Raw genomic sequence first — 56,502 nt, 5'->3', positions numbered from 1 at the left:
CGGCCCGGGCTGGCCCAGCTCATGCTCAAGGTCGAATCCTTCGGAATCGAAAACGTCCGCGCGGTGCAGGCCAACGCCCCCGAGGTGTTGGAGGTGATGCTCGAAGAGAACAGCGCCGATGAAATCTGGATCTTCTTCTCCGACCCGTGGCACAAGCCCCGCCACCACAAACGCCGCCTGATCAAAGCCTCGTTCCTGGACAAGGTTTCTCGGGTCCTCAAACCCGGTGGCACCCTGCGGCTGGCCACCGACTGGTCGAACTACGCAGAACAAATGCGCGAAGTGCTCACCGCCCACCCCGATTTTGAGAATCAGTTCCCGGGCAATCTCACCGGAGACGAAAGCAACCTGACCAAGGTCCGCCAAGAAGGCATGGAAGGTTTTGAAAAGGAACCTGATTTCGTGGACGAGATTGGCGGCTGGGCACCGCGTTTTGAACGCCGTATCCTCACCAGCTTTGAAGGCAAGGCACTGAAGGCAGGCCGTCTGGTCTTCGACCTGGCCTACACCCGCGTCGGCTAAAGCGGGATCCGTCGTAAATTCCGGCAATGGCTCATGCCCACCCTAGACTGGTGGGCATGAGCCATTACCCTGTGGTCCCCGCCAGCCACTACGCTGCCGCCCCCACCATGGAATACGCCGGAGTGAGGCTCGAACAGCTCACGCAGTCCCATGCGCCGGATCTCGCCGAGGTGGTGTCAGCCGGAAGCTTACACGAGGCTTGGTTCGCCACCACCCCGTCGGCGCAGCAGATGGAAAGCAACATCGCCCAGCGGTTGGCCTGGCAGGCGGCGGGAACCATGGCCCCTTTCGCCATCATTGATACCTCCACCGGCCGCGCCGTCGGTGCCACAACGTACCTCAATATCGATGCGGCGCACCGCCGGGTGGAGATCGGCTCCACGTTCCTGGCGGTTTCGGCGCAGGGCACCGGCATCAACCCAGCGGCGAAGCACCTGCTGCTCCGACGGGCATTCGACGACCTCGGATGCTATTCGGTGGCTTTCTGCACGCATTGGCACAACGAAGCCTCGCGAGCCGCCATTGCACGGCTGGGAGCCAAGCAGGACGGTGTGTTGCGCAACCACAAGTACGACCCGGTCACCGGAACCCTGCGCGATACGGTGGTCTTCTCGATCCTGCCCCACGAGTGGCCTGCGGTGCGCACCCAGTTGGAGTCGCGGCTGCGCCGGCACGGACGCATCAACTAGCAGATTCGGTCGCCAAGTCTGCGAGCGCGGTGAATACCCGCTGCGGTTCTTCTGCCAACCGGTTCAGCGAATACAGCCACCATTCACTTCCATAAACCACGTATTCGCGGGTTCGATATCCCGAGGCGTTCAGCGAATCCAACAGCCCCGCGCCAAGCCCTTGGAGCATTTCAAATTCGATACGGCGATCGTGAAGCTGATCGCCGAACGTTTCTTGCAGCGTGGAGATGAGCGAGGCATCGTGTGTTGCCAGATTGGTCCGATGACCCGAATTGATGAGTTCTGAGGCCATCTGCACATATCTCTCGTACATCAGCGATGAGTTGCGTGGTGCGGCAACCTTGAGGTCCTCGCGGAAGGCGCCTTTGACCAAACGGATCGGTCCGTCCCGTGTGATCACTCGCAGCAGGTCGTCGGCGGAGCGATGCAGCCTGGCTTGCAGGGTGATTCCTGTTTCTGGAAAATCTGTTTTGACCCGTTCCCACATTGTCAGCACCTGGTCGGTTCGCGCCGATCCTTCGGCCGAAACCATCACGTACGTCCCCGCGGCACGTGCCGCCTCGGCAATCCGGGCGGCGTTCTCATAACAAAACCGGTCGTCGACCAGCAGTCCCACGTGTGACAGGTCCAGGCTGATGGTGCTGGCAACCTCAAGGCGTTTCAGGCTGCGGGCGATTTCGATAAATTTTTCGGTTTCTTGCCTGGCTTCTTCACGATTCCGCACCGATTCGCCAACACATTCGATGCTTGCCAGATGACCGCGCCGCGCATTCGATTCGACCAGCTGGAGCGCCGAGCTTAGGTCTTCCCCGGCGATATAGCGACTGGCGATCCTCCTGGCTGCCGCCAGCACCTGTGGATTGGACTTGACCGTAGCCTTGAGCGATTCATCCAGTGCCCAGGTGCGTAAGGTGTCGGCAGCCTGTTCGAGGTCGAAGGTTATTTCATTCATGGACCCATCGTGCGCGAATTCCGCGTCGATGTATTGAACGAAATTGCCCTATTTTCCGTAGGCTCCCGGCGTCGCGGCCACGTGGGCTCGGAAAGCCCTGTGGAAGTGGCTTTGATCCGCGTAGCCAAGGGTTGCCGCGGTATCAGCCACCGATGCGCCGCTACGCAGTAACTGCCGCGCGGCGTTGATCCGGGAGTTTTGCCGCCATGCGATGGGCGCCAGTCCGGTGCGGCGCTTCACCGAGCGGATCAGGTGATATTTGCTCACACCCGCCACCGCGGCGAGCTCGGTTAAGTCGGGGTTGGCTTCTGCAGAACTGAGGATTTCAAGAACCTCTTGCATCCACACTTCGTGGTTGCCTTGGGCTTCAGAGCCGATCACCTGGTGCGGTGGGGCATCCTGGAGTTCTTGCAAGATTGTTCGAAACCGATGCTGGCACTGCGCCAGATCCAGGCCGTCGAAGAGCGCTGCGATAAAAGCAGAAATGCGATCATGAAGCTGCGCATCGCGTATGATCCGCACGTTCTCAAAAAGTGGCGACCGGTCTTCTCCCAGCAACTCGGTTGCCCACACGTGCTCCGCGTGAATCATCTGGTATTCCCAGGTTCCTGCCTCGGGGTTGCAGGCGTGCACGTGTCCGGCCGGAATGACGATCACATCCCCCGGCAGCAGCTGGGCCGTGGCCCCGGCCGCCCCGGTGAACTGCGTTGAGCCGGCGTCGATGAGTCCCACGGAAAACCTATCGTGAACATGGCTGCGGTAGCACGATACCTGCTGGCAGGACCTGCGTGCTTCGAGAAACGGGTTCTCCGGGGTGTTCCAAAATTCAGCCATTGTCTATCCTGCGGTTCATCCCGGGATTTCAGCGGCCAATGGCGCGACGTACCGGGAACAACGTTACGGTTGGTTCGGGCCGCGAGGGGCGCATGCCGCGGGCCAGCGAAACCACGTCGCCTGCGACGGTCCCGGCGGCGAAGATCCGTGATTGGCCCTGGCGCACGTAGTTCAGTTCGGTGCGCAGCTGGTTGACTTCATCTTTCAGGCTGGCAACCTGGTTTTGCAGCTCAAGGATCCGTTTAATGCCTTCAAGCGAGACCCCGTCCTTGCTCAGCGACTGGACTTGGCGCAACAACGACACATCATGCTGGGAATAACGACGCTGTTTGCCGGACTGCCGGCTGGGCGAAACCAGTCCAATGCGGTCGTACTGGCGCAGTGTTTGCGGGTGCATGTCGGCTAGCTGCGCGGCGACGGAAATGACGAAGACAGGTCGCAGGAAATCCCCGTTCACGGTGCTTCAACCACCTTTCTGCCTTGGCTGTAGTGTGAGTCTATCGCCTGCGCCACAGGGTGTTGAACCCTGTGGCGCAGGCATGCGGCGATCGTCTGGGCCGCGTTTAGAGCTTGGCCTTGGCGGCCAGATCTGCGCGCGGATCGTCGCCCTCGGTAGCGGCGGCGAAGTCTTCAACTGCCTTCTTCGCGGCATCCGAAAGATTCTGCGGAATGACCACATCCAGCACGATCAGCAGGTCGCCGGTGGCCTTGGAGGTTTTCACTCCGCGGCCCTTCAGTCGCAAGGTGCGTCCCGAGTTCGAACCTGCGGGAACCTTGACCGTTACCTCTTCCCCGTCCAAGGTTGGGACGTGGATTTTTGCGCCCAGGGCGGCCTCGTCAAAGGTCACCGGGACGTGTACCCGGATGTTGTTCTCTTCGCGTTTGAAGAACGGGTGCTCGGCAACCTTGACCTTGACGATCAAATCCCCGTTGCCGGCGGCACCTGCCTGGCCGCGACCGCGCACACGCACCGACTGGCCGTCCTTGATGCCTGCCGGGATACGCACGTCGATGACCTCGCCGTTCGGCTCACGCAGGCCGATCTTGGTTCCGTTGATGGAGCCAGCGAAGGAGATCGAGGTGTTCGCGGTCCGGTCCGCCCCCTTGCGTGGCGGGGCGCTCTGCCCGCCGAAGCCGCCAAAACCACCGCCACCGCCGAACAGGTCGGAGAAGTCCGGTTGCCCGCCGCGCTGGCGTGCCCCGCCGGAGCCTCCAAAGAGGTTGGAGAAGATATCTTCAAATCCTGCTCCGCCGCCCGGAGCGCCACCGGCACCGCCGGCTGAAAAACGGGCCCCGGAGCCCATGGCCCGGATCGCGTCGTATTGCTCGCGCTCTTCCTTGTCGGAGAGGACCGAGTTGGCTTCGGTGATGTCCTTGAACTTCTGTTCCGCGGTGGCATCACCGGCATTGGTGTCAGGGTGGTACTTGCGCGCCAACTTTCGGTACGCCTTCTTGATATCCGCGTCCGAGGCATCCTTGGAGACACCGAGGATTGCGTAAAAATCTTTATCTATCCAGTCCTGACTTGCCATCAGGGCCTCATCCTTTCCTTGCGAATTCGAAACTGCCCACTGGCGAGAATTCGACAGTGGGCAGTTTCAGTTGGGTTAGCTAGTTGCTATTCACCGGTGGCGACCAGCACCTGGGCGGCGCGCAGGACGTTGGTTCCCTTGCGGTAGCCGGCACGGAGCACCTGTCCCACGTGATCGGCTGGAACTTCCGGCACAGCCTGGCGCAGCAACGCTTCATGGACGTTCGGGTCGAATTCGACCCCCGCCTCATTGATGCGCTCCAGGCCATGCTGCGAGAGGATCGTCTCCAGCTTGGTGGCAATCGAGGCGAAAGGGCCTTCGTTCAGATCGCCGTGGGTGCGGGCCGCGTCAATATCGTCAAGCACCGGCAACAGGGTCGAAAGCATTCCCTGCACCGCGTTTTCACGCGCCACTGCACGGTCGCGTTCTACCCGCTTGCGGTAATTGACGTATTCGGCCTGCAGGCGGAGCAGGTCGTTGCGCAGCTCGGTCACGACCTCGCTCACCTCGTCCTGCTCGCCGGTGACTGATTCGCCAGCCTCGTTCAGGATCGCCTCGGCCTGACCCAAAGCGTCAGCAGTTGGCTGCTGGTCAGCTGCCTCTGGCTGGTTCTCCGGCTCCTGGCCGAAGTTTTCGTTCTGGTCCTTTGCCTCGGACATGTTCCTAAACTCCCTACTTCTTGTCGGCTTCGTCTTCGTCGATGACCTCGGCGTCGACGATGTCTTCATCAGCGTTTGGTGCATCCTGCTCGCCGGCGGCTGCGCCCTCGGCCTGGGTGTTGGCGTAGATCGCCTCGCCCAGCTTGGTCTGCGAAGCCTGCAACTTCTCAAACGCGGCCTTGACCTCGTCGTCGTTGTCCTGCTTCTCCAGCGCGGACTTCAGTGCGTCAACGTCGCCCTGGACCTCGGTCTTGACCTCTTCAGGAAGCTTATCCTCGTTGTCCTTGATCAGCTTCTCGATGGAGTAGGCAGCCTGCTCGGCGGCGTTGCGGGTCTCGGCAGCCTCGCGGCGGGCCTTGTCCTCTTCCGCGTGAGCTTCGGCTTCCTGGACCATACGCTCGATGTCTTCCTTGGACAGCGAGGAACCACCGGTGATGGTCATCGACTGCTCGGTGCCGGTGCCCTTGTCCTTGGCGGACACGTGCACGATACCGTTTGCATCGATGTCGAAGGTGACCTCAACCTGCGGGATACCACGCGGAGCCGGTGCGATACCGGTCAGCTCGAAGGTGCCCAGGGCCTTGTTGTCACGGGTGAACTCGCGCTCGCCCTGGAAAACCTGGATGGAAACCGACGGCTGGTTGTCCTCAGCGGTGGTGAAGGTCTCCGAACGCTTGGTTGGGATCGCGGTGTTGCGCTCGATCAGCTTGGTCATCACTCCACCCTTGGTTTCAATACCCAGGGACAGCGGGGTGACGTCGATCAGCAGAACGTCCTTGCGTTCGCCCTTCAGCACGCCAGCCTGCAAGGCGGCGCCCACGGCGACAACCTCATCAGGGTTGACACCCTTGTTGGCTTCCTTGCCGGCCAGGTCCTTGACCAGTTCGGCAACGGCTGGCATACGGGTCGAACCGCCAACGAGGATCACGTGAGCGATCTCCGAGACCTTCACGCCGGCTTCGGCAATGACGTCGTTGAATGGCTTGCGGGTGCGCTCCAGCAGGTCTGCGGTCAGGTCCTGGAACTTTGCACGCGAAAGGTGCTCGTCCAGGTGAACCGGGCCCTCAGGGGTGACCGAGAGGTACTGCAGGGAGATGTTGGTGCTGGTAGCCGAAGACAGTTCCTTCTTGGCCTGCTCAGCGGCTTCCTTCAGGCGCTGCAGGGCAATCTTGTCCTTGGACAGGTCGGCACCCTTGGCTTTGGCCTGAGCCAGCAGCCAGTCGACAACACGCTGATCCCAGTCGTCGCCGCCCAGGCGGTTGTCACCTGCGGTCGAGCGAACCTGAATGGTCGAGAAGCCGTCGTCGTCCTTGCCAACTTCCAGCAGGGACACGTCGAAGGTACCGCCACCGAGGTCGAAGACCAAGATGAGCTCGTCTTCGTTGCCCTTCTCCAGGCCGTAGGCCAGAGCGGCGGCAGTTGGCTCGTTGACGATGCGCAGCACGTTCAGGCCTGCGATTTCGCCGGCTTCCTTGGTGGCCTGGCGCTCGGCGTCGTTGAAGTACGCAGGAACGGTGATCACCGCGTCGGTGACCTTCTCACCCAGGTACGACTCGGCGTCGTTCTTCAGCTTCATCAGGGTACGAGCCGAGATTTCCTGGGCGGTGTACTTCTTGTCGTCAATGTTCACGGTCCAGTCGGTACCCATGTGACGCTTGACCGACGCAATGGTGCGGTCGATGTTGTTTACTGCCTGGCGCTTGGCGATGTCGCCAACCAGGACTTCGCCGCCCTTTGAGAAAGCAACGATGGACGGGGTTGTGCGGTTGCCCTCCGCGTTAGCGATAACGGTTGGCTCACCACCTTCGAGCACGGATACGACAGAGTTGGTGGTTCCAAGGTCAATACCTACGGCACGCGACATAATGGCTCTCCTTTGCCTAGTGAAAAAATGTCTAACGCTGGAGGCTTCCACCTCCATTGAGCGCTTCGGACTCAAGTTTACTCAGCCGCTTTCGACTGTCAAATTAACTTGAGTTAAGTCGACTCAACTTTGCGCTCTGTCTTATTCAACGGGTGGGGTGGCAGAATAATTCCCGTAAGCACAAAACTTTTTCTGGCTCCGTCGGTCCACCGTTTGAAGCCCTGAAAACAACAGATCAAAGGCTAAATGATGGCTCGAAGCAAAAAGAAGTTCTCTCAGCTTTCCCCGGTGGCACGCACCGCCGCAATCGTTGCAGGGACCCTTGAGGTGTTGCTGTTTGCCGCGGCCCAGATCGACATCTACCGACGCAAACCCGAACAGATCAACGGAAGCAAGGGGCTCTGGGTGGGGCTATGTTTCATCAACTTCCTCGGGCCGCTAAGCTACTTTAGCTTCGGGCGCAAAAAGCCACAGGACTAACCGCTCGCACCACACGGTCACCGCGAGTTTGACCTCAAGGCCAAAAAATCCCCGCCCGGTATCCGGGCGGGGATTTTTTAGATGCTCAGCCAATCGTATTGGCTGGAAGTTGATCCTTAGCGACTGCGGGTGGCAGGGCTGGAGGCACGGCGCGGACCGCGTGAACGGCCCCCGGCAGCTGACCCGGCTGCGGCTCGCGCACCCTGACGTGTCCCGCGACCGGCGGCACCCGATGGGCGTTCGGAACCTGCACCGCGGCCGGCACTTGCCGGACGCTCGGCGTTGGCGGCCCGAGGTGCGCGTGCTGGACGTTCTCCCCCGGCAGACTTCGGTCCGCGCTCGTTACGGCGGCCCGACTCGCTGCGAGCCTGGCCTGCGCCGTCGCCCGCCGAACGTGGACCGCGGGAGCCACGCTGCCCACGGCCGCCACGATTGCCAGCTGATTCACCGGCAGGTTTACGTTTGGCCTGGTTGCTCTGCTGCTTCACCGGCGCGGCGTATGGAACCAACTCGGCAACGTCGCCTACAACGTCCTTGACGACCTGGGATTCCAGGCTGACCTTTTCAAAAGGAACCTTGAGCCCGGCCTGCTTCAGCAAAGTCGCAACATCGCCCTGCTGGTCAGGAGTGCAGATGGTGACCACGGTGCCGTTGGAACCGGCACGCGCGGTGCGCCCCGAACGGTGGGTGTAGGCCTTGTGTTCTGCCGGCGGATCAATGTGAACCACCAGTTCCACACCGTCGACGTGCACCCCTCGGGCGGCAACGTCGGTAGCAACCAAGACCTTGGCCTCACCGGAGGCAAAAGCCGCCAGGTTGCGGTCGCGGGCGTTCTGGGACAGGTTGCCGTGCAGGTCGACGGCCGGCACACCAGCCTTGGAGAGCACTACCGCCATCTTCTTGGCGTGGTGCTTGGTGCGCATGAACATGATGCGGCGCGAGGTACCCTGCGCGAGCACACGAATCAGGTCTTTTTTGTCATCGTTGGGGATCACAAAAACATGGTGCTCCATGGTGTTCACCGCGGCCTTGGGCGCATCAACCGAGTGAATCGTTGGGTTGCTCAGGTAACGCTTAACAACCTTGTCCACGCCGTTGTCCAAGGTAGCGGAGAACAGCATGTGCTGGATACCGGTCGGCATACGGTCCATGATCCGGCGCACCACCGGCAAGAAACCCATGTCGGCCATGTGATCGGCTTCATCAAGCACCGAAATTTCAAGCTGCGAGAGGTCTACGATCTTCTGCTTGATCAAGTCGTCAAGGCGGCCGGGGCAGGCAATAACAATGTCAACACCCTCGTTCATCGCCTTTTCCTGACGGCTCTGCGCCACACCGCCATAAATCACGGTGGTGCGCAGGCCGCTGGCGGCGGCCAGCGGATCCACGGTCTTGGCAATCTGGGTGGCCAGCTCACGAGTCGGCGCCATGATCAGGGCGCGCGGGAAACGAGCCTTGCGGCGCTGCGGGCGGGCAGCCAGGCGAGCCACCAGGGGCAAGGAAAAGGCCAGGGTCTTGCCCGAACCGGTCTGGCCGCGACCCAACACGTCGCCACCGGCAAGGGTGGAAGGAAGGGTTGCTTCCTGGATCGGGAACGGGGTTTCGATGCCGCGCTCGGTCAGTACGTCAACCAGGTTCGCGGGCACGCCAAGGGCGCTAAAAGTAGAGGTCAATGCTCAAACTTTCTCTCTGAATTCGCACGTCGTTTTCGACGCTGTGGTTCGCCGATCCAGGAGGAAGTCCGGTACGGGCCAGCATGAATCATGCTTCGCACCCGTGCAAAAACTCCAGGATTCCGGGAGTTTTTGTTCAAGGAAATCAAGTCTGTCGACGAATACGCACCGTGCGGGCCTAGTCGAACTAGATGTCCCGTCTTGGATACGTACAAGTTTCTATTCTACAGGCAGGCTCCGGGCTTGTCTGGCCCGGAGCCCGTCAACGGGTCGAATCACAGGAGATCTCCACCACGTCAACCACGCCAGCGCACTGGGTTAGGCCCGGTGCGCACCGGCCTTGTCCTTCTTGCGGGCAAGCTTGGAGGGCCACCAGACCGCGGAACCAATATCCTCCACCAACGCCGGAACCAGCAGGCTTCGCACGATGAATGTATCCAGCAGCACGCCGAAGGCCACGATGAAACCAAGCTGGGCCAGGAACATGATCGGCACAACCCCCAGTGCCGCGAAGGTTGCCGCCAGAACAATACCAGCGGAGGTGATCACCCCGCCGGTGACGGTCAGACCCCGGCGCATTCCCTCCCGGGTCCCGTAAACCAGCGCTTCCTCGCGCACCCTGGTCATCAAGAAGATGTTGTAGTCGACACCCAAGGCCACCAGGAACACAAAACCGAACAGCGGGACCGATGGATCCGCGCCCACGAAATCGAAAACGTTATTGAAGACCAGCGCACTGACGCCCATCGCCGTTCCGTAGGAAAGCACCGTGGTGACCATCAACAGCAGCGGGGCCACAATGGAGCGCAGCAGAAGCATCAAAATGACCAGGATCGCAATCAACGTGATCGGAATGATCTTAAACAGGTCGGCCTCGGCCGTCGCGTTTTTATCCATCTGCGTCGCGGTTGTCCCACCGACCAGGCTCGCCGGATCGATCTCGTGCACGGTGTCGCGCAACGTGTGCACCGTTTGAACCGCGGCATCCGAATCCGCGGCATCGCTCAGTGTCACGGAAATCAGGTTCCGACCCTCGACGGTGTACACCGGTGCCCCACGCTGAGCCATGGCCGGCCCGCCGTCTTCAGCCTGCAGATAGGCCGAGTCCACCCCTGGAACCTCAAGGACCGCTTCCAAGGTGGTATTCGCCTGGGCTTCATCAACAATTACGGTCGCCGGGGAGCCACTGCCTCCGGGGAAGTGCTCACCGAGGGCAACCTGTCCCTCACTTGCTTCGGAGCCACCGGTGACCAGCGCGCTTTGCGGCACGCCGGTCGCCTTGAGCTGCAGGGAGAAGGCCGCACCGACGGCCAGGACCAGGGCGGTCACCACCCAAATGGGGCGCGGATGCGAGGCAACAAAAGTGGCGATGCGTGCCCACAGCCCTTTGCCGGCCCGCTCAAGGGTTTCCGGGTCCTCGACCTTGGGCATAAATGGCCAATAGGCGGCCCGGCCAAGCAAACCGAGCACCGCGGGAAGGAAAGACAAGGCCGCGATGATTGAGAATACGATGCCGGATGCACCGATGGGCCCCAACGCCTTGTTGGAGTTCAAATCCGAGAACAGCAGGCAGAGCAGGCCCACCGTGACGGTGCCGCCGGAGGCGATGATCGGTTCAAGTGAACGCTTCCAGGCCTTGGCCACCGCTTGCCACCGGTTCAGACCCGACGACAGGGCTTCCTTGTGACGCGCGACAAAAAGCAATGAGTAGTCGGTGGCCGCACCGATCACCAGGATCGAGAGGATGCCCTGGGCCTGCCCATCCAGGCGGATGACACCTTCCTTGGCCAGGAAATGCACCACCAGCACCGCGGCGCACAAGGCCACGACGGAGGTCATCAGCACCGTGAGCGGAAGCAGCAGCGAGCGATACACCAGGAGCAGGATGACCAGCACTGCAACAAGGGCCACTCCCAGCAGCACCCCGTCGATGCCACCGAAGGCCTCGATCAGGTCGGCCGAGAATCCCGCGGGGCCGGTGACATACACCGTCGCCGACTCGGGTTGGGCGTCCGCCAACAGGGTGCGCAGCTCCTGGACTGCTTCGTTGGCTTTCACCTCAGCGGAGATCGGCACAATGTACTCGGCGGCCTGGCCGTCGTCGGACATGATCGGCCCGGTAACCTGCCCGTCGAGGTATTCGAACCCCGAGATCTCGGTGGCGAGCGCGTCGGCCTGCCCCTGCTGCACACCGTCCGCGGAAGTCATCAACACCACCGCGGGGATTGCTTCACTGGTGCGGAACTTGTTTTGCCATTCCAGCGCCTGGGTCGCTTCGGCACTGGTGGGCAGGAACGCGGTTTGGTCGTTTGTTTGGACCTCGGAGAGTTTGCCGAAGGTCATTCCGCCAACTCCTGCGACGCTGATCCAGAGAACAACCAGCAGTGAATAAATCACCGCCCGGACGGCAATGGCCTTGCCGCTGATGGAACGTTCGGCGCGCTGGCCGACTTTCGCTTCGTGTGACATCTTGCTGTCCTCAATGTGGTCTGGCGGTGCTGGCCACCACGGCCAACGGAACCAGCGTACCAACTTTTAGTTTGATGATGGAAATGTTCGCTTGGTTTATCATTAGTGTATGGAAGAGCACTCTCACGCCCGGCTCATGCAGCTGCTTCAGGACTTTGGCCAAGCTTCGGACCGCTATGTCGAATCCACCGGAAATCACTACGGACCGCATCGGACCGACATGCACGGGCTGACGATCCTGATGAAATATGAGCAGGCCGGCACCGCCCCCTCGCCTCGCGATCTAAGCCGGGAACTTCAACTGAGCTCCCCGGCAACCACGGCCATGCTCGACCGGCTGGATCGATTGGGCTATATCACGCGCCAGCGCAGCGAACAGGACCGGCGCATCGTGCACATCCACCTCACGCAGAAGGCCAAAATCGAGGCACGCGAAATGTTCCGCCCGCTCGGGAGCAAGATGCTTGAACTGATTTCCACCTATGACGCACCTCAAATCGAGCTATTGTGCGAATTCCTGAGCCAAGCGGTTCAGGCCGTTGACACGGCCCGGCTGATCGTCGTGTCGGAAAACACCTAGGCCGCCTCGTCAGGTGCGAGTCATTGCGGGACTCCGAATCCGGCAAAACCCTGCCGTGCCACTACGCTAGACAGGTGGCACTTTCTCTTTGGCTTTCACTGCTTGGCGCATCGATCATCATCAGCTTCACCCCGGGTGCCGGGGCCATCAACACCATGAACAACTCCATGCGGCAAGGCTGGCGAGCTTCCATCTGGGGTGTCATCGGCCAACAGCTAGCCCTGCTGATTCACGTGGTCATCGTCGCGGCCGGGGTAGGGCTCTTGGTGTCCAGCTCCCCGGTACTTTTTGCAGCCATTCGATATGCCGGCGCCGCGTACCTGGTCTATCTGGGCATTCGGATGATCCTGTCGAAACCCGAGGTCTCCTCGGATGGAACAAGCACCGGAAGCACACTCACCCGTGGCGCCATGGTACGGCGCGGGCTGCTGGTTAATCTCCTGAATCCAAAGGCCATCGTTTTCTTCCTGGCCTTTACCCCGCAGTTCATTCGCACCGACCAAGCGATGCTGCCACAGTACCTGATCTATATCGGCACCATTGTTGTGGTTGACATCTTGGTCATGTTCTTCTTTTTTGCCGGCACCGCCCGCAGCTTCCAACGTTTCACCACCACCGTGCGCGGAGCCAAAATGCTCAATATCGCCTTCGGGGTGCTCTTTGTTCTGGTTGCCGCCATGATGCTCCTTATCCACTAATCACCACCGACTTTTAGGTTTTTCAGAATCGTTGCCGGATTGTTGCCGATTAACTTGCGCTTACCCCTCGATCAATTTGTGAAGTGGCCATAGACTGATGCCATGTTCCGGATAATGATCGTGTGCACGGGAAATATATGCCGCTCCCCAATGGCCGAGTACATGCTGAAAAACGCCTTGCGCGATGCGGATATCACCGAGGTTGAGGTTTGCTCACGGGCCACCAGCGACGGCGAGTCCGGCAACGGAATCGATCCGCGTGCGGCCAGTACCTTGCGTGCCCACGGACTGGATGCCGCCGAACACGTGGCAACCGTGGTTGATCCCGATGAATTGGAAACCATGGATCTGGTGTTGGCCATGGACACCGACCATTTTGAAGATCTCGTGCCGGCGCTGAGCGAAATTGAGCCCGGCGATCGTCCCATGCTGCGGATGTTCCGGTCATTCGACCCCGCCGCGGCGAATGAACCCCACGACCGGCAGGGTGTGTACGACCCCTGGTATGGCGATGCGGGCGACTTCCGCGAAACATGGAAGCTCGTTGCAGCAGCGTTGCCTGCGCTCGTTGAGTACGTCCGGAGTAATATAGCCTCTCGTGGAAACCGCTAGACCCTTCATCATCGCCCTTGACGGCCGCTCCGGATCGGGGAAGAGCAGCCTGGCTGCTCTACTTGAGACCCAGCTGGGGGCAACAAGCTCCGTTGCGGTGTTGCACCTCGAAGATCTGTATCACGGCTGGGACGGGCTTCAGGGCGCCCAAAACCTGTTGCCGGAACTGCTCACTACGTTGCGCCAAGGCCTGCCGGCGACGTGGAATCTGTGGGATTGGGCCACCGATTCCGTGGGAGAACCAGCGGTTCTTCACCCGGCACAGGTGATCATCGTTGAAGGTGTCGGAGCCGCCCATCGGCAGGCTCGCGAGCTCAGCGATTTCAGCATCTGGCTGGAGGCGCCCGCCGCGGTTCGCAAACAGCGGGCCCTGCAACGAGACGGCGAGACCTACGCACCGCATTGGGAGCGCTGGGCGGCTCAGGAAGATCATTATCTTGCACGGGATGCCGTAGCCTCGCAGGTGCATGCGGTGCTCAACGCTGACGGTGCCCACGCGCCGTTTGAGCAGCTGCTGGGACTGCGTGCCTACCTGCCCGCTACCTTGCGTGAACTGCTTCCCGGGTTTTCACCGGCGTCCCAGGCGCCTCCCCTGGTTGGTGAACAAGCGGTTCCGGTTGACGTTGCGACGTTGTTTGAATCCCTGGCCCACGGGTTGCCCCACGCGGCCCTGCTGGAATCCACCAGCCACCACCTCAGCGACCCGTTGGATCGGAACAAGTATTCGCTGATTGCGTTGGCGCTCGGCGACTCCTACCCGGTTCTGCAAACCACGGCCCGTGGCACCAGCCTGCACCGTGCCGAAGCGACCCTGCGTTTGCAGCCCGGTTTTTTTGAGTCATTGCAAAAGATCTGGCCTGAACCGGGTACCGCACCGGATTCCTACCCGCTGCCAGCCTGGGTTGGCTATCTCGGTTATGAGCTCAAAGCCGAGGTCGGGGCCGCCACCGGCCCCGGTTCAGCGAATGCCGGAGTGCGGCGCCCGGATGCCAGCTTCTTCTCTCCCAATGTTGTTTTGGTGATCAACCACCGCACCGGGCAAATGGCTGTCCACGCCTCGGCAGACGTCGAACAGTGGGTCACCGAGCATGTCGCCGGCGCTGGAACACAACAGCGCACGGCAAAAAAGCTGGACCCGGTAGATTTTGTGTGCGCCGACACCGAGCAGGCCTACAAGGAGAAAATCGCGCAAGCGCAGCACCAAATCTACGAGGGAAACACCTACGAGGTCTGCCTCACCACCGAACTGACAGCCATCACCAATAATTACAGTCCCTTTGAGGCCTATTGCAGGATGCGAACCTCCAGCCCGGCTCCGTTCGCCCACTACCTGCGGATGGGTGACACCGAGGTCGCCAGCATCTCCCCCGAACGTTTCCTCAGCCTCGGAGCCACCGGGGCGCTGCGAGCCGAACCGATCAAGGGCACCCGTCCGCGCGGTGCCACGGTTCACACCGATGAGCAGCTCAAACGGGACCTCGCCACGAACCCCAAGGATCGTGCAGAGAACATCATGATTGTCGATCTGCTGCGCAATGACCTCTCGCACCATGCCCTGCCCGGTTCGGTCCGGGTGGCACGCCTGTGTGCGGTGGAAAGCTATGCAACGGTCCACCAGATGGTTTCCACCATTGACGCGCAACTACGCGACCGTGCCCTCGCGGCCCAGGCCCTGCGTGAAGCCTTCCCTCCCGGCTCCATGACCGGAGCCCCGAAGCTGTCGACCATGAACATCTTGGACGAGTTGGAAAACCAGCGTCGGCGCGGGCTGTATTCCGGTGCCGTAGGTTATTTGGGTGCAGATGGGTCCGCCGATTTCTCCGTGGTGATCCGCACCCTGGTCTGCGACCGGCTCGCCGATGGCCGCTGGCGTCTGAGCCTCGGCCTCGGCGGGGCGATTACCGCCGACTCGGTGGCGCAAGACGAGTGGGATGAGGTCATCACCAAGTCCGTCGGGGTGCTCTCCGCCTTGGGTTCGCAGTTCCCGCGCGCGGCGCTCACCGCGTCCGGCGAACGGGGACGATAACCGGCAGCGGTTATTGCAGCGTGGCAGTCAACCGCGCCACGTTATCGATCCAGCGCTGCATCCGGGGGCGCCGGCGCCACTGTGCCAGGCTGATTTCCGAGGAAATCTCCAGATAGTCATTCTGCACCTTGTTCACGGCGTCAACCATCTGTTCACCCAACAGCATCACCGAGATTTCCATGTTCAGGCTGAACGATCGCATGTCCATGTTGGAGGACCCGACGACCGCCACCTCGTTATCCACCGTAAAGCACTTGGTATGCAACACCATGGGTGCCGGGTACCGGTGAATCCGTACTCCGGCCTCCAACAGCTGTTGATAGTAGGACTGCTGTGCATGGTGGACCAGAAACTGGTCTCCCTCTTCGCAGACGAACAGGTGAACTTCCACCCCGCGTTGGGCCGCGGTGGTGATGGCATAAAGCAGTGAATCATCCGGGACAAAGTACGGGCTGGTGATCATCAAACGTTCGGAGGCCGAATAGATCAACGTATTAAACAACCGCAGGTTGTTCTCCCCGCCGAATCCCGGTCCACTGGGCAGCACCTGAGCCAGCGTGCTTCCCGGGCGGTCATCGTAGGGCAGCGGATGCCGCGCCTCGGTGATGTCGACCAGCACCTCCTGGCCGTCGTCTTCCTGCCACCAGTCCGTCGCGAAGGTGATGTCCAGGCTGCGCACCACAGGACCCTCGACACGCAACATCATCTCCACCCATTCGCGCCCCACCTTGTGCGCGGATTCGCGTTTGTAGCCAGGCTCAATGAGGTTTTGGCTGCCGGTGAACGCCACTTCACCGTCAATTACCAAGATCTTGCGGTGATTACGCAAATCGGGCCGACGCCAGCGGCGGCCAATCAAGTCAATCGGCAGCATAGGACGCCAGGTGATACCGGAACTTTTCAGCCGTTTTTTGAAATGCCGGTAACCGGAGACCCGCAACGTGCCCAGATGATCAAAAAGCAGACGCACATTGACCCCGCGTTGCACCGCTGCCTCAAGCGAGTCCAACACCGGGTCTACGTAGTCGGGGTCATCACCCATGATGTAGAACTGGATGTGCACGTACCGTTTGGCCTTATCGATTTCCTTGCGCATGGCGTCCAGCGACCCGCGGTAATCGGAAATGACTTCAACGGTATTCCCGCCTTCCAAGGGCATGGCCCCCAGATTGCGGTTGAGGATGACCGCCGATTCCACCCATTCCTCCTTGGAATGGAATTCCTCGGGCAACTGCATATGGGCCGTGCCGCGCATGATTTCATCGTGGGCGCGTTTTTGTTTTTCCAAACGGCGCCGCGAGAGCCGCGGATTGGCGAACAGCCAATAGGCCACCAGGCCAACCACCGGAATAAAAAAGATCGCCAGCAGCCAAGCCATGGCCGTGGTAGGGCGGCGGTTTCCGGGGACAATGCCGATCATGAAGTATCGGATCACCAGTTCGGCCGCGACCAAAACGCTCCAGATGGCGCCACCTATCTGAAGCAGCATTTCATTACTCGGCCACACCGCGGCACCCCCTCATCTCAACACCCGATGGTGTCTACGGCTGAAACGCCGCACCCCACCGCGGCAGCGGCAGACGGAATCATCTTTGCTTAGCCTATCTAATCCCCGGCCGCTTCTTGGAATATCGTGAATGACAGGTGTTATTGCGACTCCATCAGCGTCACGAAGCGGAAATTCGATAACCTTGGACAATGAGTTCACTTGTATTCCTTGATCCGGCTTACCCCGCTGGACGGCTTGCCGATATCACCGCGCCCCAACTTCCTGTCACTTTGCAGGGTGTGAACCGTGGCGACGGAGTTTTTGAATCGATGCTGTACACCCAGCAAACCGTCCGCAAGTTCGAGGCGCATCTGGCTCGTCTGGCGGTGTCGGCCGAAACCTCTGATCTTCAGATTCCCGACGAACGGAGCTGGCGTGCGGCGGTGGATACCGCAATCGCCGAATTCGATGCGACCGGCGGCGCGGAAGAAGCGGTGGTCAAACTCGTTGCGATGCGCGGCGAGTTGGATCTCGACCCGGCCGTTTGCTGGGTCACCGTCAGCCCGGCACCGCGGGTCGGCATGGAACAGCGCGAATCAGGCGTGGATGTGTTGTTGCTTGACCGCGGCTACGATTCAAAACTCGCCGAACGTGCGCCATGGCTGTTGATGGGGGCCAAAACCCTTTCCTACGCGGTGAATATGGCGGCCCTGCGTTACGCCCGCAAACACGGCGCCCACGATGTCATCTTCACCTCGGCCGACGGTGTGGTGCTGGAAGGGCCGACCGCCACGGTATTGCTCGCGCAGCGCGACGGCGAGACTCGACGCCTGTTAACCCCGATGCTTGAGACCGGAATCCTACCGGGCACCACCCAAAGCGCCATCTTCGACGCGGCACGGCAGGACGGCTGGGAATTGGGCTACGGGCCCTTGCGTCCCGAAGATCTCTACCAGGCAGACAGCGTGTGGCTGGTTTCCTCGATTCGACTGCTCACCCCGGTGCGCACCTTGGATGCCAAACCGATCCGGATGGACGCCGAGCTGCATTCACAGCTCAGCGCCCTCACCGATTCGATTCGTTAACCTCGCTTACCAGATCAGGTTGTAGGTTCCGACCCAGATCGCGGTGAAGATCGCCGCGGCGCCAATCAGGAACCCTGCACCCAGTACCGCACCGTCACGCCAGGTAAAGGTGGCGGTGCGGACCCAGGTGCGTTCCCCGGTTCCGAATCCCTTGGCCTCCATGGTGGTCGCCAGCCGTCCGGCACGCCGGATCGCCTGGACCAACAGTGCGAGCAATTGGCCAAGTTTCGCACTCACCTTCTGGCGTACGGTGCCCAGATTTCCAATCCCGCGGGCTCTGCGGGCCAGGGTGAGCGTGGTGAATTCCTCAACCATCAACCCCAGCAGGCGCATCCCGGCCAAGGCCCCCAGCACAAAACGGTGCGGAACCTTCAACTGCTGCGAGAGTGCGCCACCCAAGTCGCTGGGATTTGTGGTGGACAGCAACAGCACCATCGGAATCGCCATGGCCAGGGCGCGCAGCCCCGTGGCGATACCCCCGGCCACCGAGCCTTCAGTGATCTGGAAAATTCCCAGATTCACCAAAACCTGCCCCGAATCCTGCCCGACCAGGGCAATGCCCCAGGCAGCCAGCAACCCGGCAACCACCAGCGGCCAGCCACGCCGGAAGAACCCGGCGATGCTCAGCCCCGCCAGCGGAAGCATCAACAGCGTTACCGCAATCACGACCGTGGCCGAAACCCAGTCGACCGTGCTGATCAGCGGCAAGGTCGCCCCGGCAATCGCACCGAACTTCGCCAGCGGGTTGATTTTTGCCAGCCAGCTCTCCCCCACCGGAGCATCGAGCATGGGCGCCTTCACGGCAACCGCCTTCACCGGTTCGGCCGGTTCAAGCACTACCTGCACGGCACCCAATGCCTTGGCAAACTGCTCATCGTGGGTCACCGCAACAATGGCGGTGGACTGCTCAAGTTCTTCGATGAGCAGCTGGGCAAGCTCGCGCCAGGTGTTTGCATCCTGTCCAAACGTTGGTTCATCAAGGATCACCACTTCCGGTGAAGCGGCCAGCACGGTGGCCACCGAGAGCCGTCGTTTCTCCCCTCCGGAGAGGGTGAACGGATTTGCTTCGGCCAAATCCTGCAGCCCCAAGCGGATCAGCAGCTGCTCGACGCGGGCATCGACCTGTGCTGGATCGAACTTCGTTTCACCCTCCGAACCACTCCTGGCACGCACGGGAGCGAAAGCCAATTCTTCACGCACACTCTGCGTGACGAACTGGTGTTCGGGTTCTTGAAACACGGACCCGATCCGGGCAACCAGCGCGCCGGCCTTCCAGCTGAAAGGCGAGGACGACAGGCCATCGGCCAGCGCCTCGTTGGCCGCGAGCTTCCCGGAGACCGGCTGGAGCAAACCTCCCATGGTCAGTGCGAGTGTTGACTTGCCCGCACCGTTCTCGCCCCGGATCACCAGCGCCCGGCCGGCATGCAGTTGCAGGTCGACCGGGGCGGTACGCACCGCGTGCTCGCTGCGTGCGCACACCAAACGGTCCAGTTCCAGCAATGATGCGCCCGGCGCCGTCGGGGCTTCGGAGGTCTGCGGAACAAACCCGGGAATCCAGATCCCTGCCTGGGCCAGTTCGGTGCGCAAGGGCTCATCGCTGAAGAGCGCCTCGGGGTGAACATCATGGGCAACGCCGCCGCCGGGTTTCAGCACCAGCACCCGATCCACGTGTCCTGCCCACGCATCCAAACGGTGTTCAACCACGATCAGCGTGGCGCCACTGGCTTCAACCGCGTTGATCACCGCATCACGCAAGGGCGGGATGCTCTGCGGGTCGATATTGGCCGTCGGTTCATCCAGCAGCATCAGTCCCGGACGCATGGCAAGGATGCCGGCCAGGGCCAGGCGTTGTTTTTGCCCGCCCGAAAGCGCCTGCGTGCGGTGCTCAAAGCCCAGGGCGCCAAGCCCCACCGCTTCAAGGGCCTGCGGGATGCGCTCGCGGATCTGCTGCGGGTCGACACCAAGGTTCTCGGCGCCGAATGCCACATCGTCGCCTACCCGGCTTTGCACCACCTGGGTCTCGGGGTCCTGCTGCATCAGCCCCACCGGATGCCGCCGTGCGAAGGCATCATGCCCGCCGACCAGCAGCTCGCCGCCAAACCCCGTGTCATCCTCACGTTCAAGAACCCCGGCCACTGCGTGCAACAGCGTGGATTTGCCGGCCCCCGACGGGCCGAGCAGCAGCACTTTTTGCCCCGCCGGGATCGCTACGTCCAGCCCTGCGATGGCTGGCCGCTCGCGTTCGGCATGATGCCAGGTGAAACCGTTGGCGTTGATCGAAACCCCGCCAAGAGCCAGGGAGGCCGCCTGCTGGTCGGCGGCGGCGCTCATGGGCGCCCCGCAAAGGCCGGTTCCAGGTGCGCCCGGCGGCTAGCCAGGGCGCTCAGCGCCCCGGTACGGGCCAGCGCCCGGGTAATCCACCAGGACAGCAGGCCGGCCACCAGCAGGCCGGAGAAGGCCGTCGCACCGACATGGAACAGCTTCATTCCCTGCGTGTATTCTGCGACGCTTCCCACCACATAGGCTTCGCTGACACCGGCGAACACCCCGGCGCCCAGGCCGGCGAGCAGCGCCACCGCCAGGTTCCATTTCCGGTAGCGGAACAGGGCGAATACCAGCTCCGCGCCGAGACCCTGGACAAGGCCTGAAATCAGCACCGGCATGCCCCAGTGGGTACCGAGCAGCGCCTCGACCACGGCGGCCAGCATCTCGCAAAAAAGTGCCGCCCCGGGTTTGCGAATGATCAGTGCACCGAGCACCGCGGGGAACAGCCACAGGCCGGTAAGCAGGGCGGTAGCTGGCGGGAAGGCGGTAAAGGCCAGCGAAAACAGCCCGTAGCTGGCGGACCACACCCAAAAAACGACACCCGAGGCGACGGCGATCACCGAGGCGATCACAATGTCGACCACACGCCAGGTGCTGCGCTGCGATGGTTTCGTGTTACTCATACGTTGTCCTCCTAAATCAGGAGGGGGGACGCACAAAATCATGGCGTGATTAAACGCCTCTGCGCATCCGAGATGCTCGACTTCCTTCGCCGGTACTAGCCGGAGCAGGTTCGAGGGTCTGCGATCTATCGCACTCTCAGCGTCTTTGACCATCAACGGCCTGACGCTCCCCTGTCGGAATAATTACTGCCCACCCACCATACCGCAGGTAAGCTGGGCAACGGAACGAAAAGTCAGAACGTTGAACGAGAGGTCCACATGAACGCAGTACAAAAGCTCATCGCCACCGGCATTTCCCTGGGCGCAGGATTCATCGGCAGCAAACTGGTCGATCAACTGTGGAAGGGGTTCACCGGAAACACGGCCCCGCGCAAGGGCAGCGAAGAAGCGGCCGAGGCTTCCCTGCGCCAGGCGCTTTCCTTCGCCATCTTCTCCGCCGTTGTCGCAGCTGTCATCCAGGTACTTGCCGACCGCGGCACCAACAAGGCGATCTCCAAATTCACCAAATAGCACCCGTAACACACGTGAGCCACAGCCCGGCGGGCTGTGGCTCACGCGTGTTGGTGTTCCGGCACTATTTTTCCTCGGTGGGCGGGGAATCGATCGTATCGATGGCACCGGTGCTGGGGGCGGAAGACACCTTGTCAACGACCAAACGCAGATCGTCGGAGAATAACGTCTCCTTGGCCGCGTGTTTGGTGCGGTACCCGGAACGGCCGATCATATGCGCTGAGACCGGCGCGGTGAGCAGCTGCATCGCCCAGGCCAGGATCAGCACCGGAACGATGGCCCAGCTGCGCAAATGAATCGCCAGGCCCGCGAAGATCAGCAGGAAACCAAGCACCTGGGGTTTGGTGGCCGCGTGCATTCGGGTGAGCATGTCGGGAAAGGCCAACAGGCCGATCCCGGCGATCAGGGACATCAGGCAGCCGAGAATCAGCAGGACGGCAACAAGAAGGTCAACAAAAAGATCCATTAGGCGTTCCTCTGATCCGACACGTAGCGGGAGACCGTCACCGAGCCGACAAAACCGATGGTGCAGGCAATGACCACAAACAGCAGGTAGTCGGTGTGGCGGTTCAGCGCCATATCCAGGCACAGCGCGGCGGAAATGATCAGCAGCATCACATCCAGGGCCAGTACCCGGTCGAGAATCGACGGGCCTTTGACCACACGGAAGAGGCAGGCGACCGCCGCCAGGCCAAGCATGATGCCGCAGATCCAAACAACAATTCCGATCATGCTCGTGCCTTCTTCCTTCTCACGCTGGGGCTGCATTCGCTCTTGATTGCCTCGTACTCGTCATGGCTGCCGATCGCCATGATCAACCGGCGCTCGATGTCGCGAATATTCTCGCGCGCTTTCTCCACGTCTTGTGCCGAATTGATGTCGATGTAGTGCAGGTACAGCGTCGAAGAGCTGCGATCCACGTCCAGCACAAACGAGCCCGGAATCAACGTCAAGACGTGCCCCACGGTCATCACGATCAGATCCGAGTCGGTACGCAACGGCACCGCAATCACCGCGCTGCGGGTTTTTTTGCCCCGCACCAGGGCCAGCGCGGCCACGTGGGCGCTGGCGGCAACTACCTGTCCCAAGAACCACACAAAAAGTTTGATGCAGTACCAGATGTTGATCCGTCCCGAAAGCACCACCGGGGGCAGCGGGAACAGGGTCACGATCACCAGGGCGATGATCGCGCCGAAGAGCAAATTTCCCGGGGTGAAGTCCGCCCACAGCGCACCCCACACAAAAATCAGCAGCAACAACAGCGGCCATTCCTGTTTCAGGGTGGCGCGGTGGCGTACCCCGGCGGTGTCCAGCGCGTCATCGATGCGCTGGTCGCGTGGTGTCATGTTTTTATGAGGCATGTGATCCCTCCGCTCAGTAGTTCAGGATGGCAGTGATGTACGGTTCTTGAGCGATCAGCTGCGCGGCCACCCGCTGGCAGAACTCAAAAATTGGTCCGGCGAACACCGTCAACGCGATGCCCGCCACCACCAGCGAACCCGTGGCGTAACGCATGCCCCATGGCAGCGCCTCGGATTCCAGCTCGCGGGCCAGCTTCAGGCCCAGGTGCGGTGCCTGCGCCCCGCCGGCCGCGGTTTGATCTGCCACCTTCGCCGCTTCGTCGACCAGCTGAGGGTTCGGGATTTCCGCATCGGCGGCGCGGCGCCAGAACATGCGCGCCCACACACGGATGATCGCCAGCAGCGTCAGCAAACTGGTAAGCAGCCCGGCGGCGATCACCACCCAGGTCAACGCGTCGGCGTCCTGGGCCGCGGCATGCAGCAGGCCGAACTTCCCCAAGAACCCGGAGAACGGCGGGATCCCGCCCAGGTTGATTGCGGGGATAAAAAACAGCAGCGACAGCGCCGGGGAAAGTTTGGCCAGCGACCCCAACCGGGTCACGTTGGCGCTTCCTGCCCGGCGTTCAATCAACCCGGCCACCATGAACAGCGAGGTCTGCACGATGATGTGGTGCCCGACGTAGTAGATGGTCGCCGCGATGGCCAGTTCCCCGCCCACGGCCACCCCGAAGATGAGATAGCCGATGTGGCTGGTCAGCGTGAATGACAGCATACGTTTGAAGTCGGTCTGCGCCAGCGCACCGAGGATACCGATGACCATGGTCAACGCCGCCACCACCAGCAGCCCGGAGTTCACCGCCCCGCCGGGGAACAACAGTGTCTCGGTACGCACAATTGCATACACCCCCACCTTGGTCAGCAACCCGGCGAATACCGCGGTGACCGGGGCCGGAGCCGTCGGGTAGGAGTCCGGAAGCCACAGTGACAGCGGGAAGACCGCGGCCTTGATGCCGAAGGCGATCAGCAGCAGCACATGCAGTATCAGCTGCGGGCCCTGATCCAGTTGCGGCAGCTTCACCGCCAGGTCGGCCATGTTCACCGTTCCGGTGGCCGCATAGGTCATCGCGATACCCATCAGGAAGATCACCGAGGAGACCACGGAAACCACCACGTAGGTGGTGCCGGCGCGGATGCGTTCGGCGGTCGCGCCCAGGGTCAACAGCACGTAGCTGGCGGTCAACAGGATTTCGAAACCGACATACAGGTTGAACAGGTCGGCGGCCAAGAACGCGTTGGACACGCCGGCCAGCAGGATCAGGTAGGCCGGGTGGAACACGGACACCGGTCCGGGTTCATCTCCATCGGCCAGGCCCTGGCTCGTGGCGTAGAACAGCACCGCAAGGGAGACCAGCGTGGAGATCAACAGCATGAAGGCGCTGAATCCGTCCACCATCAGGGAGATCCCCCAGGGGGACTGCCAGCCGCCGATGTGTATCGCGTAGCTTTCACCACCCCAGACGGCGGCCAGCATCCCGGCCTCCAGGACCAGGGTGAGGCACAGGATCCCGATGGTGATCAGGCGTTGGAGTTTGATGCGGCGGCGGACCAGGAAGGCCGCGCCGGCTCCGAAGATCGGCAGGACCACTGCCAGCGGAGCAAGATCCAGAAAATTCACTCTTCCCCCTCGCGAACCGGGCGGCCCTCTTCGTCAACAAATTCGGTTGTATCCTCGGCCACCGGCGAGTCTTCCTCTTCGTCATAGGCGGTGGATTGCGACACCTTGATATCTTCGGTATCGTCGGCCAGCACATCGGCGCTGGTCAACGTCCAGGAGCGGTAGATCATGGCGAGCAGGAACGCGGTCACCGCGAAGGTGATCACGATCGCGGTGAGGATCAGCGCCTGCGGCAGCGGATCGGAATACTGGTCGGCTGGCAGGTCCGCTTTGAACAGCGGCGCCACCCCCTTGCGCCCACCGGTGGAAAGGATGAGCAGGTTGATGCCGTTGCCCAGCAGCATGATGCCCAGCAGCACCCTGGTCAGGGTGCGTTCAAGCACCAGGTAGAACCCGGCGGCCAGCAGCACTGCGGTAATTACCAAAAAGGTGATGTTCACACTCATCGGCCGACTCCCGTCTGTGAGGCGTGAATTGGGTCGTGTTGTTCGATCGGGCTGCGTCCCTCGGAGAGCAGGTCGATCTCGCTGCCCAGCGAACGCAGCACATCCTGGACCAGTCCCAGCACCACCAGGTAGACACCGATGTCAAAGATCGTGGAGGTGACAAACTTGTGCTCGCCGAAGATCGGCAACCAGAATTCCCACGCGTACATGGTGAAGATTTCATCCCCGGCGAATAGCGGGACGATGCCGGCCAGGCCGGCCAGCGCAATACCGCCGCCAATCAGCATGCCCGGGGCAACGCGCATGGATTCGGACAGTTCGATGCGTCCACCGGCCAGGTAGCGGATGGTCAGGGCCAACCCGGCAATCAGGCCACCGGCAAAACCGCCGCCGGGAGTGTTGTGCCCGGCCAGCAGCGTGTACACGGACATGATCAGCACCGTGTGGAACATCAAGCGGGTGACCACTTCAAAGATGATCGAGCGGCGTTCGGCCACCAGGGTGTTGCCGGCCATCAGCCAATCTTGGTTGTCGCTGCTGGCAAAACGCCGGGCGATGCGCAACTCGACTTCCTTCTCATCCTTGGACCCCATCGCTTCGGAACCCGAATCGATGCTGCCCGGCGCGACCTGGTGGGCGCGCACCCTGGTGCCGAATCCGCGGCCGGCGAAGATCAGCGAGGCCACACCGGTCGCCGCGGCGGCCAGCACGGTGATTTCCCCGAAGGTATCCCACACACGCAGGTCAACCAGGGCAACATTCACAATGTTTTTGCCGAAGCCCTCATAGTAGGCCAGATCCGGCCACTGCAGGGAAATCGAGGCCTGGCCGCGGGCGGCCATCATGGCAATGGCGATGTACACCACCATGATCGCCAAGGCGATCGCCAGCAACGCCCGTCCCCACTTGATATGGGTCAGTCCAACCCACAGTCGTTTGGGCAGTGCGCGCAGCGCCAGCACAAAGGAGACCAGCACAATGGTTTCCACCAGCAGCTGGGTCAGCGCCAGGTCCGGCGCCCCCTGAAGGGCGAAGATCGCCACCATTCCGTAACCGGTCACGGAGACCATCAGCACCGACATGAAACGTTTCGGAGCGGTAATGGCAATGAGGCTTCCGGCGATCATGATCGCCCCGATCAGCAGCTGCGCCGGGTGGTCGGCGATCACCCAGTTATCCGGCCACGGGGTTTGCACCGTGAGGGCGATCCCCAGCGGCACGATCAGCACCACCGACAGGATCACACCGAGGTAGAAGGACAACGAACCACGCTGGGTACGACCGGTGATCCAGATGGCCGCCATGTCCAGCGCATTCACGCTCATGCGGTAGACCTCCTCGGCGGAGATCATCATTCGACGCAGCGGAGCCCCGGTGTCAGTCCGCCGACGGAGCCAGTAGAAGACCAGTCCCAGCCCCACGGATATTGCGCTCAAGCCCAGGGCGGCATTAAATCCGGCGAAGGCCGCCAGGTGCATGTGCTCGGCCCCGCCCTGCAGCTCGGCCCAGTGCACGGAAAGCTTCTCCACCGGGTACGGGTAGAGCCCCAGGATCACCGTCAGGGTGCTGAGCACCAGCAGCGGGGCCAGGAAGATCAGCGTAGGGGGTTTGCAGGCCAGAGGTTCGACCTTGTACTTCTTCACCCCGAAGGCGCCGAAAAAGAATCGCAACGAGTAGGCCATGGTCAACGCGGCGCCAAGCACAATCCCGGCCAGCGCGAAAGGCCCCCAGGCGGTGTCGAGGTGCAGGGCCGCCTCGTAGACCGCTTCCTTGGCGACAAATCCCAGCAGCAGCGGCAGTCCGGCCATCGAGGCGGCGGCAATACCGGCGGCGGTGGTCAAGATCGGCATGGCACGGCGCAGCCCGGAAAGTTTGCGGATATCTCGGGTACCGGTGTTGTGGTCGATGATACCCACCGACAGGAACAACGTTGCTTTAAACAGGCCGTGCGCCAAGGTCAACGCCAACGCTGCGAAGGCCGCGTCCGGGGTTCCCAGGCCAAAAATTGCAATGATGAAACCCAGCTGGGAGACCGTGCCGAAGGCCAGGATCAGCTTCAGGTCGTACTGCTTCAGGGCGCGGAAACCACCGATGAGCATGGTGAGCAGGCCAATACCCACGGTCATCGGCACCCAGAGGTTGGTCTCCGCAAAACCTGGGGCCAGGCGGGCAATCAGGTAGACGCCGGCCTTGACCATCGCCGCGGCATGCAGGTAGGCAGAGACCGGGGTGGGTGCGGCCATGGCGCCGGGAAGCCAGAAGTGGAAGGGCACCAGGGCGGATTTGGACAGTGCGCCAACGATGATCAGCGCCACCGCCACGTCGGTGTAGGTGCCCAAGGACACCAGGTGATCGGAGGCCGCGATGATCTCGGAGAGCTGGTAACTGCCGGCTTCGGTCCCGAGCATCAGGATGCCGGCAAGCATCACCAAGCCGCCAAGGGTGGTCACGATCAGGGCGTTCATGGCCGAACGGCGCGCGGTGATCAGTGCCTGGCTGAAGCCGATCAGCAGGTAGGACAACACACTGGTGATTTCCCAGAAGATGAACATCACGATCACGTCATCCGCGGTCACCAGGCCGGTCATGGCACCGGCGAATGCCACCATCTTGGCGGCGAAGCCGCCAATCTGCGGGTCATCATTCTTGAAGTAGCGTGCACAGTAGAACAGCACCAGCGCTCCGACCCCGAGGATCAGCAGCAGGATGGTTGCCGAAAGGGTATCCATCCGGAAGTTCAAACCGATGTTCAGCCCGGAAATCCAGTCGATCTGAATCGATGGCGGGGCGTTCGGCGCGCCCGAAGCCAACGACTGGTCCGAGGCGAGCACCGCGGGAAATTGGAAGAGCAGCCAGATGAATCCCGCGGCCGGGACAACGGCGACAACATAAAAAGCGTTTCGCTTGAGCGCTCGGAAAAGAAGTGGGCACAGCAGCGCGGTGGCAAACAATGCACTAAGAATGATGAGCATTCGTCTCCTCTGTCGACTGGAAATGGGGCAGAGTTCGACGACCAAAAAATAGCCGGCACCTGTAATTTTATCAGTCGGAGCTCAGGGATCATTCATGTCAGAGCGTTTCTGTGCCATAATCTGAACTCTTTGTTACATCGCCGCCCGCATCCCAGCCGTCGGACCGGTCGCGTCAACTTCCGCTAATTCACCTGCTGATTACTACAAACGGGTACTATGCGAGCATGAGCGCAAATCAGGGGACGCAGGCAGTTCCACCAAGAGAGAAATGGCTGACCAAGTACACCTGGGCGTGGGCCAGTTGGGACTGGGGACAAGCCGCCATCAACGCGGTGATGATCACCTTCGTTTTCACCGTGTACCTGACCAGCGAACTTTTCGGGAATCAGGACCATGCGTCGTTGGTGCTGTCCCAGGCCTTGGCCATTGGTGGGGTGTTCATCGCGTTGCTGGTTCCGGTGACCGGAATGCGTGCAGATGCCGCCGGTCGGCGCAAGTTGTGGATTATGGTCAACACGATCCTGTTGGTGATCATCTGCGCGGCGGGGTTCTTTGTGTATCCGCAGCCCGAGTACCTCTGGTTCGGCGCCTTGTTGATCGCCGCGATGTCGGTAGTCAGCGAGTTCGCCGGGGTCAACTACAACGCGGTCCTCAACCAGATTTCCACCCCTGCCACGGTCGGCAAGGTCTCGGGTTTCGGCTGGGGAATGGGTTACGTCGGCGGGATCCTCGCCCTGGCGCTGGTGCTTTTCGGATTTGTTGAACCCGTTGTCCAATGGCCGGGGGCCGGCACGGAGAATTCGCTGAACTTGCGGCTGGTTGCCGTGTTCTCCGCCTTGTGGTGTTTGCTGTTCGCGCTTCCGCTGTTTTTTGTCATCCCCGAGGCTCCGGCCACCGTCAGTGAGAAAATCCCGTTGCGCAGCTCCTATGCGGTGCTGTTCCGCCGGATTGCCGGGCTGTGGCGCGAAGACAAGAACCTGATCTTTTTCCTGCTCTCCTCCGCGGTTTTCCGTGACGGTCTGGCGGCCATCTTCACCTTTGGCGGAGTCATCGCGGCGGGAACCTTCGGCTTCGCGCTGAGTGAAGTGATCATTTTTGCGATTGTCGGCAACGTGGTGGCGGCCATCGGGGCGATCATTGGCGGCCGGCTCGATGACCTCATCGGCCCCAAGGCGGTGATCAGCGGTTCACTGATCGGTTTGCTGCTGGCCGGCGCCGGGGTGTTCTTCTCCCCCGCAGCGACCGGGTTCTGGATCTTCGGTCTACTGTTGTGCCTGTTTGTGGGTCCGGCCCAGGCCGCAGCGCGGTCCTACCTGGCGCGGCTGATTCCCGCGGGACGTGAAGGCGAAATGTTCGGCCTCTATGCCACCACCGGACGTGCGGTGTCATTTTTGGCACCCGCGTTGTTCGGCGCCGCCATTGCCATCGCCACCCCGCTGGTCGCCGAGGGCCAGGCCCAACGTTATGGCATCCTGGGAATCCTGCTGGTGCTGGCCCTCGGCCTGCTGCTGCTCCTGCCGATCAGGGCCCCCAAAAAACCTTGACGTTTTCGATGCCTGAAGCGGTGTGTCCCGGCAACCATCGGCTGCCGGGACACATTGCATCAAGATGAAATCTAAGTGTTAACTCTCGATGATGGTGTGGTGGAAGTTCAGGTGGCTGCGCGAGGCGGTCGGTCCGCGCTGTCCCTGATAACGGTTGCCGTAGGGGCCAGAGCCGTACGGGTTTTCGGTTTCAGAGGTCAGCTTGAAGAAACACAGCTGGCCGATCTTGGACCCTGGCCACAGCTTAATAGGCAAGGTGGCCATGTTCGACAGTTCCAAGGTGACGTGACCGGAGAAGCCGGGATCAATAAATCCTGCGGTCGAGTGGGTCAACAGTCCCAGGCGCCCCAGCGAGCTTTTGCCCTCCAGGCGGGCAGCGACTGAATTGCCCAAGGTGACCACCTCGTAGGTGGAGCCCAGAACAAATTCCCCGGGGTGCAGGATAAACGGCTCCTGCGGGTCAACCTCAACCAAACGGGTCAGTTCGCTCTGGTCCTGTGCCGGATCGATATGCGCGTACTTGTGGTTGTCGAACAACCGGAAAAACCGGTCGATACGGACATCCACGGATGCGGGTTGGATCATCTCGGGGTTAAACGGCTCCAGGCCGATCTCTCCGGACTCTATTTCTCTGCGAATATCACCATCTGAATACAACACGCCTACAAATTTAGCGTGTCTGCGGTCCAACGGTTAATAGCTGGGCGCTATGTGTAGATGAATTTGTGCCAAATACCGTCTGCCGGTGATGGATTTCTCATGTGCCGTACAGAAAATCCGGTTATTCTGAAAACGGGACGCCCTGTCCCGACCGCTCCACCAAGGGATTACTGATTCATGCGCTTGGCTTCCGCTCTGACCGGCTCCGTGCTCGCCGGTGCGCTTCTGCTCTCCGGCACCGCGGCCATCGCCGCGCCCCAAGATCTCCCGGCCGTTGAGGCCAGTGAGCTGAGCGATGCCTCCAGCATGCTGGCGCTGATCAATCCGAGCACCAAGCTTTCCCCGGAAGACTACACACCCAAGGATTTGGTCACGGTCTCGGGGACCTCATTCCAGCTTCGCCCAGAAGCCGCCGACGCGGTGGAAGAGCTGGTCTCCGATGCGCGGGCGGCCGGGCACAGCATCAAGGTTTTGAGCGCCTTCCGTTCCTACCAGCGCCAAGCGACACTGTTCAGCCAGTATCAGTCGCAATACGGAACGGCCTACGCCGAACGGATCTCCGCCCGCCCGGGAACCAGCGAGCACCAGCTGGGTTTGGCCGCCGATCTTGGATACACCAACAGCCAGGCCGAACTCAAAGAGGCTTTTGGGCAAACTCCGGCCGGCAAGTGGATCGCTGAACACGCGGTCGATTACGGGTTGATTGTGCGCTACCCCCAGGGCAAGGAAGAGATCACCGGCTACAAGTACGAGCCGTGGCATGTGCGATACATCGGTGAGGATCAGGCCAAGGCCATGCAGTCTTCCGGAGCGCAAACCTACGAAGAATACTTCCAAATGCTGCAGGACGCTTCCAAACAAGCCCAAGCCACCCCGGCAGCTGAACCGAGCACGGAGCCGGCCGACACGAAGCCGGGGTCCGAGCCAACAACAAAACCCGAGCAGACCGAGGGCTCCGGCGTCCTGCGCGAGGACGACCTGCTGGTGTTGCGTTTCCTGCCGCCCTATCGGGACTGGAGTTTTGGTTTCACCCAGTAGGCGCTAGCCCAGTGAGATGGTGGCCAGCAGCAGCACCGGCAACAACAAGGTTGAGCCAAAGGCCGTGAGCCAATGCGCCGTTTTGCCGCTGGCATTCTGGCAGGCGCCGCTGCGTTTGCGCCGATTAACCAGATACACATTGATCAGAACCCAAACAATCGCCCCGATGGCCAGCGGGGGTCCAAGCACCTGATTGGATGAAAAGTAACCCTCAAGGTTGTGGGCGAACGAGGTGCCGGCCGCCGGGAGAATCGAACCCTGGCTGATATAGAGGGACAGCATCCAAAAATAGATAATTCCGGGAATTCCCAGCAAGACATTTACGACAAAAAGTCGAGTCATGCGGTTGCCTCCAAGTGGTGTCCTGATGTTGCGACTGCGCCGGGCAACACATGCTGCCTGCTGGTAAGTTGCTCCCGAGTCTACCCCGAACGCTCTGCTTTCCCGGCGTTTACCCACTGGCTACCCATGTGTATCCGCTGTGAGAATCCGGGTTAAGCACACAGCCCGCTGCCACTTCCCCACGGGGCAGTAGCAGCGGGCTGCGCTGGGAATCGCCGGTGGCCAGCGAAAACCCTGAGCGCTTAGGAGCGAACCGGGATGCCGGTGAAGGTCGGCTTCAGGGTGGAGGCGAAGAAGTCATTTCCCTTGTCGTCAACGACGATGAAGGCCGGGAAGTCCTCAACTTCGATCTTCCAGATGGCTTCCATGCCCAACTCTTCGTACTCGATGATGTCGACCTTTTTGATGCAGTCGAGCGCCAGGCGGGCTGCCGGGCCACCGATGGAACCGAGGTAAAAACCACCGTGCGTGTCGCAGGCGTCAGTGACCTGCTGCGAACGGTTGCCCTTGGCGAGCATCACCATGGAACCGCCGGCGGCCTGGAACTGATCCACGTAGGAGTCCATGCGACCGGCAGTGGTCGGACCGAAGGACCCGGAGGCCATGCCTTCGGGGGTCTTGGCCGGACCCGCATAGTAGACCGGGTGGTCCTTGAGATACTGCGGCATCTCTTCGCCCGCATCCAGGCGTTCCTTGATCTTTGCGTGCGCGATATCGCGGGCCACCACCAGTGGGCCGGTCAGCGAGAGCCGGGTTTTGACCGGGAATTTGGTCAGCTCGGCAAGGATCTCATCCATCGGCTTGTTCAGGTCGATCTTGACCACCGAAGAACCGCCGGTGCCTGAAACCCCGGTGGTGTCCTCGTCGTGCGCCGCGATAGCCGGGTGGGACTCATCAGGCATAAAACGTGCCGGATCGGTTTCCAGCTGCTCGACAAACAGGCCCTCTTCGGTGATCTTCGCCAGCATCTGGCGGTCGGCCGAACAGGACACGGCAATGGCCACCGGCATTGAGGCGCCATGGCGTGGCAGACGCACCACCCGCACGTCGTGGCAGAAGTACTTGCCGCCGAACTGGGCGCCGATGCCGAAGTGGCGGGTCAGTTCCAATACCTTCTCTTCCAGATCGGTATCGCGGAAACCGCGTCCGGTCATCGCTCCCTCGGTTGGCAGGGAATCCAGGTACTTGGCCGAACCGTATTTGGCGGTTTTCAGCGCCATCTCGGCGCTGGTGCCGCCGATGACGATGGACAGGTGGTACGGAGGGCAGGCAGCGGTACCCAGCGAACGCAGCTTCTCATCAAGGAACTTCAACATGGAGTTCTCATTGAGGATGGCTTTGGTCTCCTGATACAGGAACGACTTGTTGGCCGATCCGCCGCCCTTGGCCATGAACAGGAACTTGTAGCTGGTGTCCGCCCCGGGTTTGGTGTTGGCGTACAGGTCGATCTGCGCCGGCAAGTTGTTGCCCGTCGCCTTCTCTTCCCAGGTGGTGATGGGAGCCAGCTGCGAGTAACGCAGATTCAGTCGGGTGTACGCGTCGTAGATGCCGCGCGAGAGTGAAATTTCGTCTTGCTCTTCGGTGAGCACACGCTGGCCGCGTTTGCCCATCACGATGGCGGTTCCGGTGTCCTGGCACATTGGCAGGATGCCACCGGCAGCGATATTTGCGTTCTTCAGCAGGTCCAGTGCCACAAACTTGTCGTTCGGGCTGGCTTCCTCATCATCGAGGATGTTGCGCAGCTGCTGCAGGTGCGCTGGGCGAAGGTAGTGCGAGATGTCGTGCAGGGCGGTTTCCGCCAAAAGCTCCAGTGCTTCGGGGGCTACCTTGAGAAAATTTTTCCCGTCCGGGCCGGCGACAACCTCGACGCCTTCGGTGGAAATCTTGCGATAGGCAGTGGTGTCTTCGCCGAGGGGCAGAAGATCCTCATAACGAAATTCAGGCATGCTCGTTCCTTGAATCTATGGTGGGTGCTCACCGTCCAGTTTAGGCCTTCTCACCAAAATTGCCTTATTCGGGGTTTGCACCTGCGCAGTGATCACGACATGCTTGGGATATGAGTACCGAGAACACCTCCGCCCCGCTGGACGGACAAGATCCAAACGAGCGCCCGGATATGATCATCGAAACTCCGATGGACAACGAGCGGGCCCGGCCGAAAACGCACTTCGAAATGATGCTGCAGGCAGGGCTTAACAAACCGGAGCTCTCCGGCTCGGTCCTTGGCGCGTTCATGAGCGCCGAGGTATTTTTCCTCTCCCGCGAGGAAGTGACCGGAGAAAACAAAAACGCCCAACCGCTATTGCTGACCAACCCCGCCGGGGCGCCGATGGTTGCCGTGTTCACCTCCATTGAACGTATCCCCTCCAGCTACATCGATCAGGCCGGCTACGGCGTGAAGGTGCAGGGCGCCTCGATTGTCCGTGCCCTGCAGGGTACCGGGTTCGTCGTGAATCCCGGTGATGACCTGAGTTTCGAGATTCCTGCCGAGGGTGTGCAGATCCTCAAGGAACAGATGCTGAAGCAAAACAACGAAACTGAAGGCTAATATTTCGGCGCTTCGGCTGACCGATTTTTCTGTTGCCGTTTCGTAGGATATGCTGATTTCTGCCCGGGCCGTCATTAGGCCGCTCGGAGCATGCGGGCGTAGCTCAATGGTAGAGCGCTAGCTTCCCAAGCTCGATACGCGGGTTCGATTCCCGTCGCCCGCTCGCACGAATTGCCGGAGCACCAATTGGTGCCCCGGCAATTTTTTTGTTTTATTGCGAGGGGGAGATTCATGGCCGGTGTCTTGGAAGGCTTCTCCATCATCTGGGTGGTTATCGCCGTCGGTTACCTGGTGGGGCGTACCGGGGTGCTGGGCCCGCAAGCCCGCTACGTGCTGAACCGCGTCACGTTTTTTGTGGCCAGCCCGGCGCTGTTGTTCATGACCCTGGCAGACTCCGATCCTGTCGCGGTGCTTGGCCCATTGCTCTGGGTGGCGGCAATCTCTGCGGTCCTCACCGCGGTGGTCTACTACCTGGTGACCACCCGCTGGCTCAAACGCCAAGCCTCGGAAAAAATTGTTGCCGCCATGGCGGCCTCCACGGTGAACTCCGCCAATTTGGGACTTCCCATTGCGCTGTATGTGCTCGGCGACATTTCTTACGCCGCGCCCATCATCTTGTTCCAGTTGGCCCTGTATCAGCCGGTGAATCTGGCCATGCTTGATGCCACCACCTCCAAACACCGCACCACCCCGCTAGCCATGATTGCGGCTACACTCAAGAACCCGATGATCATCGGTTCGATGCTGGGCCTGGTGGTTGCGCTGACCGGTTTCGAAGTCCCGCAGATTGTGCTTGAGCCCATCGAGCTGATTTCCGGCGCTTCCATTCCGGCGATGCTGATGGCCTTCGGCATCTCATTGGTTGGCTCCAAGCCGTTGGCCAAAAGCTCCGGACGCCGCGCCGATGTTCTGGTGGGCTCGGCCGCCAAATTGGTTCTGCAGCCGCTGCTTGCATGGGCGCTGGCCTACTACCTTTTCGGCTTGCGCGACGAACTACTGATCGCATCGGTCATCATGGCTGGCCTGCCGACCGCGCAAAACATCTTTGTGACCGCCTCACGCTATGACCGCGGTGTTGTTGTCGCCAAAGACACCGTTTTGGTGACAACCATTTGCGCCATCCCGCTGATGATGATCTTGGCGCTGTTGCTCGGTATCTGACCGGTCGTATTTCTTCACATGTCCGCACTTCGGAGCGGTATTGGCGAGCGGGTCTATGATCGAGGAATACCCGGCGGTTGCCGGCCGTTGAAAGTGGGTATCTGTCCCCCTACATCTTTGTGAGGTTCTCGTGAAACGCATCGCTCCCCTGCTAGCCACCACCGCTGCCCTCGCCTTGGCCCTCAGTGGTTGCGGTTCCTCCACTCCCAACGGCTCGACCGAGGAAGCCGGCACCTCCGCCTTGCAGAAGGTCAAGGACGCCGGGGTGCTGACCGTGGGAACCGAAGGCACCTACCGCCCGTTTTCCTACAATGAAGGTTCGGAACTGACCGGCTACGACGTGGAGGTCATCAAGGCCGTCGGCGAAGAGCTCGGTGTCGAGGTTGAGTTCCAGCAGACGCAGTGGGATGCAATCTTCGCCGGACTGGATGCCGGACGATTCGACGTGATCGCCAACCAGGTCGCCATCAACCCTGAACGCGAAGCCAAGTACCTGTTCTCCGAGCCCTACACGGTCTCCACCGGTGTCATCGTCACCAAAAGCGATAACACCGACATCACCTCCTTCGACTCGCTCAAGGGCAAGAAGACCGCCCAATCGCTGACCAGCAACTACTACGAAACCGCCAAGGATGCCGGCGCCACCGTGGAACCGGTCGAAGGCTGGGCCCAAGCGGTGACCCTGCTGAAGCAGGGCCGCGTGGATGCCACGGTGAACGACAAACTCACCTTCCTCGACGCACAAAAAACGAATCCGGATGACAGCATCAAGATTGCCGCCGAAGCCGAGGAAGAAACCGACTCGGCAGTTGCCCTGCGCAAGGATGCAACGGACCTGCAAGAAGCCATCAACCAGGCGTTGGAAACCCTGCGCGCCGACGGCGAACTGGCGAAGATCTCCGAAAAATACTTCGGCGAGGACATCAGCAAATAGCGTCTGACTTCACAGTAGACTGGCTCCACACGTAGAACGCGTGGAGCCGGTTTCATTTTGCGCAAAAGGTAACCCATGGACTCGAATTGGCAGTTGTTCCTCGACTCGCTCTGGCCGCTGGCCAAGGCGGCAATCACCGCCAGCATTCCGCTGGCAGTCATCAGCTTCGCTATCGGCCTGGCCATCGCGCTGCTCGTGGCGCTGATGCGGATCAGCAGCAACAAGGCGCTCTCCACGATTGCGCGTATCTACATTTCACTGATTCGCGGCACTCCCCTGCTGGTGCAACTTTTTGTCATCTTCTACGGCATGCCCTCCATCGGTTTGACCATCGACCCGTGGCCCAGCGCCATCATCGTCTTCAGCCTGAACACCGGCGGTTATTGTGCCGAGATCCTGCGGGCGGCGATCCTCTCGGTGCCGGCCGGCCAGTGGGAAGCCGGCTACACCGTGGGGATGTCTCGCACCCGGACGCTGTATCGCATTATCCTGCCGCAGGCCGCTCGCGTGGCGGTCCCGCCGCTGTCGAACTCATTTATCTCGCTCGTCAAAGACACCTCGCTGGCTTCGGTCATCCTCGTCAGTGAAATGTTCCGCAAAGCACAGGAAATTACGGCAGTGACCTTCGAATTCATGCTCCTGTACTGCACCGCCGCCGGGATCTACTGGGTCATCTGCCTGCTGCTCTCTGCCCTGCAGAATTCACTGGAAGGACGGCTTGAAAAGCATGTCGCAAAATAATTCGGCTCCCGCTCTGCTGACGGTTTCCGGGCTGCATAAGGCTTTCGCGGATAATCAGGTGCTCAAGGGAATCAATTTCACCGTGCACGCCGGCGAGGTCGTGGCCTTGATCGGCCCCTCGGGTTCGGGCAAAACCACGGCGCTACGGTGCCTGAACGGGTTGGAAATCCCCAACGCAGGAACCGTGGCGTTCGCCGGCGGCCCCGAAGTTCAGTTCACCGCCGGCATGAAACCTAAAAGTGCGCAGGTCTTGCGTCAGCGTTCGGCAATGGTTTTCCAGGGACATCATCTCTTCCCGCACTTCACCGTGCTTCAGAATGTCACCGCTGGACCGCTGGAAGTGCAAAAGCGCCCGCGTGAAGAAGTGCTGGATCAGGCCACGGCACTGCTGGCACGTGTCGGTTTGGCTGATAAGGCGCAGGCCTACCCCAGTTCGCTCTCCGGCGGCCAGCAACAGCGTGTGGGAATTGTGCGCGCCTTGATGCTCAAACCCGACCTGTTGCTTTTTGACGAACCCACCAGCGCCCTGGACCCGGAATTGGTTGGTGAAGTTCTGGTGGTGATCAAGGAGCTCGCCCAAGAGGGTTGGTCCATGGTGCTGGTCACCCACGAACTTGCGTTCGCCCGCGATGTCGCCGACACGGTGGTTTTCATGGACGGCGGTGTGGTGGTGGAGACCGGACCGGCCTCCCAGGTGCTCAGCACACCGCAGAATCCGCGCACCCAAGCTTTCATGCAACGATTGCTGCATCCCTTCTGACCTCGGATTTTCGGCGGCGCGGACCTGCGGCTTCGGGCAAATGCCCTAGTGCTTTTTCGACACGATCGGAATTCCGGCAGTGGTTTCCGTCAGGGTTTTTCCCTTCGTCTCCGGCGCCCAGAGCTGCGAGACCACCGCGCCGATGGCGACCACCACCGCAAGGCACAGAAGCACCGGTCCGATGCCGATCTTCTCGATTCCCACGGGAAGCATAAAGGTTCCAATGGCCGCACCCAGCCGGCTGAAGGCCGCCGCGAATCCAGTCCCCACTCCGCGAACCTCAGTCGGGAAGATCTCGCTTGGATACACCGCGGTGAGAACCCCGTTAATCGCGTTCAGGAATGAGAAGAGGAAAAAGAGCACCAGCACCAGCCAGGACGGGGCACCCGACCAAAATCCCAAGATCAGGAAGATCCCCAGCATGATCCACTGCGGAGGGACCGTGAAGAATCGGCGGCCTGCCTTGTCGATTAATGACATCGTGGCAATCACACCGAGCACTGCAACCATCGAAAGTCCCACGCCTCCGCCTAGGCCATCGGCCAGGCCGTATTCACCCAGGACTGCCCCGGCGAAGGTCGCGATTCCAAAATAGGGAAGAACGTTGCAGAACCAGAAAATGGAGATGAACGCCGTGGACCGGATGTGCTCCGGTGCAAAGATTTCCATGAACCGGGCCTTGCGCCCTACCTGTGAATCTCGTTCGAAGTCAGCAACGTCGGCCGCACCCTCCATGTATTTGTACGCAATGGTTCGTGCTTCGTCTTTTCTGCCCTTGGACCACAACCATCTGGCAGATTCTGGAAGGCCGAGACGGCCAAGCAGCAGGGCCACGGCAAGAATCGTCGACGACCCTAGGATCAGATGCCATGAAACACCAATCTCACTCAGGTAGAACGCCAGTGCGTAGGCAATCATGAAACCGCCGTAGAACGCGATTTGATTGATGGACATGAGTCGGCCGCGTGTGCGGGCAGGAGCAAATTCCGAGAGCATCGGCCAGCTCACAGAATACTCGGCGCCGATCGCCAGACCCATGGCCAGCCGTACGAGCATCAACGCTTCGGGCGAGCCCACGAAAAACTGGAAAAATGACGCCAGCACAAACAGGGAAATGTCGATGATGAAAATTGGTTTGCGACCCCATTTGTCGGCGGCCCATCCTCCAAGCGGCGCGCCAACCAGAATACCGATCATGGTCATGGCTGCCAGGAGCCCAACTTGCAGCGCGGTAAAACCAAGTTCTGCCTGCAACACTGCTGTCACCGGGCCGATGATGCCCAAGATGTAGCCATCGAGTAAGGTGCCACCGGCGAGCACCCCGAAAAGCCGGATGAAAAACCGCCTCTTGAACCGTGTTTCTTCAGCGGATTGCGGTGTTTGAGACATGGCTTCTCCTTCGATAGGAGCACTGTATTCGGAATGTATGTTGCAGTTTTGGGGTACCTAGAACTTCATGACTGTGGACTTGCGGGAAATTCTACGCCTGCCAGAACTAGTCACACTAGGGTTTGGCCCCGCATGGAAGCAGATTCGCCATGACCGGTGGGTCTGCGTTCTTCGTGTATCACGACGCTAGGTGCGCAGTTGACTAACAAGAGGATCTCGAATCGCTGAACCGTTTTTGTACTGCAAGACCCGCGGAACGCTGTCAGCTGTTGCCTGGCCCGCACATAATCCACCGTTACCTTGGGGTTTCTGCGGACGAATGTCCCTCGTGAACCGGGGTGGAAAGATTATGCTATGGCTATGGAATCTGCGCTGCTGACAAACCTGATCAATGGGTACGCTTTCACCACCGAATGCTTGGAGCTGGGGGCCGCCATCGTTGACGGCAGTGCACGGCCCGAAGCCCAGGTCCGTGTTCCACTCTCGATGCTCAACCGCCATGGCCTGATCGCCGGAGCCACCGGAACCGGCAAAACCGTGACCCTGCAGGTGATGGCCGAGCAATTGGCCGTGGCCGGGGTGCCGGTCTTTTTGGCGGATATCAAAGGTGACCTGAGCGGTCTGGCACAGGCCGCCGAACCCAGTGAAAAACTTGAGACGCGGCTGGCAGGTATCGGGCACACGTTCACCGCCCGCGCCAACAAGGTTGAATTCCTGACACTGGGCGACGGCACGGACGGCATCCCGGTGAGGGCCACCGTGGACTCCTTCGGGCCGATTCTGCTCTCTCGGGTGCTGGAACTTAACGAGACCCAAGAACAGGTCCTCCAGCTGGTTTTCCACTATGCGAACTCCCGCCAGCTCCCGCTTGATGACCTCAAAGACCTGAAAACCGTCTTGGAGTTTTTACTCAGTACCGAAGGCAAGGAAGATTTGCGCGGACTCGGCGGGGTATCCCCGGCGAGCGCCTCGGTGATCCTGCGCGGTCTGACCATCCTGCAGGCCCAGGGGTTGGAACCCTTCTTCGGGCAACCGGAATTCGATACCGCCGACCTGTTGCGGGTCGATGGCACCGGAGTCATCAGCGTGCTGGAGCTGCCGTCGCTGAACCGCAAGCCATTGGTGTTCTCCACCTTCCTGATGTGGCTGTTGGCCGACCTGTTCGACGAACTGCCCGAAGCCGGAGATCTGGAGAAACCAAAACTGGTGTTTTTCCTCGACGAGGCCCACCTCCTGTTTAAGGGTGCTTCCAAGGCCTTCACCGAGGCAATCATCTCCACCGTGCGGCTGATTCGTTCCAAAGGTGTTGGCCTGTTTTTTATCTCCCAATCCCCCGCCGATTTGCCGGACGAGGTCCTGGCCCAGTTGGGCACCCGGGTGCAGCACGCAGTGCGAGTGTTCACTCCCAAGGACGCCGAGGCGCTCAAGGAGGTGATGGGGACCTTCCCCGCCGGAGAGCTGGATTTGAAAACCGCACTGACCCAAGCCGGTGTCGGCGAAGCGGTGGTCACGGTGCTGGGCGAACGAGGTGTTCCAACGCCGGCTGCATGGACCCGTCTGGCTTCCCCGGGCTCGCGGATCGGTCCTGCCGATGCCTCCATTGTTTCAACGCTGATCGCCCAATCGCCGCTCGCATCCACGTATTCAACCGCGGTGGATCGCGACTCCGCCCACGAAATATTGACGGGTCAGGCCGCTGCCACCGCCTCCCAGCCGGCGCAACCTCCTGTCCAGCCTCAGGCACCGGAGCCGGTGGCGCCCAGCACCAGCACACAACCCTCCTCGGGTGCCCAGATCGATGAAGAGGCACGGCGTATCGCCGAGTCGATCTTGGGCAAACCCACCACGGTGCCGGCCAGCGATTTCCCGATGCCCGACGCCCCGCAAGATCTGGACCCGGCACCGGCCAAGCGCCCTCACCGCGCTGATAGCTCCGGCCGCCCGGCACCCACATCGTCGCGGCGTCCGGCGGAGCGTACACAGTCCAATGACCTGATGGACTTTGCCTTGGACGCGGCGAACATGCTTGGCCGCGAGGTGCTGCGCGGGATGTTTGGCACCCGCAAACGCAAACGGCGATAAATCGGTGCAACACGTCGCTCAGTTTCAGTGTGGACCTAAAAAACCGCTAGCCTGATAGGTAATGAACTCTCGTACCTCCGTGCCCGTCCCCGCATCGCGTCTTGCCCTGCGGTGGATCATTGTCGCCATTCTTGTTATCGCACTGCTGATTGGCGGCGCGTTGACGGCGAACCGCTTCTTGTTTTCCGCGCAGCAGCAGGTGAGCAACCTGCAGCATTACCTGGTGCAGGGCGACGGGGCGCGGGCGCTGGGCCTGATGCAGGCCTCGGTTCCCCAGGGAGATGCTGTCGCATTGGATGGCGAGGTTTTGCAACGCACCCAGGATGGCATCACCGAATTCGCCGTTGATGCCGCGGTGCCCAGCGATCAAGATCCGGATCTGCGCCTGGTGACCGCCCACTACAAGGCCGCCGGGGTGGACAAGGAGTCAACCTACACACTGCGCCACACGGGCAAAAACTGGTTGTTTTTTGACACTTGGGCCTTCGAGCCTTCGACGCTTCCTACGGTTCAGATCAAGGCGAATACCGTCAATGAGGTCAACGTGAATCAGCAGGCCATCCCGCTGGAGGCCGGCACCAGCACGTTGCCGGTGTTCTACCCAGCCGTCCTGGATGCCAGTTTCAGCACCAAGAACTTCGAGGCTGATACCCGCGGTGTGGTGGTGACCGGACCGAGCAAGGAGCCGGTGGAAATTGCGCTGAAGACCCAACCCACCAAGGAATTTATCGCGTCAATCAACGCCAAGGTCAAGTCCTACCTGGATGAGTGCGCCACGCAGCAGGTGCTCATGCCTTCCGGTTGCCCCTTTGCCTACAACACCACCGCACGGGTGGATTCATCCTCCATCGCGTGGTCTATCGATACCTACCCCACCATTGAGGTCAGCTACTACAACGGCGCGTGGATCCTGTCTCCGCTAGAGGTCAAAGCCAGCGTGGACCTGGTGGAGCAAGACCTGCGCACCGGCACCAAGGAAGCCAAGAAGGTGACCGAAAAGTTCTCCTTCACCGCGCAGCTGACCACCAGCACCACCGAAGTGTCCGTGGTGCCAGTTGCCGATGGTGAGCAGGAAGCCCACTAGCCTAGCGCAGGTTCAGCAGCTCGCGGAACTGAGCACGCAGCGGTACCGCGTCATGGCGAAGCTTCTGCCAGGCGACCAATGCGGCAATGCTGGCTGCGAGGGAGAGTCCGGCGCCGATGGACACCGCCACTCGCACACCCAGTTCTTCGGCAAGCCATCCGATCAGCGGCGAACCGATCGGCGTGCCGCCCATCACCACCATCAGGTACAGGGCCAGCACCCGGGCCCGGTACTGTGCCGGGACCGAGGTCTGCACCATGGTGTTGCAACTGTTCAAGAACGTCAGCGAACACAGACCCACCGGCACCAGCATGAGGCCGAAGAGCACGTAGTTCGGCATCCATGCGCTGGCCAAAGCCGCCAAGCCAAAGGCAATGCCGCCGCCGATGATGTAGCGCCAGCGCGGGCTTGACCGCCGGGCGGCCAGCAGGGCTCCGCCGAAGGTTCCTACGGCCATGATGCTGCCCAGGATGCCGAACTCTCCGGCGCCCACCCCAAAGGCTTCCGTGGCCATCATGGCGTTGGTCAGCTGGAAGTTCAGCCCGAAGGTGCCGATCACGAAGGCCAAACCGAAAATCAGCAGCAGATCACGCCGGCTTTTGACATACCGGAACCCCTCGCGTACCTGCCCGCGTTCGCGTTTGACCGGTTTGGCCGGATGCAACTGCTCGGTGCGCATCAGGGCCAGGGAAAGGATCACGGCCAAAAACGAGGCGCCGTTGATCAAGAACGCGGGCCCGGTGCCGACGGCGGCGATGACCGCACCGGCCACCCCGGGGCCCGCCAGCCGGGCCAAGTTGAAGTTGGCGCTGTTCAGGGCCACCGCGTTGGTCAGGTAGGTGCCGGGAACAACTTCGGAGACGAATGCCTGGCGGGCCGGGGCGTCAAAAGCCGAGCCGATGCCCAGCAGCGTCGCCAGGATGTACACGTGCCACAGTTGGGCGGTGTCGGTGACCACCAGCACCCCCAGGACGATCGCGCACACACCCATAAACGCCTGGGTGAACATCAAGAGCCGGCGTTTGTTAAAGCGGTCGGCGATCAGCCCCGCATAGGGTCCCAGCAGCAGCACGGGCAGGAATTGCAGGCCCGTGGTGATGCCGGTGGCGGTGCCGTCGTTGTTGGTCAAGACCGTGAGCACCAGCCAGTCCTGCGCCACACGCTGCATCCAGGTTCCGATGTTGGAAACCAGCGCGCCCACCACCCAGTTGCGGTAGTTGGGTATTTCCAAAGCCCGGAACATTTGTGATGCCATCAGTATCTGCCGGATCCCTCCGGCGCCTCCCGCATCCAGTCTAGCCACATTCAACAGAAATTACTGAGGTTTCCTCATAATTTGTGTTTTGTATGACACCGGGTGACTCCTAGGCCGGCAATACCAAGGGGCACTTCGCATACGGGTCCTGGATGACGTGGCTGCGCAACCCGAAGACCTTGTGCACCAGCTCTTCCGTCATCAGTTCCGCGGGTTTGCCCTGAGCCACAATCTGCCCGTCTTTCATGGCAATCAGGTGGGACGCGTAGCGTGCCGCCTGATTCAGGTCATGGAGCACCGCAACCATGGTCCGCCCCTGTTCATTCAGGGTGCGGCACAACTCCAGCAGTTCGACCTGATGGGCGATGTCCAAATAGGTGGTCGGTTCATCAAGCAGCAGGATCGGTGTCTGCTGCGCCAAAGCCATCGCAACCCAGACACGTTGGCGTTGCCCGCCGGAGAGTTCATCCACGGTGCGGTGGGCCAGCTCAACGGTATTGGTGGCCTCCAAGGCCTCGTTTACGGCCTGTTCGTCCGCCACGGAGAACTGGCGGGTGATTTTCTGGTGCGGATACCGCCCGCGAGCCACCAGATCAAAGACCGTAATTCCCTCCGGTGCAATCGATGCCTGCGGCAGCAGGCCGATCTCGCGAGCGAGCTGCTTGCCGGAGAATCCCGCAATCGACCGGCCATCCAGGGTGATCTCCCCCTCGGCCGGGCGCAACAGCCTGGCCATGGCGCGCAAGAGCGTGGATTTGCCGCAGGCGTTCGGCCCCACGATCACGGTAAAGGAACCATCCGGCACACTGACATCCAGGTGTTCGGCGACTAATCGTCTGGCATAGCCAAGACTCACGTTGCGGACGTTCAACCGCGCAGGCTGCAGGTCGACAGGCATGGAAGTGCACTCCTTGGGATTCTCAGGATGTTCGGCGTTCACGGATCAGCAGCCAGACAAAATACACTCCGCCGAGGGTAACCGTCATGACACCCACCGGTAGCTGAACCGGAGCAAAAATTCGTTGGGCCGCCAGGTCCGATAGCAACAGCAAGAAGCAACCGGTCAGCGCCGCTGGAAACAAGCTGATGCTCGCGCTGGCGCACAGGCGCCGGGCGATCTGCGGTGCCACCAACGCAATAAATGCAATCGGACCGGCGGCCGCGGTGCAGATGGCCACCAGGATGATGCCCCACAGCATGGCGCTCAGCCGCGCCAGCTCGATGCGGGTGCCGGATGCCGCGGCCCGGTCATCACCCAACTCAAGTTGGCGCAGGGCAGGCGCGTGTGCCGCCAGCACCGGAACACACACCGCCAGCAGGGCCAGCACCGGCCAGAGCTGCTCATACCCCAGGCCGTTGAGGGAGCCGCTGCCCCAGATCGCAGCCTGCATGGCGTCATCCAGGTGCGCCCGGGTGATCAACCACGTGTTGACGGAAGCCAGGGTCGCGGAGACACCGATCCCCACGATGATCAGCCGGAATCCCTGAACCCCGTTGCGGTAGGCCAACAGGTACACCACCACGGCCGTCGCCAAACCGCCAAGCACCGCCCCGGCGGCGGTAGTCAGGTATCCCCCGCCAAGCACCAGGATCGCAATCAAGCCACCGGTGTAGGAACCCGTGGAGAAGCCGATGATGTCCGGGCTTCCCAGCGGGTTCCGGGTTAATGATTGGAACACCGCGCCGCTCAGGCCCAGCGCGAATCCCAGCAGGAGGGCCAGCGCCACCCGAGGGATGCGCCATTCGACAACCACCAATTGCGCCTGAGGGGAACCCCCGCCAAAAAGCACGGCCAGGGTTTCGTCCGGCGAAATCGGGTAGTCGCCAATGCCCAGGCAGATCACCGCCAGGAAAAGGCAGGCGCACAGCAGCAGCGCACACACCAGCACCGTGCGTTTGATCAGCCGCACGGAAATCTCGGGCAGCACCCCGGAGGTACGCAGCACCAGGTACCCGGGGCGGTGCTCGCCGGTGGGTTGTTTCATAGTCCAATCGTCTTTCGTCGTCGTGCCAACAGCACCAGTACCGGGGCACCGACAAAGGCGGTCACAATGCCAACCTGCATTTCCTGAGGTGTCACCACCACACGCCCGATAATGTCCGCGACCAGCAACAAAATCGGGGCAAACACCATGCAATACACGATGATCCACCGCTGATCCGGGCCGACAATCCAACGCACCACATGCGGCACCATCAATCCGACAAATCCGATCGGCCCGGCCGCCGCGGTGGCCGCGCCGGCCAAAAGCGTCACGGCCACCACCACCAGCGCCCGGGTCCGCCCCACGTGGGCACCCAGGGCGCGGGCACGGTCCTCCCCCAGCGCGATGGCGTTCAGCGGAACCGCTAAGAATCCGGCCAGAACCAGTCCCACCACAACAAACGGGAGCACCACCCAAAACACGTGTTCATCACGCGAGGCCAGCGACCCGGCACCCCAGAAACGCAGGCCGTCAAGCACCTTGGGATTCACCAAGGAAATCATGTTGGAGGCGCCGCTGAGTATTGCCCCCAGCGCTACGCCAACCAGTGTCAGGCGAATGGGTGTCGCACCGGCCGGCCCGGCGGCGCCAATGGTGAAAACCACCAGGGTTGCCGCGGCCGCGCCGATAAAGGCGAACCAGATGTAGCCGTTGATGCTGCCTACGGAAAACCAGCCAATGCCGACGGTGACCAAAAAACCCGCGCCTGCGTTGACCCCGAGCACACCGGTGTCGGCCAGCGGATTGCGGGTCAGCGCCTGGATGAGCGCCCCGGATACTCCCAGGGCCGCACCCACCAGGACCCCGACGAAGGCTCGCGGCAGCCGCATCCCCAGCACGATCTCGTGAATCTCCCCGCCGCCGGTGCCCTCCGCGGCGGTGCGCAGGGCCGCGATGACCTCTCCCGGAGCAATCGCCCGGGCCCCGATGCCCAGGCTGGCGATCATCACCACGACGAGCACCAACAGGGCCAAGCCCAGTACCAGCAGCCGATGGCGGCTGCCAATACCGGGCTTAACCGTAGATTGCGAAGTGCTGGATCCGTTGATCCGCATCCGGTTGTTAACGATCATTTAGCGGATGCAGGCTGCAACACATCCTGCTCAACCGTGGACAGCCAGTCGCTGGCCGTCGCGTAGTCGGTCACGCTGGAATACACCTGGTACACGTTCCCCTCCTTGGCGGCAGGCAGGTCGGTGAACAGCTTGGACTTCACCGTTCCGGCAAGATCCTCGGGAAGTTCGCCGTCGGCACTCGCGGCGGCCACGATGATCTCAGCCCCGTCCAGCACCGAGGTGGTCAGCTCCGGGGAAATGTACATCCACCCGCGATCCCCTTCGGCTTCTTCGGGAATGCTCGCCGCCAGGTTCGCGCCCAGGTCGTCAAAAAATAGCGCGCCGACCTCGCCACCTGGGTAGAGGGTGGAGAAGCCGCCTTCCACGTCGCCGCTGGCGATCGCTGCCCACGGCTGCTTTAGGACCTGGGCATAGGTGGACTTGATGCGTGCCAGTTCGGCATCGTAGCTGCTGCGCGACTGCTCAAAGACCTCGGTGCGCCCAACCGCCTCGGCGATTCCAGCGCCGATGGTCCGCCAGTCGCCGCGGGATTCACCCTCGAAGATGGCGGTCGGAGCGATCTTTGAGAGCTCTTGGAAGGTCTTCTCATCGATTTCCAGCACGTCGCCAACGATCAGGTCCGGCTTGGCGGCCATCACCGCTTCAACGTTGAGCTCGAAGAACCCGCCTACGGTGTTCTCCATCCCGGCGATCAGTTCCTGCTGTTCCACGGTAAACGAATCCGCGAAGGCGGAGTAGTCCTGCATGGCCACGGGCGTGATGTCCACGGCTTCCAGCTGCCACGGGGTGTTGTAGGAAACGGCAACAACTCGCTGCGGGTCGGAGGGGATCTCAACCTCGCCATAGGCCGTGGTGACGGTGTGGCTGCTGGGTGCCGCCTCTTCACTGCTCTGTGTTTCGGGCTGGGCGTCTGCCGAAGAACAGGCACTCAGGGAACCTAGCAGCAGCACCGCGCACAGCGGCACCGTCACCAACGAGCGCATCTGGGAATCACGCAAAATAAACCATCCTCAATCCACATTAATTAGGTAAGCCAAACCTCTACGAATCATGCTAGCGCTGTCTTGATTCATGAGGATGGACAATTAATACCTATTTGTGGACAGCGCGGTGGGTGTGGCCCCGCAAGATGTAGGGGCTAGTCGACGTGGCCGGCAAGCCCGGCATTCCAATAACCCACAATCCGCTGGCGATCACGCGGGACACCGTGCACCTGCTTCAGTTCCTTGCGCACCGCCCGCGCGGCCGACGCTTCAAGCGCTCCCCACACGTAGCCAGAGCCGCCGGGCAGCACGAGGGAATTCACCGCCTCGGGCAACACGGATTGCTCGCCTCCGGGCCCCACCAGCCAGACCCATTGGACCTGCGCGTCGGTCTCAATTTCCTGGCGGTCGGCCTCGCTTGGCACCTCAATCACCGCGATGGCCCGTTGGCCGGGTTCGAGCTCCTCAACGATGCGTCCAAGCCCGGGAAGCCCCGTGGAATCGGCGACCAGCAATTGCCAGTCGGCATCCTGGGGCGGCGCGTAATAGGCCCTCGGCGCGGAGCTTCCGCAAAAGACCCCCAGCACATGCCCCGGTTCAGCGCGCTGCACCCAGTTGGAGGCCACCCCGACCTGGTGAATCGCAAAGTCGATCTCAAGTTCCGCACCCTGGGCGTGCACCGAACGCACCGTATAGTGCCGCCAGGGCGGCTCGCCGTCCCCCGCCTCTTCGGCGAGGTGTTCGTTGTTGAAATACGCAACCTCCGCCACACTCTCGTGCTCGCGCGGGAAGGCCAGGTCGATCCGCTCGTCGCCAAAACCGGTGACATGCCAACGCCAGTCCCCCAGGGCGCGCAAGCGGATTCGCATCATCGCGGGCGTGATCCGCGCAACGCTGATTACTTCGGCCGGTTCGCAAAATGCCATGGCTTTGGCTCCTCAAGTTCGGTTGGTTCGTGCGAGTTTTCAAAGGTCTTGAAGTAGGCCGCCGGGGTGTAACCGGTGGTCTGCTTAAACAGCTGGATAAAGGTGCTTGGATTCGCGTAGCCCAGCTCGTGGGCGATGGACGCCACCGAATGCCCCGCGGCGATGTCAATCAACGCGCGTCGAATTCGCACCCGGATACGCCACTGCGTCAGCGTGGAACCGGTCTCCCGGTCAAACCCGCGATTCACGGTTCTTCCACTGACCCCCAGGCGTTTGCCCCAGTCCGCGCTGGTGCCGTTGTTGGCCGGGTCGCGGAGGATTTCTTCGGCGACAATCCGCAACGCCGGGTCCGCGGGCATCCGGATTTCCAGCGGCATGGTGCGCACGGGCGCCAACAAGTCGCACACCAACCGTTGGACCCGCGCCCGCACCTCATCGGTCAGCTCGGCATTTTTGTTGGCCAGAATGAGCTCGCGAATCAGGGTGGTCACCCCGATGGCGCTCATCCCCTCCCAGGGCACGCTGATTCGATCCGTCGCGAAATAGGTCACGTGCGCCACGGTGCCGGGTTCGGTGGTGACATGATGCGCCTGCCCGGCGGGAATCCAGATTCCCAGCCCGGGCGGCGCAATCCACAGACGGCCTTGAATTTCGACAGTCAGCGTGCCGTTGGTGGAAAAAATCAGTTCGTGGTCGCGGTGGATCCCGCCGGGCCAGCGCTGGTGCGCCTGGCTGAGGAAGGTTTCCGAGGTCAGCATCCACGGGAACGTGACAGCCGAGTCGCGGTCCTCGGTGATCTCCGCGAACTCCTGCGCCACGACCGTTGCCGTGGTCCACACCACGTCCGCGAGTTGTCCATGTATCTGCATCATCGATGACAATACGCGAAAATGGACAGCGGGGTGGCAATTTGGTCCTTTTGCGTCATCCGCGTTGCCGGGGCACAAAAGAAGCCCCTGCGTCGACACCCGAAAAGGTGCGGCGCAGGGGCTTGCCGGCAGATATTTAGTTCACGCCGCGCAGATCGAGCAGCAGCTCGTTTTCGCCCTCGGCATCCAGCACCACCGGGATACCCCAGTCCTGCTGGTAGAGGTGGCAGGCGGCGTGATCCGGGATCTCGCCGCCGGGCTCGCCGTCGCAGGCGGCCGCACGCGCGGTGATATGCAAAACGCCCTCGGTGATCTCCGGATTCAGGCTCAGGGTGCGGGTCAACCCGGTGGAGGTTCCCGAACCTTCGAGGATCAGGTCCTCCGGGCTGGCAGAGATCTTCAGCTGCGTCGGGTCGCCCCAACGGTCGTCAAGCTTCTGCCCCTTGGGCGCGGCGAAACGCACCACGATCTCGTGGTTGCCGGACTGCACCCGGGTCTTGGGACGCTGGGTCTGGCTTGCGCCCTCGTCCACCACCAGCGCTTCGGCAGGGATGGGGATACGCACCAGCTGGTGGGTATTGGTCTCGACCACCAGCAGCACCGGGTCGCCGTCCACGGAGGTATCCACCAGCACGTCGGCCGGCTCCTTCAGGCCCTTGGCCAGGGTGGAAACCGTGGCAGTCGACGGGTCGAAACGGCGCACCGCACCGTTGTAGGAGTCGGCGATCGCGATCGATCCATCCGGGAGCACCGCCACACCCAGCGGGTGCTGCAGGCGCGCCTGCTCGGCGGCGCCATCGCGGAAACCGAAGTCGAACAGGCCCGTGCCGATCGCGGTGTGCACGGCAACGGCCGCCCCGTCGGCAATCTCGATGCGGCGCAGCGCACTGGTTTCCGAGTCCGCTACCCACACGTCCTCGCCGGCCAGCGCCAGCCCCGAGGACTGCGCAAACCACGCCTCGCTAGGCTCGCCATCGGCCAAGCCTTCCAGCCCGCTGCCAGCGAAGACCGACACCGCACCCGTGCGCGGGTCGAAAGCGAAAATCTGGTGGGTTCCGGCCATCGCGATGAGCACCTGTCCCGACGGGTGGTACAGCACATCCCACGGCGAGGACAATGAAATGTTCAGCGCATCGGTGCCAAGCTGGGTTGGCTGCTGCGCGCTGCGCGCGGTATCCGCGTCCAGCAAACGCTGCACCCCGTTGCCGGCCAAGGTGCCGACAATCCCGGTGCTCAGGTTCACCGAGCGCAGCCGGTGGTTCACGGTATCGGCAACAATCACGTCGTAGCCCAGTTCTGCGGCCAGCGGCGCAGGAAGCGCGGTGAGCCCCTGCAGTTCGTTGAACTGCGCGGTGCCGGCATCCCCGTCGGCATAACCCTTAACCCCGGCGCCGATGGTGCGCACCAGCTGCAGGTCGGCAGAGAGTTCAACCAGGCGGTGGTGGCCGGAGTCGCCCACCAGGAAATTCCCATTGGGCAGCGCGATGGCCTTGCCCGGGAAACGCAGGTCTCCCTCGCGCGCCTCGGGGGCCACGTAGGGGCCGTCCCCGCGGTGCAAGGTGCCCTTGGCCTCATGCTCGGCGATCAGTTCATCGATCAGCGAGCCGAGCCCCTGGGCGTGGCCCTCGCCGGAGAGGTGAGCCACGATGTACCCCTCGGGATCCAGCACCACCAGGGTTGGCCAGGCGCGGGCGCCGTAGGCCTGCCAGGTCACCAGCTCCGGGTCATCCAGCACCGGGTGGTGGATTTCGTAGCGTTCCACGGCGGCGGCCAGCGCCTCCGGATCCGCCTCGTGTTCAAATTTCGGGGAGTGCACACCCACGGTGACCAGCACGTCGGAGTACTGTTCCTCCAGCGGGCGCAGCTCGTCCAGCACGTGCAGGCAGTTGATGCAGCAGAAGGTCCAGAAGTCCAAAAGCACGATCTTGCCGCGCAGGGCTTCAAGGTCCAGCTGTTTACCACCGGTATTCAGCCAGTTGCGGCCCAGCAGTTCGCTGGCGCGCACCTTGTAGTTAGCTCGGACCGAATCGGAAGTGGCGCTCATGAGCATCCTTTCGCAGTTGCCTGGGTGTGGCGGATTGTGTTCAATTATCCGCCACCATGCGGGTGGGGACTAACAGCGTTAAGCTACGTTGAGCCGCCTGCGGCGAGATGCTCAACACATCCGCAGGTCAGCTGGGTTCTTACCGTTGTATGTCCCAAAGGTGGAACACACCCGGTGGTGGAGGTATTCCACCGCCCCGGTCACACTGCCTCCCCAGCCGGAGCCGTCCTCCAGGCCGCGGCATCTGAATCCGGGTACGGACCGTCTCCCATGGCCGGCACGCCTGTTACCGGGCGAGCCTACTGCACCTGCGTCATGGCCGTCTGCAGGATGCTGGTCGCGACCTGGTTAAAGGTCTGGTCATCCAGCGCGGTGGCAGAGACAAAGGAAACCATGCCGGCATAGTCCTCGGTGAGGGAAATGAGCACCAGCGAATCCTGCGGGTACTGTCCGTCACGGGTGTAGTACAGCGCCGAATCCACCGAATCCACCGCGGGATCGCTGAACTTCAAGGTCTCGGAGTAGTCCAGCCCGCTGATCGTCACAGTTTTGCAATCAGCCAGGATCGTGTCCACGTTGGCGAAGTGCTCCGTCGCCGAGGCACGGTCTTCATCGTTTTCCAGCTTGGCAACCTCGATGGAACCGGTGATGTTCTGCGCATCATTGGTGAAATCGGTGCGTGCCCCTTCGGTTCCAAGCTGCACCGGCGACCAGTTCAGGTCATTCACCGGGTCCGCGCATTGACCCGGCAACACCACGATGTCTTTGAGGGTGTCGGTGGGTTTCACCGCCAGCGCCTCAAGATCCTCACCCTGGATTTTCGCCGAATTCGGGAAACCCAGTTGCGCGGCGATCACCGCGCCGGCGGTGGTGGCGATTTCCGCGGCGCTCAAGTCCTGCACTTCCGGGGTCGGGCTCGGGGTGGCGCTGGACTCGGATGCAATTTTATGGGTCTCATCCTGCGGCATTTCGGCCGGCGCCGCGCAGGCGCTCAGCGTCAGCAGCAGCCCCGCCGCCAGGGCAGCGGTCATCTTTTTAGCCACGGGTTTCCTTCTCATCAATCTTTTTGTAACGCTCAAACATTTGGTTGTAGGCGGCCAGTTCGGCATCCCCGTCGCGGTCGGCCTTGCGGTCGTAGCGTTTGGTGTCCTTGTTGTCCTGCCGCAGCCAGGAGACCGCCACCAGGATGGCCAGCACCAAGGTCGGGACCTCGCCGATCGCCCACATGTAGCCGGCGCCGAGTTCCTGATCCACGATGGCGCTGCCTCCCCAGGTGCGTCCCATGTTGCCGAAGTAGTCCGGGGCCAGCAGCTGGGTGGTGCTCATCAGCGCCACCCCCACAAACGCGTGGAAGGCCACCGTGGCCAGCAACGCCACCAGCCGGATCGGGTACGGGTAACGCTTGGGGATCGGATCCGCGTCAATCAGCGACAGCGCGAACAGGTACCCGGTAAGCAAGAAGTGCAGGTTCATCAGCTCGTGGCCTGCGTGGTACACCATGGCCGGTTCCAATACCGGGGAGAAGTAGAAAATCACGATCGAACCGGCGAAGTTCACGGCCGCGAAAATCGGATGCGTGATCACCTTCGAGTACCGCGAGTGGATCAGGTAGTTGATCCACTCACGCGGACCGCGGGTGCCGTCGGTGCGCGGGGTGAGCACCTGCAGCATCAAGGTCACCGGCATACCCAATACCAAGAATATCGGCACGATCATGGTCAGCGACATGTGATCGATCATGTGGGTGGAGAACTGGACCTTGCCATACACCGCAATGGCGCCGCTGGTCACGTAGAACAGCGCGATCAGCCCCACAATCCAGCTGGCCAAACGCAGGACGCTGGGTTTGTCGCCGCGGCGGCGCAGCTTGATAAAGGCCCACAGGTAGAACGCCAGCCCGAAGAGGCACACCGCCACCCAGAGCCAGTCCATCCGCCACACGGTGAACCAGCTGGACATGCTCGGTTCCGCCGGCAGGTCGTACCCGGTGAGCCGGCGGGCCGGAGAGATCACGGCCGGGGCCTCGTCGCCGGTCGGAGGTGCGGTGCGGCCGAGCACCGCTGCCAGGGACATCACCGCAGACATCAGGATCACCTCGCCGAGGATCACACTCCAGGCGGCTTTCAACGCGCTGTAGTCCCCTGCCAGAAGCTTGGGAATCACCCGGCGCCGATGCATCAGGCCCAGCACACCCAGCAGCACGGTGAGCACCACCTTGGCCATCAGCAAGAACCCGTAGGTGGAGAACAACTGGTTGAACTCGGTGATGCGGATGATCGCCGAGGCCACCCCGGAACCGATCATCAAAAAGATCGCACCGGTGGCCAGCGCGGAGAACCGTTTGAGCACCACACCGGCCAGGACTTGGCCCCGTTGCCGGCCAGGTGCCTGCCCGCCCAAACTCGGAGCCAGCAACGCGAGCATCATGATGCCGCCAAACCACAACACCACCGCCAGCAAATGCAGGGCGATCGAGTTCACCGCTGCAAAGTGGTCATCTCCCCCGGAAGCATGGCCGATAAACGCCAGGGGAACAATGCCGAAGAGCGAGAATGCGGCGCTGAGCCCCACACCGGTTTTCGACCGCACAGCCAATGCGAGCGACGCGGTGATGGCCGCGATCACCACCATCCAAGCCCAGGCCCGCCCGGTGGTGATCCCCACAATGTAGTCCAGCATCGCCACTGAATACTCCGGGCGCAGGTTGATCGGGGTGCCGGCCAAATCCCAGAAGGTCAGCATCAGCACCGCTGCCGCCGCGAGTGTCCACACCACCGCGGCCCCCGCGGCAATATTCATGCTGCGGGTGAACGCCGGGTGATCATGGGTCTGGTCTTCGGATTCCCCTGCAGAAGCCCGGGTCACCTTGGTGGCTCGCGGGAGAATCGCCGCCGCGAAAATCAGGGCCGCTACCGTCAACGCCATGGCCGAGTGGTGTACCACGCGGGTCGCTGGCAACGCCCAGCGCACAAATGGCCCGGGATCCGCCAGCAGGTTCGGCACGGCAATTCCGGCAAACAGCACGGCCACCACAAAGGTGAGTGCCATCGCCAAAATCCCGGGCAGGATCATGCGGGTGACTGTGGGTGCGCTTTCGCGCTGTGTGGTATTTGTGGCCATAACCTTTCCATCATCTCACTTGCCCGCGCCGTGCTGCCGACCGCCCAGCGCTTTTCGGCTGCACGGCGGTGCATCTCACACCGGCACACGGTCATGCGCCCCGGCGCGGCACTGGCTGCGTGCCTGCGCCGAGGGGAGGTTATTTGGTGTTTCGCATGAACTTGATCAGCACGGCAACCATGCCGCCAAGAACAACAACACCCACGATGATCCATACGATGGGATTCATCCCGGCACCCAGCTCCTGCACCGGTTCAACCGGCTGCGACTGGCTTGGCGAGGCCTCGGGGGCACTCTCAGTGGCAGGGGCGCTTGGTGTAGCGCTCGGGGTGGCAGGTGCATCCACGGTGAAGCTGATGCTCTCTTCCACCGGGTGGCCGTCGGAAGAGATCACCCGGGCGGCCAAGGTGTATTTGCCCGAGGCAAGTTCGCTCTGAGGCACCACGGTGACCGTTGTTCCCTTGGTGCTTGCGGTGGTCTCGATCTTTTTGCCGTCCTGGCTCAATGCCACCACGGTTGATTCGGTGCCGGGCAGCACTTGAAGCTCTGCGGAGAAGGTCATGGTGATTTCCTCCGGCGAGCTCTTCACGGTTGCCCCGTTTTCCGGGCTGGAGCCGGTCAACACGTCATGGGCGTTGGCCGCCCCCACGGTTCCCAGGGCTGCAATCAGCGCAATGGCCGAGCCGGCGATCAGTCGGGAGAGGTTGTTTCGCAGTTTCACAGTGGTCCTTCCGATTCCCTGGGTTTCAGGGAGTTGTATTAAAATTTTTAGGCAGTCAATACAAAACTCGGTGGTCCACGCCGTGCGGGCAGCTGGTTCAGCTGCGCGCGTTTCAGGTGAAAGCTGCGCGGGAAGTACCCGTTGCTCGGGCGCAGCGGCCGCACCGGACACCGCATCAAAAAGAACAGTAGTCGCGCGACCCTTAAGGTCAGTACCGCACGAAGCCCGTGAAGCAGACGCTCGGCGCCATACAGCACCACGACGCTGGTGACCGCGGCCAAGACGTGGGCATACAGCATCGAATCATTGGGTGTTTGGGCATAGTGGCGAAGGATCTGACCGGACAGTTCCATCGAGCCATGGTGTGTTCCGTGCTCAAGTGCGGAAAGGGTTCCTGCTTCGCTGTGCCCCATCACCGAGAACGACAGGTGAAACAGACCCTGGCTCAGCAACACCAGCAAACTGGTCGCCCACAGCGAAAATTTGCGTCCCAGCATGGCCATGGCGATCACCGCGCACACACAGGTGATCAGCAGCATCACCACCAGCGAGAGTTTGCTTGGCGCCTGGTGCGCGTGGGCGGCAAAGGCGGTCCAGGTGCATAAAGAAGCCGCGAGCCAACCGCGCACAACGCGGGTCGCTGGGTTCTTACGCACGTGGTTCAACCGTTCGTTGCCGGGGTTTGAGGATCATCGACGATTCTACGCGAAGTAGAAGAATGCCTCAAAGTGCGGGGTAAGCAGAAGGCCCGGGCCCACAACAAGGTGTGGAACCGGGCCTGCCGCCAAGCGTACGATGCTTACTTCTTGGCTACAGCAGCCTTCAGCTTCGAACCAGCGGTCAGCTTCACCGAGTGACCTGCAGGAATCTCAATAGCCTCGCCGGTCTGTGGGTTACGGCCGGTACGAGCGGCACGATCGGTGCGCTCCACTGCCAACCAACCTGGAATCGAAACCTTCTCGCCCTGCGAGATGTTCTCAACGAATACGTCGAAAAGGGCATCCAGAACACCGTTGACGGCAACCTGGGAGTTTTCGGTCTTCGCTGCAACGGCAGCAACAAGTTCGCTACGGTTCATAGCCAATGTATGTCCTCCTGGACTAGTGATCCAAGGCCCGGTACAGACCTCGAACGCCGCACGGTCGCACGGACTTATCAGTGAAGAACATATCAAATCTCGCGGACAGAAACGCCCGAAAACAGCGTATTCTCCGGGATTTTTTC

At 61.5% G+C, this 56,502-nt stretch carries 52 protein-coding genes, 1 tRNA gene and 1 riboswitch (1 of these 54 only partly in view); of the genes, 19 read left to right on the top strand and 34 right to left on the bottom strand.

Annotated features, from left to right (window positions below; genetic code table 11):
• On the top strand, positions 1-522 hold the 3' portion of the coding sequence (gene trmB / locus ACIOWL_RS09505) for a tRNA (guanosine(46)-N7)-methyltransferase TrmB (protein WP_400384011.1). The gene continues 336 nt to the left of window position 1, outside the view; the window shows 522 of its 858 coding nt (coding positions 337-858); its start codon lies beyond the left edge, outside the window; it ends in the stop codon at positions 520-522.
• A 56-nt stretch (positions 523-578) separates the two neighbouring features.
• A complete protein-coding gene (locus ACIOWL_RS09500; protein ID WP_400384008.1) occupies positions 579-1,211 on the top strand; it encodes a GNAT family N-acetyltransferase in 633 nt (210 codons plus the stop codon).
• On the opposite strand, the gene ACIOWL_RS09495 is transcribed toward ACIOWL_RS09500, so the two are convergent.
• The 6 genes from ACIOWL_RS09495 to dnaK all read right to left on the bottom strand — a co-directional run bounded on the left by ACIOWL_RS09495 (position 1,204) and on the right by dnaK (position 7,052).
• Complete coding sequence (locus ACIOWL_RS09495) at positions 1,204-2,163, bottom strand: proline dehydrogenase family protein (protein ID WP_400384005.1); 960 nt, start codon at positions 2,161-2,163, stop codon at positions 1,204-1,206. The genes ACIOWL_RS09500 and ACIOWL_RS09495 overlap by 8 nt on opposite strands.
• Positions 2,164-2,211: 48 nt before the next feature.
• Positions 2,212-2,997 carry an AraC family transcriptional regulator gene (locus ACIOWL_RS09490; RefSeq protein ID WP_400384002.1) on the bottom strand — a complete coding sequence of 262 codons (786 nt, stop codon included), beginning with the start codon at positions 2,995-2,997 and terminating at the stop codon, positions 2,212-2,214.
• Positions 2,998-3,025: 28 nt separating this feature from the next.
• Positions 3,026-3,454, bottom strand: coding sequence for a heat shock protein transcriptional repressor HspR (locus ACIOWL_RS09485; protein WP_400383999.1), 429 nt, complete (start codon positions 3,452-3,454; stop codon positions 3,026-3,028).
• Between the two features lie 106 nt (positions 3,455-3,560).
• The gene (locus tag ACIOWL_RS09480; RefSeq protein ID WP_400383996.1) at positions 3,561-4,529 is read right to left on the bottom strand and encodes a DnaJ C-terminal domain-containing protein; all 969 of its coding nucleotides are present in this window, start codon (positions 4,527-4,529) and stop codon (positions 3,561-3,563) included.
• Between the two features lie 86 nt (positions 4,530-4,615).
• Positions 4,616-5,188, bottom strand: a complete 573-nt coding sequence (locus tag ACIOWL_RS09475; protein WP_400383993.1) for a nucleotide exchange factor GrpE — start codon at positions 5,186-5,188, stop codon at positions 4,616-4,618.
• A gap of 13 nt (positions 5,189-5,201) precedes the next feature.
• On the bottom strand, positions 5,202-7,052 hold the full coding sequence (dnaK, locus tag ACIOWL_RS09470) for a molecular chaperone DnaK (protein ID WP_400383990.1): 1,851 nt from the start codon (positions 7,050-7,052) through the stop codon (positions 5,202-5,204).
• 249 nt (positions 7,053-7,301) lie between these two features.
• On the opposite strand from dnaK, the gene ACIOWL_RS09465 reads away from it, so the two are divergent.
• Entirely contained in the window at positions 7,302-7,532 is a 231-nt protein-coding gene (locus ACIOWL_RS09465) for a PLDc N-terminal domain-containing protein (RefSeq protein WP_400383987.1), read from the top strand.
• Positions 7,533-7,648: 116 nt separating this feature from the next.
• Here ACIOWL_RS09465 and ACIOWL_RS09460 read toward each other — a convergent pair whose 3' ends face one another.
• Both ACIOWL_RS09460 and ACIOWL_RS09455 read right to left on the bottom strand, forming a co-directional pair.
• Entirely contained in the window at positions 7,649-9,205 is a 1,557-nt protein-coding gene (locus tag ACIOWL_RS09460) for a DEAD/DEAH box helicase (RefSeq protein ID WP_400383984.1), read from the bottom strand.
• Between the two features lie 318 nt (positions 9,206-9,523).
• The gene (locus ACIOWL_RS09455) at positions 9,524-11,674 is read right to left on the bottom strand and encodes an MMPL family transporter (RefSeq protein WP_400383982.1); all 2,151 of its coding nucleotides are present in this window, start codon (positions 11,672-11,674) and stop codon (positions 9,524-9,526) included.
• Positions 11,675-11,783: 109 nt separating this feature from the next.
• Between ACIOWL_RS09455 and ACIOWL_RS09450 the strand changes: the two genes are divergently transcribed.
• From ACIOWL_RS09450 to ACIOWL_RS09435, 4 genes are all read left to right on the top strand, one after another.
• Positions 11,784-12,254, top strand: a complete 471-nt coding sequence (locus tag ACIOWL_RS09450) for a MarR family winged helix-turn-helix transcriptional regulator (RefSeq protein ID WP_400383979.1) — start codon at positions 11,784-11,786, stop codon at positions 12,252-12,254.
• A gap of 74 nt (positions 12,255-12,328) precedes the next feature.
• Positions 12,329-12,952, top strand: coding sequence for a LysE family transporter (locus tag ACIOWL_RS09445; protein WP_400383977.1), 624 nt, complete (start codon positions 12,329-12,331; stop codon positions 12,950-12,952).
• 102 nt (positions 12,953-13,054) lie between these two features.
• A complete protein-coding gene (locus tag ACIOWL_RS09440) occupies positions 13,055-13,564 on the top strand; it encodes a low molecular weight protein-tyrosine-phosphatase (protein WP_400383974.1) in 510 nt (169 codons plus the stop codon).
• On the top strand, positions 13,551-15,590 hold the full coding sequence (locus ACIOWL_RS09435; protein WP_400383971.1) for a chorismate-binding protein: 2,040 nt from the start codon (positions 13,551-13,553) through the stop codon (positions 15,588-15,590). The genes ACIOWL_RS09440 and ACIOWL_RS09435 overlap by 14 nt, the downstream gene beginning before the upstream one ends.
• A gap of 10 nt (positions 15,591-15,600) precedes the next feature.
• Here ACIOWL_RS09435 and cls read toward each other — a convergent pair whose 3' ends face one another.
• Positions 15,601-17,079, bottom strand: coding sequence for a cardiolipin synthase (gene cls, locus ACIOWL_RS09430; protein WP_400383968.1), 1,479 nt, complete (start codon positions 17,077-17,079; stop codon positions 15,601-15,603).
• Positions 17,080-17,288: 209 nt separating this feature from the next.
• Here cls and ACIOWL_RS09425 point away from each other — a divergent pair, with 209 nt between their 5' ends.
• Complete coding sequence (locus ACIOWL_RS09425; protein WP_400383966.1) at positions 17,289-18,164, top strand: aminodeoxychorismate lyase; 876 nt, start codon at positions 17,289-17,291, stop codon at positions 18,162-18,164.
• 6 nt (positions 18,165-18,170) lie between these two features.
• On the opposite strand, the gene ACIOWL_RS09420 is transcribed toward ACIOWL_RS09425, so the two are convergent.
• Together ACIOWL_RS09420 and ACIOWL_RS09415 are read right to left on the bottom strand one after the other, a co-directional pair.
• The gene (locus tag ACIOWL_RS09420; protein WP_400383963.1) at positions 18,171-20,495 is read right to left on the bottom strand and encodes an ATP-binding cassette domain-containing protein; all 2,325 of its coding nucleotides are present in this window, start codon (positions 20,493-20,495) and stop codon (positions 18,171-18,173) included.
• Positions 20,492-21,112, bottom strand: a complete 621-nt coding sequence (locus ACIOWL_RS09415; RefSeq protein WP_400383961.1) for an ECF transporter S component — start codon at positions 21,110-21,112, stop codon at positions 20,492-20,494. Before ACIOWL_RS09415 ends, ACIOWL_RS09420 begins: the two co-directional genes overlap by 4 nt.
• Positions 21,113-21,176: 64 nt before the next feature.
• Positions 21,177-21,295, bottom strand: a riboswitch (TPP riboswitch).
• A 75-nt stretch (positions 21,296-21,370) separates the two neighbouring features.
• Between ACIOWL_RS09415 and ACIOWL_RS09410 the strand changes: the two genes are divergently transcribed.
• Positions 21,371-21,622 (top strand): DUF4235 domain-containing protein, encoded by a 252-nt coding sequence (locus tag ACIOWL_RS09410; RefSeq protein WP_400383958.1) that lies wholly within the window; start codon positions 21,371-21,373, stop codon positions 21,620-21,622.
• A 64-nt stretch (positions 21,623-21,686) separates the two neighbouring features.
• Here the strand turns inward: ACIOWL_RS09410 and mnhG are convergent, their stop codons facing one another.
• From mnhG to ACIOWL_RS09380, 6 genes are read right to left on the bottom strand one after another with little or no spacing between them, the layout of a single operon-like run.
• On the bottom strand, positions 21,687-22,088 hold the full coding sequence (gene mnhG / locus ACIOWL_RS09405) for a monovalent cation/H(+) antiporter subunit G (RefSeq protein WP_400383956.1): 402 nt from the start codon (positions 22,086-22,088) through the stop codon (positions 21,687-21,689).
• Complete coding sequence (locus tag ACIOWL_RS09400; RefSeq protein WP_400383954.1) at positions 22,088-22,354, bottom strand: monovalent cation/H+ antiporter complex subunit F; 267 nt, start codon at positions 22,352-22,354, stop codon at positions 22,088-22,090. The genes mnhG and ACIOWL_RS09400 overlap by 1 nt, the downstream gene beginning before the upstream one ends.
• Positions 22,351-22,983, bottom strand: a complete 633-nt coding sequence (locus ACIOWL_RS09395) for a Na+/H+ antiporter subunit E (protein WP_400383951.1) — start codon at positions 22,981-22,983, stop codon at positions 22,351-22,353. The genes ACIOWL_RS09400 and ACIOWL_RS09395 overlap by 4 nt, the downstream gene beginning before the upstream one ends.
• Positions 22,984-22,996: 13 nt before the next feature.
• Positions 22,997-24,598: a Na+/H+ antiporter subunit D gene (locus tag ACIOWL_RS09390; RefSeq protein WP_400383949.1), complete on the bottom strand. Its 1,602-nt coding sequence runs from the start codon at positions 24,596-24,598 to the stop codon at positions 22,997-22,999.
• A complete protein-coding gene (locus tag ACIOWL_RS09385; protein ID WP_400383947.1) occupies positions 24,595-25,044 on the bottom strand; it encodes a Na(+)/H(+) antiporter subunit C in 450 nt (149 codons plus the stop codon). Before ACIOWL_RS09385 ends, ACIOWL_RS09390 begins: the two co-directional genes overlap by 4 nt.
• The gene (locus ACIOWL_RS09380) at positions 25,041-28,016 is read right to left on the bottom strand and encodes a Na+/H+ antiporter subunit A (RefSeq protein ID WP_400383944.1); all 2,976 of its coding nucleotides are present in this window, start codon (positions 28,014-28,016) and stop codon (positions 25,041-25,043) included. The genes ACIOWL_RS09385 and ACIOWL_RS09380 overlap by 4 nt, the downstream gene beginning before the upstream one ends.
• Positions 28,017-28,240: 224 nt before the next feature.
• Between ACIOWL_RS09380 and ACIOWL_RS09375 the strand changes: the two genes are divergently transcribed.
• Positions 28,241-29,560: an MFS transporter gene (locus ACIOWL_RS09375; RefSeq protein WP_400383943.1), complete on the top strand. Its 1,320-nt coding sequence runs from the start codon at positions 28,241-28,243 to the stop codon at positions 29,558-29,560.
• Positions 29,561-29,638: 78 nt separating this feature from the next.
• Here the strand turns inward: ACIOWL_RS09375 and dcd are convergent, their stop codons facing one another.
• A complete protein-coding gene (dcd, locus tag ACIOWL_RS09370) occupies positions 29,639-30,220 on the bottom strand; it encodes a dCTP deaminase (protein WP_400383941.1) in 582 nt (193 codons plus the stop codon).
• A 177-nt stretch (positions 30,221-30,397) separates the two neighbouring features.
• Here dcd and ACIOWL_RS09365 point away from each other — a divergent pair, with 177 nt between their 5' ends.
• Positions 30,398-31,258, top strand: a complete 861-nt coding sequence (locus ACIOWL_RS09365) for a D-alanyl-D-alanine carboxypeptidase family protein (RefSeq protein ID WP_400383939.1) — start codon at positions 30,398-30,400, stop codon at positions 31,256-31,258.
• Positions 31,259-31,261: 3 nt separating this feature from the next.
• Here ACIOWL_RS09365 and ACIOWL_RS09360 read toward each other — a convergent pair whose 3' ends face one another.
• Both ACIOWL_RS09360 and ACIOWL_RS09355 read right to left on the bottom strand, forming a co-directional pair.
• Positions 31,262-31,600 carry a hypothetical protein gene (locus ACIOWL_RS09360; RefSeq protein WP_400383937.1) on the bottom strand — a complete coding sequence of 113 codons (339 nt, stop codon included), beginning with the start codon at positions 31,598-31,600 and terminating at the stop codon, positions 31,262-31,264.
• 242 nt (positions 31,601-31,842) lie between these two features.
• Positions 31,843-33,546, bottom strand: coding sequence for a fumarate hydratase (locus tag ACIOWL_RS09355; RefSeq protein WP_400383935.1), 1,704 nt, complete (start codon positions 33,544-33,546; stop codon positions 31,843-31,845).
• A 110-nt stretch (positions 33,547-33,656) separates the two neighbouring features.
• On the opposite strand from ACIOWL_RS09355, the gene ACIOWL_RS09350 reads away from it, so the two are divergent.
• The 6 genes from ACIOWL_RS09350 (at position 33,657) to ACIOWL_RS09325 (ending at position 37,744) form a co-directional block, all read left to right on the top strand.
• Positions 33,657-34,148 carry an SseB family protein gene (locus tag ACIOWL_RS09350; protein WP_400383933.1) on the top strand — a complete coding sequence of 164 codons (492 nt, stop codon included), beginning with the start codon at positions 33,657-33,659 and terminating at the stop codon, positions 34,146-34,148.
• Between the two features lie 92 nt (positions 34,149-34,240).
• Positions 34,241-34,311, top strand: a tRNA-Gly gene (locus tag ACIOWL_RS09345).
• A 68-nt stretch (positions 34,312-34,379) separates the two neighbouring features.
• Positions 34,380-35,309, top strand: a complete 930-nt coding sequence (locus tag ACIOWL_RS09340) for an AEC family transporter (protein ID WP_400383931.1) — start codon at positions 34,380-34,382, stop codon at positions 35,307-35,309.
• Positions 35,310-35,439: 130 nt separating this feature from the next.
• Positions 35,440-36,243: an amino acid ABC transporter substrate-binding protein gene (locus ACIOWL_RS09335; RefSeq protein ID WP_400383930.1), complete on the top strand. Its 804-nt coding sequence runs from the start codon at positions 35,440-35,442 to the stop codon at positions 36,241-36,243.
• A gap of 75 nt (positions 36,244-36,318) precedes the next feature.
• Positions 36,319-36,984 (top strand): amino acid ABC transporter permease, encoded by a 666-nt coding sequence (locus ACIOWL_RS09330; RefSeq protein WP_400383928.1) that lies wholly within the window; start codon positions 36,319-36,321, stop codon positions 36,982-36,984.
• Positions 36,971-37,744, top strand: coding sequence for an amino acid ABC transporter ATP-binding protein (locus ACIOWL_RS09325; protein WP_400383926.1), 774 nt, complete (start codon positions 36,971-36,973; stop codon positions 37,742-37,744). The genes ACIOWL_RS09330 and ACIOWL_RS09325 overlap by 14 nt, the downstream gene beginning before the upstream one ends.
• A gap of 45 nt (positions 37,745-37,789) precedes the next feature.
• Here ACIOWL_RS09325 and ACIOWL_RS09320 read toward each other — a convergent pair whose 3' ends face one another.
• Positions 37,790-39,133: an MFS transporter gene (locus ACIOWL_RS09320; protein ID WP_400383924.1), complete on the bottom strand. Its 1,344-nt coding sequence runs from the start codon at positions 39,131-39,133 to the stop codon at positions 37,790-37,792.
• A 354-nt stretch (positions 39,134-39,487) separates the two neighbouring features.
• On the opposite strand from ACIOWL_RS09320, the gene ACIOWL_RS09315 reads away from it, so the two are divergent.
• Both ACIOWL_RS09315 and ACIOWL_RS09310 read left to right on the top strand, forming a co-directional pair.
• Positions 39,488-41,215 (top strand): helicase HerA-like domain-containing protein, encoded by a 1,728-nt coding sequence (locus tag ACIOWL_RS09315; protein ID WP_400383922.1) that lies wholly within the window; start codon positions 39,488-39,490, stop codon positions 41,213-41,215.
• A 61-nt stretch (positions 41,216-41,276) separates the two neighbouring features.
• Positions 41,277-42,299 (top strand): hypothetical protein, encoded by a 1,023-nt coding sequence (locus ACIOWL_RS09310; RefSeq protein ID WP_400383920.1) that lies wholly within the window; start codon positions 41,277-41,279, stop codon positions 42,297-42,299.
• A gap of 1 nt (position 42,300) precedes the next feature.
• Here ACIOWL_RS09310 and ACIOWL_RS09305 read toward each other — a convergent pair whose 3' ends face one another.
• The 13 genes from ACIOWL_RS09305 to ACIOWL_RS09245 form a co-directional block, all read right to left on the bottom strand.
• Complete coding sequence (locus tag ACIOWL_RS09305) at positions 42,301-43,554, bottom strand: MFS transporter (protein WP_400383918.1); 1,254 nt, start codon at positions 43,552-43,554, stop codon at positions 42,301-42,303.
• Positions 43,555-43,663: 109 nt separating this feature from the next.
• Positions 43,664-44,452, bottom strand: a complete 789-nt coding sequence (locus ACIOWL_RS09300) for an ABC transporter ATP-binding protein (RefSeq protein ID WP_400383916.1) — start codon at positions 44,450-44,452, stop codon at positions 43,664-43,666.
• A gap of 22 nt (positions 44,453-44,474) precedes the next feature.
• Positions 44,475-45,539, bottom strand: coding sequence for a FecCD family ABC transporter permease (locus ACIOWL_RS09295; protein WP_400383914.1), 1,065 nt, complete (start codon positions 45,537-45,539; stop codon positions 44,475-44,477).
• On the bottom strand, positions 45,536-46,612 hold the full coding sequence (locus tag ACIOWL_RS09290; RefSeq protein ID WP_400383911.1) for a FecCD family ABC transporter permease: 1,077 nt from the start codon (positions 46,610-46,612) through the stop codon (positions 45,536-45,538). Before ACIOWL_RS09290 ends, ACIOWL_RS09295 begins: the two co-directional genes overlap by 4 nt.
• On the bottom strand, positions 46,609-47,613 hold the full coding sequence (locus ACIOWL_RS09285) for an ABC transporter substrate-binding protein (RefSeq protein ID WP_400383908.1): 1,005 nt from the start codon (positions 47,611-47,613) through the stop codon (positions 46,609-46,611). Before ACIOWL_RS09285 ends, ACIOWL_RS09290 begins: the two co-directional genes overlap by 4 nt.
• 140 nt (positions 47,614-47,753) lie before the next feature.
• On the bottom strand, positions 47,754-48,524 hold the full coding sequence (locus ACIOWL_RS09280; protein WP_400383905.1) for a siderophore-interacting protein: 771 nt from the start codon (positions 48,522-48,524) through the stop codon (positions 47,754-47,756).
• A complete protein-coding gene (locus tag ACIOWL_RS09275) occupies positions 48,497-49,396 on the bottom strand; it encodes a helix-turn-helix domain-containing protein (protein ID WP_400383903.1) in 900 nt (299 codons plus the stop codon). Before ACIOWL_RS09275 ends, ACIOWL_RS09280 begins: the two co-directional genes overlap by 28 nt.
• Before the next feature lie 133 nt (positions 49,397-49,529).
• On the bottom strand, positions 49,530-51,437 hold the full coding sequence (locus ACIOWL_RS09270) for an NHL domain-containing thioredoxin family protein (RefSeq protein ID WP_400383900.1): 1,908 nt from the start codon (positions 51,435-51,437) through the stop codon (positions 49,530-49,532).
• Between the two features lie 299 nt (positions 51,438-51,736).
• Complete coding sequence (locus ACIOWL_RS09265) at positions 51,737-52,480, bottom strand: hypothetical protein (RefSeq protein WP_400383897.1); 744 nt, start codon at positions 52,478-52,480, stop codon at positions 51,737-51,739.
• The gene (locus ACIOWL_RS09260; RefSeq protein ID WP_400383894.1) at positions 52,473-54,557 is read right to left on the bottom strand and encodes a cytochrome c oxidase assembly protein; all 2,085 of its coding nucleotides are present in this window, start codon (positions 54,555-54,557) and stop codon (positions 52,473-52,475) included. The genes ACIOWL_RS09265 and ACIOWL_RS09260 overlap by 8 nt, the downstream gene beginning before the upstream one ends.
• 139 nt (positions 54,558-54,696) lie before the next feature.
• Positions 54,697-55,278: a copper resistance protein CopC gene (locus ACIOWL_RS09255; protein ID WP_400383892.1), complete on the bottom strand. Its 582-nt coding sequence runs from the start codon at positions 55,276-55,278 to the stop codon at positions 54,697-54,699.
• A gap of 47 nt (positions 55,279-55,325) precedes the next feature.
• Positions 55,326-55,934, bottom strand: coding sequence for a hypothetical protein (locus ACIOWL_RS09250; protein ID WP_400383889.1), 609 nt, complete (start codon positions 55,932-55,934; stop codon positions 55,326-55,328).
• Between the two features lie 143 nt (positions 55,935-56,077).
• Positions 56,078-56,362: an HU family DNA-binding protein gene (locus tag ACIOWL_RS09245; protein ID WP_400383886.1), complete on the bottom strand. Its 285-nt coding sequence runs from the start codon at positions 56,360-56,362 to the stop codon at positions 56,078-56,080.
• Between the last annotated feature and the right edge of the window lie 140 nt (positions 56,363-56,502).

This window comes from Glutamicibacter sp. NPDC087344 (assembly GCF_044744225.1).
Classification (GTDB): domain Bacteria; phylum Actinomycetota; class Actinomycetes; order Actinomycetales; family Micrococcaceae; genus Glutamicibacter.
Note: the sequence above shows the minus strand (reverse complement) of the source record. Positions and strands in the feature narration are given on the sequence as shown.

What these genes read in the sequence shown, in the direction of transcription:
- ACIOWL_RS09480 (WP_400383996.1), bottom strand. Translation starts at nt 4,529, where the DNA reads ATGGCAAGTCAGGACTGGATAGATAAAGATTTTTACGCAATCCTCGGT.
- ACIOWL_RS09270 (WP_400383900.1), bottom strand. Translation starts at nt 51,437, where the DNA reads ATGAGCGCCACTTCCGATTCGGTCCGAGCTAACTACAAGGTGCGCGCC.
- ACIOWL_RS09375 (WP_400383943.1), top strand. Translation starts at nt 28,241, where the DNA reads ATGAGCGCAAATCAGGGGACGCAGGCAGTTCCACCAAGAGAGAAATGG.
- ACIOWL_RS09490 (WP_400384002.1), bottom strand. Translation starts at nt 2,997, where the DNA reads ATGGCTGAATTTTGGAACACCCCGGAGAACCCGTTTCTCGAAGCACGC.
- mnhG (WP_400383956.1), bottom strand. Translation starts at nt 22,088, where the DNA reads ATGGATCTTTTTGTTGACCTTCTTGTTGCCGTCCTGCTGATTCTCGGC.
- ACIOWL_RS09310 (WP_400383920.1), top strand. Translation starts at nt 41,277, where the DNA reads ATGAACTCTCGTACCTCCGTGCCCGTCCCCGCATCGCGTCTTGCCCTG.
- ACIOWL_RS09350 (WP_400383933.1), top strand. Translation starts at nt 33,657, where the DNA reads ATGAGTACCGAGAACACCTCCGCCCCGCTGGACGGACAAGATCCAAAC.
- ACIOWL_RS09315 (WP_400383922.1), top strand. Translation starts at nt 39,488, where the DNA reads ATGGCTATGGAATCTGCGCTGCTGACAAACCTGATCAATGGGTACGCT.
- ACIOWL_RS09305 (WP_400383918.1), bottom strand. Translation starts at nt 43,554, where the DNA reads ATGGCATCACAAATGTTCCGGGCTTTGGAAATACCCAACTACCGCAAC.
- ACIOWL_RS09400 (WP_400383954.1), bottom strand. Translation starts at nt 22,354, where the DNA reads ATGATCGGAATTGTTGTTTGGATCTGCGGCATCATGCTTGGCCTGGCG.
- cls (WP_400383968.1), bottom strand. Translation starts at nt 17,079, where the DNA reads ATGCTGCTTCAGATAGGTGGCGCCATCTGGAGCGTTTTGGTCGCGGCC.
- ACIOWL_RS09425 (WP_400383966.1), top strand. Translation starts at nt 17,289, where the DNA reads ATGAGTTCACTTGTATTCCTTGATCCGGCTTACCCCGCTGGACGGCTT.
- ACIOWL_RS09325 (WP_400383926.1), top strand. Translation starts at nt 36,971, where the DNA reads ATGTCGCAAAATAATTCGGCTCCCGCTCTGCTGACGGTTTCCGGGCTG.
- ACIOWL_RS09260 (WP_400383894.1), bottom strand. Translation starts at nt 54,557, where the DNA reads ATGGCCACAAATACCACACAGCGCGAAAGCGCACCCACAGTCACCCGC.
- ACIOWL_RS09465 (WP_400383987.1), top strand. Translation starts at nt 7,302, where the DNA reads ATGGCTCGAAGCAAAAAGAAGTTCTCTCAGCTTTCCCCGGTGGCACGC.
- ACIOWL_RS09450 (WP_400383979.1), top strand. Translation starts at nt 11,784, where the DNA reads ATGGAAGAGCACTCTCACGCCCGGCTCATGCAGCTGCTTCAGGACTTT.
- ACIOWL_RS09455 (WP_400383982.1), bottom strand. Translation starts at nt 11,674, where the DNA reads ATGTCACACGAAGCGAAAGTCGGCCAGCGCGCCGAACGTTCCATCAGC.
- ACIOWL_RS09395 (WP_400383951.1), bottom strand. Translation starts at nt 22,983, where the DNA reads ATGCCTCATAAAAACATGACACCACGCGACCAGCGCATCGATGACGCG.
- ACIOWL_RS09340 (WP_400383931.1), top strand. Translation starts at nt 34,380, where the DNA reads ATGGCCGGTGTCTTGGAAGGCTTCTCCATCATCTGGGTGGTTATCGCC.
- ACIOWL_RS09280 (WP_400383905.1), bottom strand. Translation starts at nt 48,524, where the DNA reads ATGGCATTTTGCGAACCGGCCGAAGTAATCAGCGTTGCGCGGATCACG.
- ACIOWL_RS09440 (WP_400383974.1), top strand. Translation starts at nt 13,055, where the DNA reads ATGTTCCGGATAATGATCGTGTGCACGGGAAATATATGCCGCTCCCCA.
- ACIOWL_RS09420 (WP_400383963.1), bottom strand. Translation starts at nt 20,495, where the DNA reads ATGAGCGCCGCCGCCGACCAGCAGGCGGCCTCCCTGGCTCTTGGCGGG.
- ACIOWL_RS09355 (WP_400383935.1), bottom strand. Translation starts at nt 33,546, where the DNA reads ATGCCTGAATTTCGTTATGAGGATCTTCTGCCCCTCGGCGAAGACACC.
- ACIOWL_RS09295 (WP_400383914.1), bottom strand. Translation starts at nt 45,539, where the DNA reads ATGAAACAACCCACCGGCGAGCACCGCCCCGGGTACCTGGTGCTGCGT.
- ACIOWL_RS09495 (WP_400384005.1), bottom strand. Translation starts at nt 2,163, where the DNA reads ATGAATGAAATAACCTTCGACCTCGAACAGGCTGCCGACACCTTACGC.
- ACIOWL_RS09475 (WP_400383993.1), bottom strand. Translation starts at nt 5,188, where the DNA reads ATGTCCGAGGCAAAGGACCAGAACGAAAACTTCGGCCAGGAGCCGGAG.
- ACIOWL_RS09300 (WP_400383916.1), bottom strand. Translation starts at nt 44,452, where the DNA reads ATGCCTGTCGACCTGCAGCCTGCGCGGTTGAACGTCCGCAACGTGAGT.
- ACIOWL_RS09360 (WP_400383937.1), bottom strand. Translation starts at nt 31,600, where the DNA reads ATGACTCGACTTTTTGTCGTAAATGTCTTGCTGGGAATTCCCGGAATT.
- ACIOWL_RS09380 (WP_400383944.1), bottom strand. Translation starts at nt 28,016, where the DNA reads ATGCTCATCATTCTTAGTGCATTGTTTGCCACCGCGCTGCTGTGCCCA.
- ACIOWL_RS09500 (WP_400384008.1), top strand. Translation starts at nt 579, where the DNA reads ATGAGCCATTACCCTGTGGTCCCCGCCAGCCACTACGCTGCCGCCCCC.
- ACIOWL_RS09290 (WP_400383911.1), bottom strand. Translation starts at nt 46,612, where the DNA reads ATGATCGTTAACAACCGGATGCGGATCAACGGATCCAGCACTTCGCAA.
- ACIOWL_RS09365 (WP_400383939.1), top strand. Translation starts at nt 30,398, where the DNA reads ATGCGCTTGGCTTCCGCTCTGACCGGCTCCGTGCTCGCCGGTGCGCTT.
- ACIOWL_RS09410 (WP_400383958.1), top strand. Translation starts at nt 21,371, where the DNA reads ATGAACGCAGTACAAAAGCTCATCGCCACCGGCATTTCCCTGGGCGCA.
- ACIOWL_RS09330 (WP_400383928.1), top strand. Translation starts at nt 36,319, where the DNA reads ATGGACTCGAATTGGCAGTTGTTCCTCGACTCGCTCTGGCCGCTGGCC.
- ACIOWL_RS09275 (WP_400383903.1), bottom strand. Translation starts at nt 49,396, where the DNA reads ATGATGCAGATACATGGACAACTCGCGGACGTGGTGTGGACCACGGCA.
- ACIOWL_RS09320 (WP_400383924.1), bottom strand. Translation starts at nt 39,133, where the DNA reads ATGTCTCAAACACCGCAATCCGCTGAAGAAACACGGTTCAAGAGGCGG.
- dnaK (WP_400383990.1), bottom strand. Translation starts at nt 7,052, where the DNA reads ATGTCGCGTGCCGTAGGTATTGACCTTGGAACCACCAACTCTGTCGTA.
- ACIOWL_RS09415 (WP_400383961.1), bottom strand. Translation starts at nt 21,112, where the DNA reads ATGAGTAACACGAAACCATCGCAGCGCAGCACCTGGCGTGTGGTCGAC.
- ACIOWL_RS09385 (WP_400383947.1), bottom strand. Translation starts at nt 25,044, where the DNA reads ATGAGTGTGAACATCACCTTTTTGGTAATTACCGCAGTGCTGCTGGCC.